The 57671-nt window shown below is 40.3% G+C and carries 55 protein-coding genes, 1 tRNA gene and 1 riboswitch (2 of these 57 running past the window's edge); of the genes, 29 read left to right on the forward strand and 27 right to left on the reverse strand.

The genetic code is table 11. The features are described from left to right. Positions 1-209, forward strand: the 3' portion of a protein-coding gene (locus BN988_RS11625; RefSeq protein ID WP_036576975.1) for an ABC transporter ATP-binding protein. The gene continues 1525 nt to the left of window position 1, outside the view; the window shows 209 of its 1734 coding nt (coding positions 1526-1734); the start codon falls outside the window, past its left edge; its stop codon occupies positions 207-209. 169 nt (positions 210-378) lie between these two features. Continuing rightward, positions 379-1320 (forward strand): bile acid:sodium symporter family protein, encoded by a 942-nt coding sequence (locus BN988_RS11630; protein ID WP_036576976.1) that lies wholly within the window; start codon positions 379-381, stop codon positions 1318-1320. Between the two features lie 149 nt (positions 1321-1469). Here BN988_RS11630 and BN988_RS11635 read toward each other — a convergent pair whose 3' ends face one another. Then, the gene (locus tag BN988_RS11635) at positions 1470-2468 is read right to left on the reverse strand and encodes an acrylyl-CoA reductase family protein (RefSeq protein ID WP_036576977.1); all 999 of its coding nucleotides are present in this window, start codon (positions 2466-2468) and stop codon (positions 1470-1472) included. Between the two features lie 200 nt (positions 2469-2668). Here BN988_RS11635 and brnQ point away from each other — a divergent pair, with 200 nt between their 5' ends. After that, entirely contained in the window at positions 2669-4030 is a 1362-nt protein-coding gene (brnQ, locus tag BN988_RS11640; RefSeq protein WP_036576978.1) for a branched-chain amino acid transport system II carrier protein, read from the forward strand. Between the two features lie 71 nt (positions 4031-4101). On the opposite strand, the gene BN988_RS11645 is transcribed toward brnQ, so the two are convergent. Next, entirely contained in the window at positions 4102-4767 is a 666-nt protein-coding gene (locus tag BN988_RS11645) for a GntR family transcriptional regulator (RefSeq protein ID WP_036576979.1), read from the reverse strand. Positions 4768-4875: 108 nt separating this feature from the next. Between BN988_RS11645 and BN988_RS11650 the strand changes: the two genes are divergently transcribed. After that, positions 4876-5610 carry an EcsC family protein gene (locus tag BN988_RS11650; protein ID WP_036576980.1) on the forward strand — a complete coding sequence of 245 codons (735 nt, stop codon included), beginning with the start codon at positions 4876-4878 and terminating at the stop codon, positions 5608-5610. Between the two features lie 80 nt (positions 5611-5690). On the opposite strand, the gene BN988_RS11655 is transcribed toward BN988_RS11650, so the two are convergent. The 3 genes from BN988_RS11655 to BN988_RS11665 all read right to left on the reverse strand — a co-directional run bounded on the left by BN988_RS11655 (position 5691) and on the right by BN988_RS11665 (position 9163). Continuing rightward, a complete protein-coding gene (locus BN988_RS11655; protein WP_390620599.1) occupies positions 5691-7289 on the reverse strand; it encodes a catalase in 1599 nt (532 codons plus the stop codon). A gap of 120 nt (positions 7290-7409) precedes the next feature. After that, a complete protein-coding gene (locus BN988_RS11660; protein WP_036576982.1) occupies positions 7410-8234 on the reverse strand; it encodes an ABC transporter permease in 825 nt (274 codons plus the stop codon). After that, entirely contained in the window at positions 8234-9163 is a 930-nt protein-coding gene (locus BN988_RS11665) for an ABC transporter ATP-binding protein (RefSeq protein ID WP_231495249.1), read from the reverse strand. The genes BN988_RS11660 and BN988_RS11665 overlap by 1 nt, the downstream gene beginning before the upstream one ends. Before the next feature lie 301 nt (positions 9164-9464). Here BN988_RS11665 and BN988_RS11670 point away from each other — a divergent pair, with 301 nt between their 5' ends. Beyond that, positions 9465-10565: a mechanosensitive ion channel family protein gene (locus BN988_RS11670; protein WP_036576983.1), complete on the forward strand. Its 1101-nt coding sequence runs from the start codon at positions 9465-9467 to the stop codon at positions 10563-10565. Positions 10566-10571: 6 nt separating this feature from the next. Here the strand turns inward: BN988_RS11670 and BN988_RS11675 are convergent, their stop codons facing one another. Further along, positions 10572-11339: a DUF3891 family protein gene (locus BN988_RS11675; RefSeq protein WP_036576984.1), complete on the reverse strand. Its 768-nt coding sequence runs from the start codon at positions 11337-11339 to the stop codon at positions 10572-10574. 428 nt (positions 11340-11767) lie between these two features. On the opposite strand from BN988_RS11675, the gene BN988_RS11680 reads away from it, so the two are divergent. Next, positions 11768-12616: a VOC family protein gene (locus BN988_RS11680; RefSeq protein ID WP_036576985.1), complete on the forward strand. Its 849-nt coding sequence runs from the start codon at positions 11768-11770 to the stop codon at positions 12614-12616. A gap of 130 nt (positions 12617-12746) precedes the next feature. Continuing rightward, on the forward strand, positions 12747-13700 hold the full coding sequence (locus tag BN988_RS11685) for a calcium/sodium antiporter (protein ID WP_036576986.1): 954 nt from the start codon (positions 12747-12749) through the stop codon (positions 13698-13700). Positions 13701-13766: 66 nt separating this feature from the next. On the opposite strand, the gene BN988_RS11690 is transcribed toward BN988_RS11685, so the two are convergent. The 3 genes from BN988_RS11690 to BN988_RS11700 form a co-directional block, all read right to left on the reverse strand. Continuing rightward, a complete protein-coding gene (locus BN988_RS11690) occupies positions 13767-14384 on the reverse strand; it encodes an alpha/beta hydrolase (protein WP_036576987.1) in 618 nt (205 codons plus the stop codon). Between the two features lie 20 nt (positions 14385-14404). After that, complete coding sequence (locus tag BN988_RS11695) at positions 14405-14836, reverse strand: MarR family winged helix-turn-helix transcriptional regulator (RefSeq protein WP_036576988.1); 432 nt, start codon at positions 14834-14836, stop codon at positions 14405-14407. A 240-nt stretch (positions 14837-15076) separates the two neighbouring features. Further along, a complete protein-coding gene (locus tag BN988_RS11700; RefSeq protein ID WP_036576989.1) occupies positions 15077-16654 on the reverse strand; it encodes a Vga family ABC-F type ribosomal protection protein in 1578 nt (525 codons plus the stop codon). Between the two features lie 563 nt (positions 16655-17217). On the opposite strand from BN988_RS11700, the gene BN988_RS11705 reads away from it, so the two are divergent. The 5 genes from BN988_RS11705 (at position 17218) to BN988_RS11725 (ending at position 21266) form a co-directional block, all read left to right on the forward strand. Further along, entirely contained in the window at positions 17218-17805 is a 588-nt protein-coding gene (locus tag BN988_RS11705) for an AAA family ATPase (protein ID WP_036576990.1), read from the forward strand. Between the two features lie 68 nt (positions 17806-17873). Further along, a complete protein-coding gene (locus tag BN988_RS11710) occupies positions 17874-18206 on the forward strand; it encodes a PadR family transcriptional regulator (protein ID WP_036576991.1) in 333 nt (110 codons plus the stop codon). After that, positions 18203-18826 (forward strand): HAAS signaling domain-containing protein, encoded by a 624-nt coding sequence (locus BN988_RS11715; RefSeq protein ID WP_036576992.1) that lies wholly within the window; start codon positions 18203-18205, stop codon positions 18824-18826. Before BN988_RS11710 ends, BN988_RS11715 begins: the two co-directional genes overlap by 4 nt. A gap of 99 nt (positions 18827-18925) precedes the next feature. Then, complete coding sequence (locus tag BN988_RS11720; protein ID WP_036576993.1) at positions 18926-20383, forward strand: DUF4153 domain-containing protein; 1458 nt, start codon at positions 18926-18928, stop codon at positions 20381-20383. Between the two features lie 181 nt (positions 20384-20564). Continuing rightward, positions 20565-21266: an isoprenyl transferase gene (locus tag BN988_RS11725; RefSeq protein WP_081779435.1), complete on the forward strand. Its 702-nt coding sequence runs from the start codon at positions 20565-20567 to the stop codon at positions 21264-21266. 113 nt (positions 21267-21379) lie between these two features. On the opposite strand, the gene BN988_RS11730 is transcribed toward BN988_RS11725, so the two are convergent. Beyond that, complete coding sequence (locus BN988_RS11730) at positions 21380-22516, reverse strand: conserved virulence factor C family protein (protein WP_036576995.1); 1137 nt, start codon at positions 22514-22516, stop codon at positions 21380-21382. Between the two features lie 677 nt (positions 22517-23193). Then, on the reverse strand, positions 23194-23649 hold the full coding sequence (locus tag BN988_RS11740; protein WP_036576996.1) for a YaiI/YqxD family protein: 456 nt from the start codon (positions 23647-23649) through the stop codon (positions 23194-23196). Between the two features lie 132 nt (positions 23650-23781). Between BN988_RS11740 and BN988_RS11745 the strand changes: the two genes are divergently transcribed. From BN988_RS11745 to BN988_RS11770, 6 genes are all read left to right on the forward strand, one after another. Beyond that, positions 23782-24285, forward strand: a complete 504-nt coding sequence (locus BN988_RS11745) for a GNAT family N-acetyltransferase (RefSeq protein WP_036576997.1) — start codon at positions 23782-23784, stop codon at positions 24283-24285. Beyond that, positions 24278-24790 (forward strand): GNAT family N-acetyltransferase, encoded by a 513-nt coding sequence (locus BN988_RS11750; protein WP_051557984.1) that lies wholly within the window; start codon positions 24278-24280, stop codon positions 24788-24790. Before BN988_RS11745 ends, BN988_RS11750 begins: the two co-directional genes overlap by 8 nt. A 141-nt stretch (positions 24791-24931) precedes the next feature. Continuing rightward, positions 24932-25318, forward strand: coding sequence for a GntR family transcriptional regulator (locus BN988_RS11755; protein WP_036576998.1), 387 nt, complete (start codon positions 24932-24934; stop codon positions 25316-25318). Beyond that, complete coding sequence (locus BN988_RS11760; protein WP_036576999.1) at positions 25315-26205, forward strand: ATP-binding cassette domain-containing protein; 891 nt, start codon at positions 25315-25317, stop codon at positions 26203-26205. Before BN988_RS11755 ends, BN988_RS11760 begins: the two co-directional genes overlap by 4 nt. Further along, positions 26192-26929, forward strand: a complete 738-nt coding sequence (locus BN988_RS11765) for a hypothetical protein (RefSeq protein ID WP_036577000.1) — start codon at positions 26192-26194, stop codon at positions 26927-26929. Before BN988_RS11760 ends, BN988_RS11765 begins: the two co-directional genes overlap by 14 nt. After that, positions 26926-27645, forward strand: coding sequence for a hypothetical protein (locus BN988_RS11770; protein ID WP_036577001.1), 720 nt, complete (start codon positions 26926-26928; stop codon positions 27643-27645). The genes BN988_RS11765 and BN988_RS11770 overlap by 4 nt, the downstream gene beginning before the upstream one ends. Positions 27646-27756: 111 nt before the next feature. Here the strand turns inward: BN988_RS11770 and BN988_RS11775 are convergent, their stop codons facing one another. Beyond that, positions 27757-29019, reverse strand: coding sequence for an ATP-binding protein (locus BN988_RS11775; protein WP_036577002.1), 1263 nt, complete (start codon positions 29017-29019; stop codon positions 27757-27759). Between the two features lie 189 nt (positions 29020-29208). Between BN988_RS11775 and BN988_RS11780 the strand changes: the two genes are divergently transcribed. Next, on the forward strand, positions 29209-30402 hold the full coding sequence (locus BN988_RS11780; RefSeq protein ID WP_036577003.1) for a class I SAM-dependent rRNA methyltransferase: 1194 nt from the start codon (positions 29209-29211) through the stop codon (positions 30400-30402). Between the two features lie 115 nt (positions 30403-30517). Further along, complete coding sequence (gene argF, locus BN988_RS11785; protein WP_036577494.1) at positions 30518-31483, forward strand: ornithine carbamoyltransferase; 966 nt, start codon at positions 30518-30520, stop codon at positions 31481-31483. Between the two features lie 81 nt (positions 31484-31564). Here the strand turns inward: argF and thrB are convergent, their stop codons facing one another. From thrB to BN988_RS11800, 3 genes are read right to left on the reverse strand one after another with little or no spacing between them, the layout of a single operon-like run. Beyond that, the gene (gene thrB / locus BN988_RS11790; RefSeq protein ID WP_036577004.1) at positions 31565-32464 is read right to left on the reverse strand and encodes a homoserine kinase; all 900 of its coding nucleotides are present in this window, start codon (positions 32462-32464) and stop codon (positions 31565-31567) included. Then, positions 32461-33522 carry a threonine synthase gene (gene thrC / locus BN988_RS11795; RefSeq protein ID WP_036577005.1) on the reverse strand — a complete coding sequence of 354 codons (1062 nt, stop codon included), beginning with the start codon at positions 33520-33522 and terminating at the stop codon, positions 32461-32463. The genes thrB and thrC overlap by 4 nt, the downstream gene beginning before the upstream one ends. Then, on the reverse strand, positions 33491-34819 hold the full coding sequence (locus BN988_RS11800) for a homoserine dehydrogenase (RefSeq protein WP_036577006.1): 1329 nt from the start codon (positions 34817-34819) through the stop codon (positions 33491-33493). Before BN988_RS11800 ends, thrC begins: the two co-directional genes overlap by 32 nt. Before the next feature lie 195 nt (positions 34820-35014). On the opposite strand from BN988_RS11800, the gene BN988_RS18920 reads away from it, so the two are divergent. Then, entirely contained in the window at positions 35015-35167 is a 153-nt protein-coding gene (locus BN988_RS18920) for a hypothetical protein (RefSeq protein WP_155988297.1), read from the forward strand. Between the two features lie 221 nt (positions 35168-35388). Here the strand turns inward: BN988_RS18920 and BN988_RS11805 are convergent, their stop codons facing one another. Continuing rightward, the gene (locus BN988_RS11805) at positions 35389-36270 is read right to left on the reverse strand and encodes a GNAT family N-acetyltransferase (protein WP_036577007.1); all 882 of its coding nucleotides are present in this window, start codon (positions 36268-36270) and stop codon (positions 35389-35391) included. 223 nt (positions 36271-36493) lie between these two features. Here BN988_RS11805 and BN988_RS11810 point away from each other — a divergent pair, with 223 nt between their 5' ends. Beyond that, positions 36494-37987, forward strand: coding sequence for a GGDEF domain-containing protein (locus BN988_RS11810; protein ID WP_036577008.1), 1494 nt, complete (start codon positions 36494-36496; stop codon positions 37985-37987). Positions 37988-38315: 328 nt separating this feature from the next. On the opposite strand, the gene BN988_RS11820 is transcribed toward BN988_RS11810, so the two are convergent. After that, entirely contained in the window at positions 38316-38684 is a 369-nt protein-coding gene (locus BN988_RS11820; RefSeq protein ID WP_036577010.1) for a carboxymuconolactone decarboxylase family protein, read from the reverse strand. Positions 38685-38979: 295 nt separating this feature from the next. Between BN988_RS11820 and BN988_RS11825 the strand changes: the two genes are divergently transcribed. After that, positions 38980-39795 carry a squalene/phytoene synthase family protein gene (locus BN988_RS11825; protein WP_147629729.1) on the forward strand — a complete coding sequence of 272 codons (816 nt, stop codon included), beginning with the start codon at positions 38980-38982 and terminating at the stop codon, positions 39793-39795. A gap of 297 nt (positions 39796-40092) precedes the next feature. Next, positions 40093-41640, forward strand: a complete 1548-nt coding sequence (locus BN988_RS11830; RefSeq protein ID WP_036577012.1) for a BCCT family transporter — start codon at positions 40093-40095, stop codon at positions 41638-41640. A gap of 57 nt (positions 41641-41697) precedes the next feature. Here BN988_RS11830 and BN988_RS11835 read toward each other — a convergent pair whose 3' ends face one another. After that, positions 41698-41886 carry a hypothetical protein gene (locus BN988_RS11835; RefSeq protein WP_036577013.1) on the reverse strand — a complete coding sequence of 63 codons (189 nt, stop codon included), beginning with the start codon at positions 41884-41886 and terminating at the stop codon, positions 41698-41700. An 81-nt stretch (positions 41887-41967) separates the two neighbouring features. Then, entirely contained in the window at positions 41968-42435 is a 468-nt protein-coding gene (locus BN988_RS11840; protein WP_231495231.1) for a hypothetical protein, read from the reverse strand. A 200-nt stretch (positions 42436-42635) separates the two neighbouring features. Here BN988_RS11840 and BN988_RS11845 point away from each other — a divergent pair, with 200 nt between their 5' ends. Then, positions 42636-43373 (forward strand): MerR family transcriptional regulator, encoded by a 738-nt coding sequence (locus BN988_RS11845; RefSeq protein WP_036577015.1) that lies wholly within the window; start codon positions 42636-42638, stop codon positions 43371-43373. 82 nt (positions 43374-43455) lie between these two features. On the opposite strand, the gene thiE is transcribed toward BN988_RS11845, so the two are convergent. The 6 genes from thiE to BN988_RS11875 all read right to left on the reverse strand — a co-directional run bounded on the left by thiE (position 43456) and on the right by BN988_RS11875 (position 48487). Continuing rightward, complete coding sequence (thiE, locus tag BN988_RS11850; RefSeq protein ID WP_036577016.1) at positions 43456-44070, reverse strand: thiamine phosphate synthase; 615 nt, start codon at positions 44068-44070, stop codon at positions 43456-43458. Further along, the gene (thiM, locus tag BN988_RS11855) at positions 44070-44846 is read right to left on the reverse strand and encodes a hydroxyethylthiazole kinase (RefSeq protein WP_036577017.1); all 777 of its coding nucleotides are present in this window, start codon (positions 44844-44846) and stop codon (positions 44070-44072) included. The genes thiE and thiM overlap by 1 nt, the downstream gene beginning before the upstream one ends. 153 nt (positions 44847-44999) lie before the next feature. Further along, positions 45000-45800 (reverse strand): bifunctional hydroxymethylpyrimidine kinase/phosphomethylpyrimidine kinase, encoded by an 801-nt coding sequence (thiD, locus tag BN988_RS11860; RefSeq protein WP_036577018.1) that lies wholly within the window; start codon positions 45798-45800, stop codon positions 45000-45002. Further along, a complete protein-coding gene (tenA, locus tag BN988_RS11865; RefSeq protein ID WP_036577019.1) occupies positions 45800-46486 on the reverse strand; it encodes a thiaminase II in 687 nt (228 codons plus the stop codon). The genes thiD and tenA overlap by 1 nt, the downstream gene beginning before the upstream one ends. 87 nt (positions 46487-46573) lie before the next feature. Next, positions 46574-47053, reverse strand: a complete 480-nt coding sequence (gene thiW, locus BN988_RS11870; protein WP_036577495.1) for an energy coupling factor transporter S component ThiW — start codon at positions 47051-47053, stop codon at positions 46574-46576. 111 nt (positions 47054-47164) lie between these two features. Further along, a riboswitch (TPP riboswitch) is annotated at positions 47165-47278 on the reverse strand. A gap of 75 nt (positions 47279-47353) precedes the next feature. Next, a complete protein-coding gene (locus BN988_RS11875; RefSeq protein ID WP_036577020.1) occupies positions 47354-48487 on the reverse strand; it encodes a zinc-dependent alcohol dehydrogenase in 1134 nt (377 codons plus the stop codon). Positions 48488-48584: 97 nt separating this feature from the next. Between BN988_RS11875 and BN988_RS11880 the strand changes: the two genes are divergently transcribed. The 3 genes from BN988_RS11880 to BN988_RS11890 all read left to right on the forward strand — a co-directional run bounded on the left by BN988_RS11880 (position 48585) and on the right by BN988_RS11890 (position 51453). Then, positions 48585-49628, forward strand: a complete 1044-nt coding sequence (locus BN988_RS11880; RefSeq protein WP_036577021.1) for a LytTR family transcriptional regulator DNA-binding domain-containing protein — start codon at positions 48585-48587, stop codon at positions 49626-49628. A gap of 269 nt (positions 49629-49897) precedes the next feature. Next, complete coding sequence (locus BN988_RS11885; RefSeq protein WP_036577022.1) at positions 49898-50746, forward strand: ABC transporter ATP-binding protein; 849 nt, start codon at positions 49898-49900, stop codon at positions 50744-50746. Then, a complete protein-coding gene (locus BN988_RS11890) occupies positions 50743-51453 on the forward strand; it encodes an ABC transporter permease (protein ID WP_036577023.1) in 711 nt (236 codons plus the stop codon). Before BN988_RS11885 ends, BN988_RS11890 begins: the two co-directional genes overlap by 4 nt. A gap of 153 nt (positions 51454-51606) precedes the next feature. Here BN988_RS11890 and BN988_RS11895 read toward each other — a convergent pair whose 3' ends face one another. Further along, on the reverse strand, positions 51607-53628 hold the full coding sequence (locus tag BN988_RS11895; protein ID WP_036577024.1) for a prolyl oligopeptidase family serine peptidase: 2022 nt from the start codon (positions 53626-53628) through the stop codon (positions 51607-51609). Between the two features lie 149 nt (positions 53629-53777). Next, a tRNA-Ala gene (locus BN988_RS11900) sits at positions 53778-53850 on the reverse strand. Positions 53851-54083: 233 nt separating this feature from the next. On the opposite strand from BN988_RS11900, the gene BN988_RS11905 reads away from it, so the two are divergent. Next, positions 54084-57671, forward strand: the 5' portion of a protein-coding gene (locus BN988_RS11905) for a 5'-nucleotidase C-terminal domain-containing protein (protein ID WP_051557912.1). It continues 114 nt past the right edge of the window; the window shows 3588 of its 3702 coding nt (coding positions 1-3588); the start codon lies at positions 54084-54086; the stop codon falls past the right edge of the window.

Below are 57671 nucleotides of genomic sequence, written 5' to 3' on the forward strand. Positions count from 1 at the left end.
GTCAATCTGAAAGCATTGTGCAGCAGGCATTAAGTCGTTTAATGGAAGGGCGAACGACATTTGTGATAGCACATCGCTTATCTACCATTGTAGACGCAGATAAGATTATCTTTATCGAGGATGGCACTATGACTGGAAGTGGGACACATCAAGAATTAATCTCCACCCATAAGTTGTATAGGGAATTCGCAGAGCAACAATTATCATAAATTAAGAAAACGCCCATTTGTTATTAAATGGGCGTTTTAAATTATCTTATAAACTCCACTGCTTTAGTTATAAACTTTAGTAGATGGAGTAAATGATAAGTTTAACCTATTTAAAATTTTCTAAAAATATAATATAATCTCTAATTATGCATCTAAGAGGGGGATTAGCTTGAAGTTTTTAGAAAGAATTAGCAGTTTTGTCGGAAATACATTTGCTATTTGGGTGGTATTATTTGCAGTTTTATCCTTTTTCGTACCTTCAGGTTTTACTTGGCTGGCCGCCTATATCACACCTTTACTAGGTATCATAATGTTTGGTATGGGGCTTACACTGTCAGCTAAAGATTTCAAAGAAGCATTTAAACGCCCGAAAGACGTTGCGATCGGTGTAGCTGGACAATTTTTAATCATGCCATTACTTGCCTTCGCACTGGTGACAATTCTGCCTGTTTCCAAAGAGATAGCAGTAGGTGTTATTTTAGTTGGATGCTGTCCTGGTGGTACTTCTTCTAATGTTATGACATTTTTATCTAAAGGCGATACAGCATTGTCTGTTTCGATTACTGCTGTATCTACTATTCTGGCACCTATTTTAACACCTGCTCTCATTTACCTTTTGGCTAGTCAATGGTTAGAAGTATCTGCAGGGGCTTTATTTGTTTCCATTGTACAAATTGTTTTGGTCCCTATTTTACTAGGCTTACTCGTTAAAGCGTTGTTGAAAGATAAGGTGGAAGCAGGGGTAAAAGCCATTCCCCTCGTATCAGTTATAGGTATTGTAGCAATTGTTACGGCAGTTGTAAGTGTAAACGTAGAACAAATTGCAAAAACTGGACTACTAATTTTTCTAATTGTTGTGCTGCATAATACATTGGGTTATATAGTTGGCTTAGGGCTTGGAAAAGTCATGAAGATGGGTCCTAAGCAACAAAAAGCGGTGTCAATCGAAGTGGGCATGCAAAACTCAGGGCTTGGTGCAACTCTTGCTGCTGCACATTTTAATCCGTTATCTGCAGTGCCAAGTGCAATCTTTAGTGTATGGCACAATATTTCAGGGCCAATCATAGCAACGATTTATCGTAAATTACAGGAGAAAGAAGAGAATCGATAGAAAGGTAAAGCCAGAGCTCCCATACGGGGAGACCTGGCTTATTTCATTTTTTGAAGGGGGAGTCTTGCAGACAGTTGCACCGCGAGAAAAGTAGCGTATAAAAAGCCGAGCGAATCTAAGTCGCTCGGCTCTACTAATAATAAGTTACTTTATTCTGCACCATTAAGCTTTACAATAGTACGTCCTCGTACGCGGCCTTCAAGGATATCTTGGAGTGTGCCTTCTACTTCTTCTAAAGAGACCTCATTCACAACCTCTTCGTTTAGGTTTGAAGGCTTAAGGTCATCCGCCAATCTTTCCCACACTTTTCTGCGAAGTTCCATTGGGCATTGGACGGAATCGATCCCAAGCCAGTTTACACCTCTACCAATGAAAGGTAGTACGGTTGTTTTTACCTCAATGCCACCAACTAACCCTGAAGTAGCGACAGATCCGCTATTTTTCAGTGTGCTGAGAATATATTGCAAGGTTGACCCACCGACAGGATCTACTGCTGCAGCCCAACGTTTTTCTCTTGTTGGTGTATTATCCTGATCCGTAACTTCTTCTCTAGAAATAATCTCTTTCGCACCAAGCTTCTTCAGATATTCTTTCTCACTAGAAGAGCCTGTACTAGCAGTTACGTCATAACCTTTTTTTGCAAGCATATCAACAGCTAGGCTTCCTACACCACCTGTGGCTCCTGCTACTAACACGGGACCTTGAGATGGGGTCAGTCCATTGTCTTCCAAACGTTGCACAGAGAGGGCGGCAGTGAGGCCTGCTGTTCCAAGGATCATAGCCTCTCTAAGGGTTAGACCGTCTGGTAAGGGCACAACCCATTCCTTCGGTACTCGTGCTACCTCACTGAAGCCACCATGATGTCCCGTACCAAGCTCGTAGCTTGTGACAATTACTTTATCCCCAGCCTTGTATGAATCATCACTTGACTCAATAACTGTCCCCGCAAGGTCAATTCCTGGGATGTGAGGAAAAGATTTAACCATCTGATGATGCACGCCAACCATGGCGTCTTTATAGTTAACACTAGAGTACGAAACCTTAATTAATACGTCTCCCTTAGGTAGATCTTGAATCCCTAGTTTTTTGACAGATAATGTTGCTTCATCGTTTCCTTTTGTTAGTACTAATGCTTGAAATTCATTCATCGTAAATCCTTCCTTTCAACTATAATTTACGAAACTATCAAAGTTTATATATTCCCTTAGAATAAAAATGTAAACACAGCAGTAAAAAAAGTCCAGTAATATATTGCATTTTGCAACTAATCCTAGTAGTATGAACTATACTGATATATTGCATATTAAAATTTCAAATACAACGTAGAATAAACACAGGGGGATTATATATGAAGGACAAGCTATCATTTTCATCGTATGCGGTTGTAGGTTTTATGCTTTTCGCACTTTTTTTTGGTGCAGGTAATTTAATTTTCCCTGCGCAACTAGGTCAGAATGCTGGTACTAATTTTTGGCCAGCGGTTCTTGGGTTTTTGCTAACAGGGGTGGGATTACCATTACTCGGTATATTGGCAATGAGCTATTCTGGAAGTAAAAACTTGCAGGAATTAGCTAGCCGGATTCATCCTGCTTTTGGCATTACCTTTACTGTTATGCTTTATTTAACCATTGGTCCCTTCTTTGCAGCCCCAAGAACGGCAACGGTGGCATATGACGTAGGATTCTCTTCTTTTATAAGTGAAGGGTCACAACAAACAGGTTTACTAATATTTACGCTACTATTTTTCTTGGCAACCCTGTTTTTCTCATTAAAGCCAGGGAAGCTTATAGACTATATCGGTAAGCTACTGGCTCCGAGTATTGTCGTACTACTTTTAATATTACTTGTCATGGTAATTGCAAAGCCGATGGGAGAAATTCAAGCGCCATTAGGAGACTTCCAAGGGAACGCTTTTGTTCAGGGCTTTCTTGAGGGATATAACACGATGGACGCTCTAGCTTCTTTAGTTTTTGGCATTATTGTTATTAAAACCATTCGGTCATTAGGTGTCACATCAACTAAAGGGGTCCTTGCTGCTACGGCTAGATCAGGTTTGGTGGCTATTACACTTCTGGGTATGATCTATGTTGGGATTGCCTATTTAGGAGCTGTGAGTACACAAGAACTTGGTGTCTTCACTACTGGAGGCCCTGTGTTGAGTGGTGGTGCTGCGTATTACTTCGGGCAAACTGGGACGATTTTGTTAGCTGTCATCCTTACGCTTGCTTGTTTAACAACCAGTATCGGGTTAACCACAGCATGTGCGGAATATTTTCAAACTCTTTTCCCGAAAGTAGGATACAAGGCTTTTGCGATTTTCTTTACAGGGATTACGTTTATTATAGCTAATTTCGGGCTCGCTAATATTATTACCTATTCTGTTCCTGTTCTAATGCTTCTTTATCCGCTAGCAATCGTTTTAATGCTTTTAGCATTCTTATCAGGTTTTTTCCAACACAAGAGAGTCGTTTATGCTATTACCATTGCTGTAACGTTTCTAATTAGTGTTACAGATGGCCTGAAGTCATTATGTAATTCGTTGGGTATAGAGTATTTTGACTGGCTAACACCAATTCTCTCCTTCTATGAAAAGGTATTGCCATTATACAATCAAGGACTTGGTTGGTTGCTACCCGCTTTGTTAATTGTACTCTTTGGAAGTGTAGCTTTACGCGGTTTCCATGTTAGGGCGAATGCGTCAGTAAAGTAAAAGTATCAGTTTTATCATATCTATTTTAAAAAAAAACGCTGGACGATAGTTGAAAATCGTCCGGCGTTTTTCTATTCCTTGTCATGCAGTGCTTGAAATTCATCAATCGCCCGAAGCCAATTTTCTTTCATGATAGGAGCGATAGCGTCGCTATTACCTTCTCTCATTAATTGGATAATGGTGTGATGTTCCTCAACAGATTTCTCAGTTAAGATAATGGAGTTATGAAAGAATTGCCTTCTAACATGCGCTTGTAGGGAGGAAATAATAGAATGTATATAAGAATTATTTGCTGTATTAACAATAATTTGGTGAAAGTCCTCATCTATTTTAAGCGAAGCATAGTAGTTCTCAGATCGAATAGCATTAGCAAATCGCTCGTTTGTACGCTCCAGCAGTTCTAAGACGTCTTCGGTTATATGGGAGATAGCTAGTTCTGCGGATAATGCCTGTAATGCGGCAAGTGGTGGCAACAAGTCAAGAATAGCATCCTTTTCGACCTCTGTTACTTGTGTCGCCTTCCCTGGGTACATTTTTACAAATCCTCGCATCTCTAACATTTGTAGGGATTCTCTAATTGGAGTTCTACTCACACCAAGCGCTTTGGCAAGTTCGGTATCATTCAACTTCTCACCGGGCTGTAAGGTTCCATCAATAATCCATTGTTGAATTTGCGTGAAGGCATTCTCTTTAGCAGTCTGACGGACAGGTTTGGCATGATTAGCTGGAATCGGCATATTGGTTCACCCACCTTTTTTGTTATCGTATACTATTAGTATACATGAAAAAGCTTACGAATAAAATATCCAATATATCGCTGGTTTGATGGAAAGGGAGGTGTCGTGTTGAATCACTATGAAAGAAAGGCGTATGAGGATTTGATGGAATGGAAATGGGAGCTATTCTCTAAAACAAGCTTGTTTAAAAAGTTCTCTAAAAAAGCCCAAACAAAAATTAATGGTATCATCCCTGAAAAGGTACACCAAGTTATGACTGACGGAATCCAGCAAATGGTGAAAATGACCTTATTTGGTTCCGATTTAACCACAAAAAAACCAGAGCTTGCCTATGCAAGTCTCCAGGAAAAAGATGAGCTTGTTAGAGAAAAGCTAACTATATATAGAAGGACTGCAACAGTAGAAGGTGCGGGGACAGGAGCGGGCGGTATCTTTTTAGGAATAGCAGATTTTCCTTTGTTACTGTCAATAAAAATAAAATACCTATTTGAAGTTGCTGCTATCTATGGCTTTGATACAAAGGATTATTCTGAACGATTGTTTATTCTGCATGTGTTCCAGCTTGCTTTCTCAGATGATAGAAAAAAGAGGGAGACTTTCCACACGCTTGATAATTGGAATGAAAAAAAGCATGAGATAACAGAAATGGACTGGAGGACATTTCAGCAGGAGTATCGGGATTATATTGATTTAGTAAAGTTACTGCAACTTATACCTGGGTTTGGGGCGATTGTCGGTGCATATGCCAATTACAACTTATTGGATCAGCTTGGAACGACAGCTATACATGCTTACCATCTTAGGTTGTTTAAGGAAAGCCCGCTTGATTATGTGGAAGAGTAGGGGAGGGAAACATAAAAACAAGAGCCAATCATGTGATTGGCTCTTTGTCTATTCAAAGGAAAACTTATTACTCAAACTGTTTAATAAGGATCTGCTTCATGTCCCTTTTTAATCGCTTGTTCAGGTGCTTTTTCACTGTCCTTATTACCTAATGGGTTCATGCTAGATCCGTCTTTCTTAGCATTAGCAAGACCTTCGCGAAGACGACGGCCATATTCTTCATCGGCCTCTTCAGCAAGGGCTACCATTTTATCTTGAATACGCTGGTCACATTCAGCCAAATCACCAACCATATTGCCAATTAATTCATCTTTCTCCCAATCTTCAAATTGACGGTAGGTCTCTCCGGCTTGCTTTGTGTTATCATTTCGTTCAATAGACTCCCTGACTAATTTCCCTTGGACTTTAGGGGTATGTTCTTTTCCGGTTTGTTCTGCTTCCTTTAGTCCCCCAAGTGTAGAAGGCTCGTAGTTAACATGTGGATTCTGTCCTGGTGCCTTATCATTTTCATAACGTAGCTGACCACCTTCTTGATTTGTGGCGACGCGTTTTTTAGCTGCGTTAATTGGTAGCTGGAGGTAGTTAGCTCCAACGCGATACCGTTGTGTATCCGAATAAGAGAAGGTACGACCTTGCAGCATTTTATCATCGGAAAAGTCAAGCCCATCAACTAAGACACCAGTTCCAAATGAAGCTTGTTCCACCTCGGTAAAGTAGTTTTCAGGGTTTTTATTTAAGACCATCTTTCCAACTGGAAGCCATGGAAATTGGTCTTCAGGCCAAAGCTTTGTATCGTCTAGAGGATCAAAATCCAGCTCAGGATGCTCTTCATCGCTCATAATCTGTACAAAAAGCTCCCACTCTGGATAATCGCCCTTTTCAATAGCATCATACAAATCCTGGGTTGCATGATTAAAATTCGTTGCCTGAATTTCAGCAGCCTCTTTCATAGTGAGGTTTTTAATACCCTGTTTCGGTTCCCAATGGTACTTAACCAGCACGGCTTCACCTTCTTGGTTAACCCACCTGTACGTATTAACGCCAGAACCTTGCATCATACGGTAATTTGCTGGAATCCCCCAAGGAGAGTAAACAAACGTAACCATGTGAAAGGATTCAGGAGAGTTGGAACAAAAATCAAAAAACCGCTGGCTGTCTTGAATGTTGGTTACAGGATCTGGACGAAAAGCGTGAATCATGTCCGGGAATTTCATAGCATCGCGGATAAAAAAGATTTTAAGATTGTTTCCTACAAGATCCCAATTGCCATCTTCGGTGTAAAATTTAACTGCAAACCCTCGTGGATCGCGGACGGTTTCAGGCGAGTGATTACCATGTACAACAGTAGAAAAACGTACAAATACTGGTGTTTGCTTGCCTTTATCTTGAAATACCTTTGCACGAGTGTATTTTGAAACTGGATCGTCTCCGGCTGTTCCATAGGTTTCAAAATAGCCGTGTGCTCCTGCTCCACGAGCATGTACAATCCGTTCCGGTACTTTTTCTCTGTCAAAGTGACTTATTTTCTCGATGAAGTCATAGTTTTCTAACGTAGCTGGACCGCGGTTCCCTACTGTGCGTATGTTTTGGTTATTCGTGACGGGATGACCCTGTCTGGTGGTTAATGTGTCTTCGTTTTCTATGTTCGTTTGTCCAGTCCGTGATTCTTTTTCGCTCACAATATCAACCATCCTTTTTAAAATATTTCATTCCTTATTAGCTTTCCCAAAACAAATAAAAAGCATCCCTAAGGAAAAATAGGAATGCTTACTTTTTGTTCTTCATATTAAGTTAAATTGCTAATATTCGTTACTAACTAGTTCAGCTTTTGCTATTAATAGAACCGCTAGTATTAATAGGGTAATAGAAATAGCGGTAGCAATAAGGATCATCATTATATCTGGCTGCCCTAAGAAAAGGCTGCGAATTGCCGTAACTTGGTACGTTATCGGGTTAAGCCAAGATATGAATTGAATATACACAGGTGCGCTTTCTATCGCGTAAAACGTCGGAGCTGTAAACAAAATTGGCAATGTCATTAAGCCAAGGACAATGTCCCTTTGATGATAATCATTTATTCTTGTCGTTATGATAATACCTAGAGAACACCAAAATATAATCCCTCCTATTCCAAGGGAAATGGCAAGTATTAAATTCGTAATGGAATAGGTTATTCCATAGAACAAAGAAAGCACGGCAAGCAGCACTCCTTGAACTAAAAACACAAAAAATGGATAAACCATCAATCCGGTTACATAACTAAGTGGCGATATGCCATTCATAAATTTGTACCCAAGTAGTCCCCACCGCTTATCAATGGTACTTCTGTATACGGTGTGGCCCATTAAGCTGATAACTAACATCATAAGAATCCCGGGAAGTGTAAAAGCTAAGAAATCTACTTCTGTACCATTGACAAGTATTCCACCAGTCATTCCTCTTAATCCAGCCATGAAAAAAACGAGGTATAAAATAGGATTTAGAAAAGCATTCACGAGTAATGGTTTATTGTGCCATACTGCCTTAAGTTCATTCTCTGCCAGAATAAAGGTTTTGGCCCAATGAAAGAGGGTCCCTTTGCGAAACGTTTTAGTATTTACAAAATTTCCATCGCTTCTCAACATCATCCTTCCTCCTTTGCTCTTGCAACTTCTAGATATGCTTCTCGAAGTCCAGGGGAGGTCCGATTTATGTCCATTACGAATACAAGTGAATCCAATTTATTTATTATCTGGCCAATTGGTGTATTCCTTTTAATTTCTAAAACTAAAGGCTTTAAATCGTTAATCGTAACGACACCTTCAATTTCTACTAACTTCCTTTTATCTAGCTCTCCCTCATACTTAATCGTGAGTATTTCTTTATCACGATAACGAGAAATGAATTTCGTTTTAGACTCATAAGCTACAATACTTCCTTGTTTTAAAAGCAACACGCTATCGCAATAACTGTCCAATAGATTTAGATCGTGTGAAGATACGATTACTAGGCCCCCTTTATTTGCTTTTTCTTTTAAATGGGACAGTAATTTATCTGATGATTCAGCATCAAGTCCGGTAGTAGGTTCATCCAATATCATAATGTCTGGATGGTGGACGAGGGCTCTAGCAATTTGAACTCTTTGTTGCTGACCACCTGATAATGCATCCACATCTCGATCTTTATATTCTAATAAACCAACTAAATCAAGCGCTGCAAGTGTATCTATTTTTGAGTCTTTCCTATTTTTGCCTGCCAATCTTGCGCTAACGATTACATTGTCAAATACGTTTAAATACCAATCTATTGCATGTGTCTGCTTACTCCAACCAATGTTGTGGAAAGGGGTATTACGATTTATGAGATTTTTGTTGAAAAAGACGTCACCTTTTGTAGGCATTATTAGTCCACATAGAGCGTTCAAAAAGGTAGACTTACCAGCACCGTTTGCACCGACAAGCGCTATTAATTCGCTTTTTTTAAATGTCACATCAATATCTTTAACTCCCCAAACTTTATTATCATATTGAACACCAAGTTGGGATACTACAATTACATTTTCGTCTAAATTCACAACCAATTAATTCACTCCTTATTTTATAATGTTATAAAATAAGGGTTGTTACGAATTCTCTAATTCCCATTTAGAATGCTCCTCACAGTGTAAGTCGTTTCCAATTTCATCCTCAGTATAACGTATTCTTTAGCTTACGGGCAATAAATAGTTTGATTAATAAGAATAATTTAAATTGAATGCGGACGTTTACATCTATAAAGGCTGGGAGCTTTTCTTAAATAAATTTGTCTTTTTATGACTATTCTGCCAGGACAGGCTATATACATAGTAATAGAAAAACTATCGGGGGTAGCTATAAATGTTTTGGGAGCTTGTTCAACAATATGAAAACCAATTAAATATTGCATTGTCTATTGTGATCCTTGCAGTGTTTTTATTACTGAGAATTCGATTCACAGCAACGATTTTTCGGATGTTGCTGAAAGTAAGCAGGAATACATGGAATGGCTTTTTTGAACAACTGCGTACCTCTTTTGAGAAGCCTTTACAATTATTAATAGCCGTGGTTGGCATTTACTTCGCAGTAGATGTGTTTCCTTATTTTAATGAAAGCAATGCACTATTTAACCATTTAGTTCGTTCATCGGTAATTTTTGCGGTGGGGTGGGGGTTGTATAATCTTTCTTCATCATCCTCTTTGTTATTTTCCAAGATTAATCATAAGTACAATGTAAAAATTGATCATATCTTAATCCCGTTTTTTTCAAAAGCACTGCGGCTCATTATCGTAGCCATCGGTATTAGCGTTATTGCTCAGGAATTTGAGTATGATATTAACGGCTTTGTTGCCGGTCTCGGTATCGGGGGACTTGCCTTTGCTTTAGCAGCGAAGGACGCGTTAGCAAACTTATTCGGTGGGATCATCATTATTACAGAAAAGCCATTTACCATTGGAGACTGGATTAAAACACCAAGCGTTGAAGGAACAATTGAAGATATAAGCTTTCGGAGTACGAAAGTACGAACCTTTGCCCAAGCGCTTGTCACTGTACCCAATGCCACACTTTCAAATGAGGCAATAACAAATTGGAGCAAAATGGGGAAGCGCCAAATCACATTTAAATTGTCCTTAATGTATGGAGCCAAAAGAGATCAATTGGAAGGAATAGTAAAGGAAATCCAAGTTCTCTTAAGGCACCATGATGCTATAAACAAGGAAACGATTCTAGTAAACGTGGACGCATACGGCGAAAATGGATGGGAAATCTTCCTTTATTTCTTCACAAATACTACAGATTGGGAAGAACACTTGAAAGTAAAGCAAGAAATTAACCTTGCTATTCTAGCGATTATTGAAAGAGAAAAACTCGAAATTGCCATTCCTACAAGGAAGCTTTATGTAGAGCCAGAAATGGTGAAGGAGAAGCAGAGAGAGACGTTATTAGGTCAGGAAAGCTAGCAGATTCTAGCTTTCCTGTTTTTCTTTAATTTGAATAGTGGTTTGTTTAAATGGTGCTTCTACATAGCTGTTAAGCAGGCCATTTTTACGTATCTGGTATTTGGGAATTTGTTTAAAATCGTATGTGACGGAGAAGGGATTGTTAAATGGAAATTCCTTTAATACCATGGTTTCGTCATTTACCCATGTTACGGCCATCTTCTCCTGGGAAAAATGAGGGAGCGCACTGGAAAGCGGTATTCCCTTGGTGAAAAAGGGATGGCTGTTTTCACCAGGCTCATTTAAGCATAGAAACAATGATAAATTATCGCAAAACTGTAATAATGCATAGTGGTAGGAAAAAAGTTTCTCATCAAAAGAAGTGAGTAATGAATGAATTATTTCCTGCCTTTTCTTTTCCTGCTGTACAAAATTCCTACCTGACTCTGTATCGTCCTGTTCGAGAAAACGGACATAATGCTCACTACATAGTAACGCGGCATATAAATCAGTTGTTTGCACGTGATCTATCCCATGCGAATAGAGTAATGTTTTCATTGGCGCAGGAAAATCTATAAAGCTATACGGCATTTCTTTGGCGTCATTCCAAAATGGTTGTTTATCTGCTGGGATCCAACCAGCATCATGTTGCTCAATGGCAAAGATAACAGCCTCTTGCAATGGTGAATCATTGAATGGCCCCATCTTCCACTGTTTGATAAGCTCCCCCGCGACAAGCGCATGATTATGTTGTTCAATAAAGATAAAGTCATGCTCGCGTTCTCGAATGATCACATTTATGCATCCTCTCTTAACAAAGAAGTTTTATAACATCATTATATCATTTTGGTTGTTTCACGACACAACTCAAGCGATAATAGCTCCGCTGGTTCTTGTGCTAAGGTGATGTGCAGTTATGTAGGATAGTGGTACTCAACTATTAAGGCTGATACTTGCGGAAATAAAAGCGATATTCTTGACTATACGGCTGATATTCGCAAATTTAAAGGCGATATTCTCGACTATACGCCTGATGCTCTTCAATTCAAAAGCGATGTTCGCCCAAACGGCTGATGTACCTCTGATCAAGACCGATACCTAGTCTAGAGGGCTAATAACATAACCTAAGTCATTTCAAGTATGCTATACTAAATTAGGTTACAATAAGTAAGTAAGTTTTATAAAGTTCTTTTTTATAAAAGGAGATATATAGGAGTGATTTTATGGAAAAAAAGTTTTTTACTGAACCGGCAACATATGTTGGGGAACTCTCCATTAATGTGACAAACCTTCAACAAGCTATAGAATTTTATCAAACCGTTATAGGCTTTCGAGTCTTGGAGAAAACAGAACGATCAGCAAGGCTTTCTGCGAATGAGAAGACAACCCTATTAACACTTGAAATGCCAGAAGATGTAACGGGAAAAGAGCGGAGAAAGACCGGGCTTTACCACTTTGCTATCCTTTTACCGAACAGAGCGGCATTGTCTTCCTTTCTGGAGCATGCTCTCAAACAAGGAGTACAGCTTGGTGCTGCTGATCATGAGGTGAGTGAAGCACTCTATCTCTCAGATCCCGATGGTAACGGGATTGAAGTTTATTGTGATAGGGACTCAAGTGGGTGGAATTGGACTGGTGATCAGGTTAAAATGGGAACAGATCCACTAGATGGTGACGGGCTTTTAGCGGAAGAACATAAAGTTTGGAGTGGATTACCGGAGGAAACAATTCTAGGTCATATCCATCTACATGTTGCTAATTTAGAAGCATCAGAGGTTTTTTATTCTAAAGGGTTAAACTTTTCTGTGGTAACACGATATCCTGGAGCATTATTCATTTCAACAGGCGGTTACCATCATCATATTGGGCTAAATACTTGGAATGGCGAGGGAGCTAAAGCGCCACGACCAAACGGGGCTGGATTAAATTGGTTTACGCTTGTATTTCCTAATGAAAATGCTAGAACAGACACAGTTAACCGGCTTGTAGAAGCACAAGTAAAAGTGAAGACATACCCTGAATATAGTGAAGTGAAAGATCCTGCAGGAAACACGATTCGCCTCGTGTTATAGTTATTAACATATATAGCAAGGGGGTCTCCTATTTTCAAGTTGAAATAAAATTGAAAACTTCCGAAGACGGGAATTGGGGTATGGTTTTCTAGGGGGAAAATTCTCATTCAGAAAAAGGACGTGGAAGAGCGTGGCTTATTTACTTTTACTGGTAGGATTTGTATTACTAATTAAAGGAGCGGATTTGTTTGTTGATGGCTCCTCCAATATTGCAAGGCTTCTCAGGGTGCCACCCATCCTTATTGGTTTAACCATTGTTGCTTTTGGAACGAGCTCCCCAGAAGCAACCGTAAGTATAATCGCGGCAATGGAGGGGAGCTCCGATGTATCGTTGGGTAATGTAATCGGAAGTAATATATTCAATCTCACACTTGTCGTAGGGATAGCGGCCATTATTTTCCCTTTAAAGGTGGAAAACGAAACGATACGTAAGGAGATCCCCTTTACATTACTAGCAGGCGGTGCACTTTTAGTAGTCATCAATGATATTTTTTTACAGGACCACAGCAATAATCTGATAACCCGTAGTGATGGGCTGATTTTCCTCTTATTTTTATCTGTTTTTATGTACTATGTAATTGAAGTAGCGCTTAAAAGCCGCCAAGACAGTCAAACAGAGGCTATTCCAGATGAGATTAAGTGGGGTAAAAACATTGGGCTTACTATTTTGGGGCTTGCTGGAATCGTTTTTGGTGGGGAGCTTGTTGTTAGTAATGGTACAGAAATTGCTTATGCAGTAGGGATGAGTGAAACGTTGGTTGGCCTCACGATCATTGCGATAGGGACCTCGCTTCCGGAGCTTGTAACTTCTATCACAGCAGCTTTGAAAAAGCAAAGCGATATTGCACTTGGAAATATTGTCGGTAGTAATATCTTCAATATTTTGTTTGTGCTTGGTGCTTCCTCTGTTATCACACCACTTTCTGTTAGCAGTAAAGTTGGGATAGACGTTGTGATCATGCTTCTTTTAACAATATTGTTGCTCGTGTTTTCGCGGACAAATTTCCGTGTTGGAAAGCGAGAAGGGTCTGTACTAGCAATTTTTTATGTGATTTACCTTGTTTATATTATACTGCGAAATTAAAAAGCCACATAGGAGGACCCTACAGGTAAGGAGCCTCTTATGCGGCTAGCACTTTTTAAGAATTTCTTAACGGCGCCCAGCGCTTTTGTTTTGATACCAAGCTGCTGCGGCTTCTACTTCACTGAATGTTAGCTGGTGCCCGTGGTTTTCCCAGTGTACTTCTACATCTGCGGAAGCCTCTTGTAATAGTTGTTGTAAATCTATTGATTCTTGAGACGGGCATATTGGATCATTGGTCCCGGCTGTGATCAAGACCTTCTTGCCACTTAAGTCAGGTAGACTAATTCCTCTGCGTGGCACCATAGGATGGTGCAGAATCGCAGCGTGTAATGCGTCCTTATAATGAAACATTAAACTTGCGGCAATGTTAGCACCGTTGGAATAACCAACTGCAGTAATTGCGCTTCGGTCAAACTCATATTTATCGGAAGCTTCATCCAGAAATTGATTTAATTCTTCTGTACGAAAAATGAGATCCTCTTCGTCAAATACGCCTTCAGCTAAGCGTCTAAAGAATCTAGGCATTCCATTTTCTGAAACATTCCCTCTTACACTTAATACATTCGCTTCGGGATCAATTTTATCAGCTAATGCAAGCAAATCCTGCTCAGTACCTCCAGTCCCATGTAATAGTAGTAGAGTAGGTCTTTGCGGATTACTGCCCTTCTTAAAGATATGTTTCATTCCCATGCTCCTTTCCGTGTTTAGGCTTTGAGGCCCACTTTTTTCAATGTCTCTATTACAACACGCATATCCTCTTTACTAACTCCTTCGAATAAATCCTCAATCACTTGTTGATGTTTTGGAAAAATTTCCTGCATTAACTCCGTACCTTTGTTCGTAATCTGGATATACACAACTCGCCGGTCTTCCTTACAATGCTCTCTTTCTAGTAAGCCTTTTGTTTCCAGTTTATCAATAACGTAGGTGATGGAACCGGTGTTAATTAGGACTGCTTCAGAAATTTGCCTAACGGTTTGGCGCCCCTTGTGAAAGAGTGTCTCCAGGATGGCAAATTCAGATGTTTTCATACCATAACTCTGGATATCTTGTTTTACTCGCTCTTGTATTGTTTTAGAGGATTTCATTAATACAACAAATGCTTTTAATGAAAGGTTCTCGGCCACTATGCTCATCCTCCTTATATATATTTAATTAATGTATTATTAATTAAATATATATAACAATCTGGTTAAAGTCAATGGAAAGCAAAACACAGCTATCTTTATCCCGGCCTAATTGGCAATAAAACAATGATTTAAAGAATGTGAGAAGGCAAACACACCCTAAGTGGGGGATCAACTGCCAGTAAAGGCCCGATTCGTTCAGCTAACATTTGATGGGGAAGAGAGAACCCCACCAAATGAAATTTCCCTTTATTGGAGCTTTTTTTGCAGCGCTCTTTTTTGCTGTAAAAGGTTTTGGAAGGTACTGTCCAATTCCTCGGAAGGTTCTATACTAAGCCTGCTTAATGTCTCCGTTATTCTTGTTTCAATGACGAAAAGTTCTTCTTCAACTTGGCTTGGCGATTCTGAAGCACTGTCATTTTTATAGGTTTGATAATCTCCCTCTACAATGTGAAGGGTACTGTCTTCAATGGAAAAGACGCGACTGGCAAGATGCTCTATAAAGCGTCTATCATGGGATACCACAATGATAGTACCTTCATAATCTGACAGCAAATTTTCTAATGCTTCTACAGCTTCAATATCTAAATAGTTAGTTGGTTCGTCCAAGACTAACGTATTAATATCATTTAGGAGTAGTTTCGCGAGTGCTACTTTAACGCGCTCACCACCACTTAAGATATCCACTTTCTTATACACATCCTCACGAAAAAAACGCAGCCTTGCAAGAACAGTACGGATGATTGTTTCCTCTTGACTGGATGATTCACTAACATTTTCTAAAATGCTTTTTTCCTTGTCTAGAATATCAAGGTTTTGGCTAAAGTAACCAATTTTTATTGCAGGGGAGTGTGTGACACCTGGAGCTTCCATAACAAGCTTTTTTATAAGCGTGGTCTTTCCACTGCCGTTTGGTCCAATAATGGCTACTTTATCACCACCAGATATTGTAAAGCTCACATCCTTCCACAGTGTACGTTTCCCTGCTTTTGCGGAAAGTTCTTCGACACGTAGAATGATGCGGTTGCGTATGTGATCTTCATTCGGTAATTGCATTTTAATTGGCGCGACTTCCTTGACCTTATCAACCTTTTCTAATTTATCTAACCTCGTTTCAATAGCTTTTGCTGTTTTTCGTAGTTTCTTTTGTTTGTTTGCAAAATACGGCTTTGCTCCCGTTATTTTCGCCTCTGAATTGCTGGTATGTTTCGGCTTCTTTGTTGCTCGCTGGGCTTTTTGTTCTTTAATCTCAAGCGCTTCTTCCAATTGTTTCTTCTTTTTTTCATACTGGGCGTGAGCCTGTCGCTTTTGTTCTACTTCTTGTTCCTTCTGTCTTGCATAATCAGAATAATTTCCTTTGTATTCTGTTATGATTCCTTCATCTAGCTCCCATATTTTATTGCAAAGTGCATCAAGGAAGGCCCTGTCATGCGAAATAACCACCATGGCCCCTTGTCGTTTTTTCAGTTGTGTTTCCAGCTTCTCGATATGGGTTGTATCAAGATTTGTTGTAGGCTCATCAGCAAAAATTAGTCCAGCATCTTGGGAGAAAGCATCGTTAATATATTCCTGGGTCACCTCTCCACCACTCTTTATCGTATCTGTTCGTTTTAATTGTGGGATGTGAGCGATAGATGTGTGGGCTGTTACGAGCCCATTGTCAGGTGCTTTTTTACCTGCGAGTACCTCAAGTAATGTTGTCTTTCCACTTCCGTTATTCCCTACAAGTCCAATACGATCCTGTGCATGTATGGCAAGGTATTCTAGCTGGACTAAGCGACGATCCCGGGCATCAATGTTTATATCGCGTGCTTCTACTAAACGCATAATATCCTCTCCGTTCCAGTTTATTAAGACTTTCCGACTGGTGAAACCAAAGACCTAGTCGCTCTTATACCCTTGCGGTGAAAGTCAATATCAGCTCCCAGGGTTATTGTAGGTCGACTAAGCTTCCGCTTTTGCTTTGGAGACAAAAAAGCCTCCTATTCGTTTTTAGAATAGAAGGCAGCATGCAAGTGTAGCACAAAAAAGGATACATCCCCCTTGTGCAGCTATCCAAATACATGAAACAATCCTATTCTAAAAACATTCATAAGTGGCATGTTAGAAAAAACGCGCATTCGCTCGTCTTTTAGAGAATGTGCACGTTTTTCTTATACTTGGGTCTTCAAAATTTTAACTAAGTCGTTATTGCTTCCTAGCTAAAATTTTATACTTCCCAACGTGCAAAAAAGACAGAGCTAATCTGTTTTTCTTCTCATACCTATGCAGATGTTTTCAAGTGAAATAGGATTATAACTTCATGTACCCGGGTCACCCTTTCGTTTTAAGTTAGTGCTATTATATAAGAAACAAGGTGCGCTGTCTAGATTGAAAGGGGGAAATGTTCCATGCTTATATGGATAAATGGAACGTTTGGGTCAGGGAAGACAAGTACTGCTTACGAATTAAAGCGGAGATTGAAACAAGCCTGTGTCTATGATCCAGAGCGCTTCGGATTCGCTTTAATGAAAAACGTTCCTAAAGAACTTGCCAAAAGTGATTTTCAGGATTATCCGTTATGGCGGGAGGCAAACAGAGCGTTACTAAAAGAGCTTGCTCATAACTATAACGGTATTATAATTATTCCAATGACGCTAACAAACAAGGCGTACTTTGAAGAAATCATCGGAAATTTAAGAGATGATGGCATTGAGGTAAAACACTTTACCCTTATGGCATCTAAAGATACAGTAGCTAAAAGACTTCGCAAAAGATTTGAAGGAAGAAAGTCATGGGCGTATCAGCAAATGAAAGAAAGAATGAGGGAGTTGGAGGGTAATATGTTTGCTACACATCTCGATACAGATAACTTGTCCATTGATGATGTAGTAGAGACCGTTGCTAAACGGTCTGGCATTTCACTTTTGCCTGATAAGCGCTCACGATTAAGAAAAAATCTGGACCGCTTAAAAATTATACTCCAGGAAATCAGGTAAATGCTTTACAAACAGAAAATAATTATATATAGTGAACATACCTAATAATTCTAGGTAGGTGAAAAAATATGTTTAATCGGGAGTTAGTGAAAGGCAGTACCTCTTTGCTTGTATTACAGTTGTTGGATGAACGGGATATGTACGGTTATGAACTTGTAAAGGAAATGGATCAGCGTAGTGAGCATAACCTGCAAATTAAGGAAGGTACCTTGTATCCGGCACTACATAAGCTGGAGAAGCAGGAGTATATTGAATGCTATTGGCAAAACCAGGAGAAGGGGCCTGCACGTAAATATTATCGGATTACCGATCAGGGGAAGGCAATGCTTGAGGAAAAGACGAGTGAATGGCATCGTTATGTTCAAGTAATGAATAACCTGATTCGGAGAAACGAAACATGAATGAGGCAGCAAAAACCTTCCAAGAGAAATTAGCAGATGAGCTTGATGACCATCCAGATAAAGAGTCGATTCTGGCTGAATACCAGGCCCATATTTATGAATTAGAACAAGATACGGGAAAAAGCTCTTATCCCATATTGGTGGAGAGGCTTGGGGACCCAGAGGAAATAGCCTCGCTGTGGAAACAGGAGGCAGCGATTACGCCTAAGAAAACACAGTGGCTTTTTGTAATCTTAAATGTGGCTATTTTTTTAGGTGGCGCTACCTTAACAATTATTTATCATGTATTTGATTGGAATTGGACCGATATACTTTGGGAGGGCCTCACGAAAGCGGCGTCCCTCATCATGGTGATCTACACTTTTTTCTGGGGGTTGCTTGGCTATGAGATAGGCAAGGAATTTGGTGAAGCAGGGAGAAAATTGTTGAGAAAAACGTTTCTTATCTGTTTAATCCCCAATCTGGTCTTAATGTATTTGGTTATATTTAAATTTATTCCACATAAATGGTTTGAACCATTGATAAGTTTGCCGTTTATTTTGGCTTGTATCGGATTTACGATCGTATTATATCCCGTCAGTCGACTTGGGTATAAATGGGGACGGAAGAAATCTGTGTAATGTATTTCCTTCCTTCTGTCCCAAAACGGATATTTTTTTATCTATATACATAGAATTACTATGCATATAGAATTACAAAGTATGCTTGGAGGAAATTCCATGAAAGTAGAAGTGACAAGAAAAGATTTTCTGTTTTTAGTCGTGTGCATCGGGCTCGGCGTGTTAGCGGAAATTAGCTTTTTCCATGGACGTATTGGCGTCTCGTATTTGTTGTTTGTCGCCGGATTTTACAGCGTCCTTTTTTATCGCACTGGCTTTGCATTTTATCATAGGAGAATCGGCTTACTCTTAATGCTCATGATCTGGATATTGGCAGGGAGTTACCTCTATTACGATTCAATTTTGTTCTATAGCCTGAATTTAATTGTTATCCCTGTATTAATGTATTTACATGTCATTTTAATTACAACACCAGAAAACTATAACTGGGCATCGAGTTATTTTATCGCGATATTAAAATCAAAACTAGAGCAACTGTATCAGTATATTTCTGCCTTTTTTCAAAGTATCCTCAACCGAGTGTTTAAGAATGTCGAGGATGGAACATCTAAAGTAATGATTCGCATTTTGATTGGAATTGGCTTTAGCTTACCGCTTCTGTTTGTTGTTGGCGCTCTTTTAATGTCAGCTGATTCGGTATTCGAGGAAATGCTCGTTTCCTTTCCAGCGTTTCTGTTGCAATTAAACTTTCTTGAAGGTTTCTTTCGAACGTTATTTGTCATTATAGCTGCACTCTTGTTTTTCGGTCTGTTTCAGGCGATTCGCATGAAGCGGTTCCCAAAACAGTCTTATGATCCCTATAAAAAAGTGACCGAATGGGAAGGCGTTACATCTGTTACCATTCTTTCAATATTAAATCTCTTGTACGGCCTTTTTGCAGCTGTTCAGTTTACCTATTTCTTTGGAGGGAGCCTGGAGGAAGGATTCACTTATGCGGAGTATGCAAGAAGAGGGTTTTTTGAATTGAGCATGGTCACATTGATCAACTGGACGTTGTTAATCAGCTTTTTGACCTTTGTTAAAGCATCCACAAAAGTTAACCGTGTATTAAAAATCCTTTATACTTTGTTAATTGTATTCAGCGCCATTTTGCTCGCATCTGCTTACCAGCGATTAAGCATGTATGAAGCAGCCTATGGTTATACCATTGATCGAGTGTTGGCACACGGATTTATGATACTGCTTATGGTTATTTTTGCGTACACCTTAATAAAAGTATGGCTAGAAAAAGTCTCTCTGTTACATTTTTATTTGATAGGAGCCATTCTGTTTTATACAGGGTTAAATGCAGTCAATGTAGAGCAGGTTGTAACCAAACAAAACATCGCCAGATATGAAATGACAGAGAAAGTAGATATTGATTACTTAAATTCACTATCTTATACAGGCTGGGATGGATTATTGGAAATCTATAAATCAGACCCGAATTACTTGGGATTGAAACCAATGCTTTCGCAAATAGGAGAAAGGCTACGCCAGAAAGAAGAAGCGCCGTGGCAATCGTACAATTTTAAACGGCAAGAAGTCATGCAAAAGTTTAAGGAAATGGGCTTTTAATAAAGTGAAGCTTCAATCAGTGGGGTTTTCGTTCTTTTCCCACTGATTGTTAGCTGAACGAATCGGGGTGTTAGCGTCCGTTTACTCCCACTTATACATCACGGTTTCACTTGATGTTTTGAAGTGGGAGTCTTACGGACGGTTGCTCCGGGGAAAAATGAAAGGGAAGGAGATGTTTTCGATGGGGAAAAGTGTCCCAAAGCATGTAGCGATTATGATGGATGGAAACGGAAGATGGGGAAAACAACGAGGCCTGACGCGAAGTGAGGGCCATTATGCCGGTGCGAAAACGATGGAAAAAATTATTGATGCTAGCATTGACTTGGGTGTTGAAGTTTTAACACTCTATGCCTTTTCTTCTGAAAACTGGTCAAGGCCAATGGAGGAAGTAAACTACTTAATGCATTTGCCTGTTAAGTTTTTTAAACAGAAGCTTCCTGAGTTTCAAAGACGCAATATTGTTGTCCGTATATCCGGTAATTTAGAAGCGCTCCCTACTCGTACAAAAACGGCCTTGAAGAATGCCGTAAACGAAACAGCGGACAATACAGGATTGATCGTAAATTTCGCTTTTAACTATGGCGGGAGGGACGATATTTTGCAGGCAGTACGACATATTGTTAAGGAATTGCAAGACGAGAAGATGGATCTCACGCAGTTAAATGAACAAGTACTCCAACAATGTTTATACACAAAAGAACTTCCGGATCCAGAGTTGGTTATACGAACAGGCGGGGAAAAGCGGATGAGTAATTTTCTATTATGGCAGTCTTCCAGTGCGGAGTTATACTTTACAGACGTCTTTTTCCCTGACTTTGATGGTCCATTATTAGAAAAAGCAGTTCGCTTTTATCAAGAGAAAAACTCCGAACTTATTGTTTAAGCGTTTAGTAAATAAAAATACCGTTAGTGACGGATAACGCCACTAACGGAGGTCTCCCTTTAAGGGGAGCAAAGATTACTATAATCTACCAGAGTGCATGGCACTAGGGTGGATTATTTTTGTTTAGCAGCCTCTGTCATTTGATGCCAAATCGATCCTTTGGCACGCTCCCCACCTTGGATACGAGCCAATGCCATTTTAACTTGCATTCTTACCTCAAACTCTGGGTCCTGTAATGCGTCGTTTAAGGCGGGGATTGCTGTTTCATCTCCGAGTTCGTAAAGGAACATGGCTGCCCGCCAACGGACAAGACGACTTTTGTCGGTCAAGGAATTGACCATTTCTGGCATCGCTTCTTCAAAGCCGAGATCAGATAGGCAATCTCCAGCCGTTCTTCTAACATTAACTGCCTTGTCTTTCAATGCTTTGTATAAATATGGCAATACCTTTTTCTCTTCAATCATACCAAGATAGGCGGTGGCTAGTCTTCTAATTGAGGCCTTTTCATCATCTAAAGCTTTATCTAGTACAGGTAAGTCAGCTAAAGTAGGGTCCATTCTATCTAGCGCCGCATAGCGATCCTTCCAGTTAGGAGCTTCCATCATTTCTAATGTTACCTCATGATAAAACGTTTGATTTCCTGTTGCATCGTTATTTAGAGCAAAGTGTACGAGTTGGTCGAGGCGTGTCTCGTCATAGCTGGCGTTTATTTCCTCCACCACCTCTGAACCGATCTCTTTGAGGTCGCCATAGCGAGGCGATTGTTCAACCCACTTTCGTTCCATCAACATATTATCAGTAGCCTCAGAGGCCTTCATGGCAGCGTTCATAAAACGTTCTGGAAGCCCAAACCGTTCCTCTGTATCGCCTTCTTCGAGTTTTACCTGCATAGGAATATAGCGGAACATTTGAATATAGACATGTATCTCTCCAAAAGCCTCTTCCTGTTGCTTGCTGTTTGCTTCTTTCTGTTCTTCAGTTGGCTGCTCAGAAGAACCTAATGTTTGCCGAACTGCTGGAAGAATCTCCTCCCATGGCGTCCGGGGGGTTCTTTCCAGTGCAATAAAATCAACAACACGGTAAAGCCCTTTAACCCCCTCTAGTTGAAATAAACTACGGACATAATCTGGAGCATCATCCATTATATCTTCGCGTTTATAATTCTCTGTTTGGCCATCAGGCATTTTTTCATCCACATTTATTTTCATAGAATAGGGGCTTGGTGTCGGTTCGATCGAGATAATTTTCATGCGCTAACTTCCTCCTCTTCACGTCCTTATACTGTCTATATTTTAACAAAGAGCAGGATCATTATCCAATCGGTCAGTCCATCATTGGGTTGCCTTTATTCCGAGCTTTGCAATATTTGGGTTTAAGTCACTATTACCTATTGGAGTAGGAATGGGCAGCGCAAGGTTACAGATTTTGAAATCCTTTTATGGGGTTGGAATCTTATCTGTTGCGGTTGTGGTATTGATTTTGAATGTGCTCCAATTCAGTCTTGTCACACTAAGTGATTGGAAGCTCCATTTCAGGGGAGTTTTACATCCTGGAGAAATCTTTTATGAAGACTATCATTTCTTGTGCTATCTATAGCTCGATATGATGACAGCTCTCTTTCTATTTGGAATGGCCTTTCTCTTATTTAGCCTATTATACCGATTAGGATTGGTAAGGTTAACTCTATGCCTTATGGCTATCGTTATTCCTGTTAGTTTCTATATTATGGTGGCGTGCTAGATCCTCTTATAGAATCGCTGACATCGATTGAATGGCGCGGGAGTGTTGTTGCCATTATATTTGGCGCATTTTGGATCTGTCGGGCTAGCTATCACATATCCAATGATGCGAATCGCACCACTAATACCAAGATACCAAGATCAGCAAACCCTTAAATACATGTTTTTATATAAAAGGGCTGGAATTCCTATGACGGGTCTTCCAGTTCCCTCATTTTTTGCGTGAAAAGGGTAGCAAATTTTTCTCTATCCTCATGCGTAAATGGCTTTGGCCCTTTTGTCCGTTTTCCGCTTTTTCTTTCCATCGCACTAAGATACCGTGTCTGGAGAAGCTGATCAATATTATCATTGGTATAAGCAAATCCTTTATGATGAAGAACATGGCACTTTTTGGCAAGTGCAAGGGAAGCAAGTCCGTAATCTTGTGTGACAAGTACATCTCCGTGATCTGCTAGTTTCATGATCCGGTAATCCGCTGATTCAGCTCCGGTATCAACATAAATATTTTCGACTCCTTCGGGGTGTTGTTCATTCGAATAATGTGCAAAGCTAGAGACGAGGATAACGGGAGTCCCTTTTTCTAATGAAATGTTAATAATGGTATCTTTTACTGGACAAGCATCTGCGTCTACAATCACTTTCATATAATCACCTCCTATGTAACCAAAATTATAGCACATCAAAGAACAGCTGAACTATTCTGAAAAAAACACTTGCAATTTTAGGGTATGTTTATATATGATGTTTTATAATCATGCGCCTAAAGGGGGGATTTGATGAGGTTAGTACGCCCGTCAAATGAATGGAAAGAAGAGCATCGGCAATATGTGAAAGAATGGGGTCCATCTCGCATGATCCCCAGTAGTTTTAACCTCACGGGGCACGATACATACGAGGATTATTTAAATGCCCTGCATGTGAGGGAAAGCGGGCAAGGGAAGTGGGTACCAAGCTCTAATTACTTCCTAATTGACGAAAATGATAGGATAGTTGCAATGGTGGATATCCGGCATGAACTGACAGAGTATTTATGCAATGTGGGTGGACATATTGGCTATAGTGTAAGACCTAGTGAAAGACGTAAGGGTTATGCGACACGTATTCTCGCGGAGGCTTTGTTGAAATGTAAAGATCTAAAAATCCCGCGCGTCCTTGTTACTTGTGATGAGGATAATATTGGGTCTGCTAAAACCATTCTAAACAATGCTGGCATAGAAGATAAAAGCTTTCTTGATACAGATGGCACGATAAAACGGAGGTTTTGGATTGTTAATGAGTAGGGATGTAAATGACATCGTTATGGATCAAATGGTCGCATCAGATTGGCCAGAGATAAGATCCATATATTTAGAAGGAATTGAAACAGGAAATGCAACATTCGACACAGAGGTCCCAAGCTGGGAAGAATGGGATCAGAAGTATCTACAAGACTGCAGATTAGTAGCCAAAATCGGAAAAGATGTTATTGGTTGGGCAGCGCTTCTCCCCACTTCGAGTAAAAAGGCATTCGCTGGAGCTGCGGAACTCAGTATTTATTTGAGTAAAGCAAGTACTGGAAAAGGAATTGGTACAAAGCTAATGACCTATATGATTGCTGAAAGTGAAGCAAAAGGGTTTTGGACATTGCAATCGGGGATATTTCCAGAAAATAAGGGAAGCATTCGCCTCCATGAAAATGCTGGGTTTGTAGAAGTTGGGGTCCGTGAGCGTATTGGTAAATTAAATGGTGTTTGGCGCGACGTAGTTCTTTTGGAAAGAAGGAGCCGCGTTGTTGGATTAGATTAAAGCGTATTTAAATAAATGTCTGCTATGCAGGCATTTTTTAATTGTTTAAAAAAGGGTGATTTGCTCTTGTTTTTTTATTGAGAAAATTATATACTACATTACACGACTAATGCACTAAGTTAGTTAAAGGAGGTTGCTGGTTTGCATTTACTTTCAGATGGCACGAAGCCCATCTATGTCCAAATTGCGGAATGGATTGAAACAGAAATACTCAATGGGAATTTTCAAACAGATGACAAGGTTTATTCCCAATACAAGCTTGCAGAAATATTTACAATCAATCCGGCAACTGCAGCAAAAGGGCTAACGATCCTTTCTGATGAAAAGATTCTATACAGCAAGCGTGGCTTGGGGAAGTTTGTTACCCCAGAGGCAAGACAGTTAATTTTAGATAAACGAAAAAACCATACATTAAAAGGATTATTGGATGAGGTGGCAATAGAGGCAGCACGATTAAGTGTAGGGGAATTGGAATTACAAGAAATGCTTCGGGAGAGCATTGAAAAGATAGAGGGGGAAGAGCAATGAATGTAGTGGAATGTGAAAAGGTCACAAAGAAGCAGGGCAGTGTAGTTGCATTAAATGAACTGAACATCCAAATAAAGAAAAATACCATTACTGGGCTGATTGGCCGAAACGGAGCTGGGAAAACAACCTTATTAAAGATTCTCGCAGGTCTTTGGAGGCCAACATCCGGCCATGTAGAGGTGTTAAATGTAAACCCGTTTAATAGTCTGACTGTTTCTGCCAACGTTGCCTATATTGATGATTCAATGGACTTTCCAAATACGCTTACCTTGTCAGAGATATTACAGGCGGGTAAACGTTTTTACGGCAATTGGGACAGTCAGCTGGCAGAACGCTTATTCGAGTATTTTTCCTTCCATCCGGATCAATTACATACCCATCTTTCAAAGGGAAAAGCGAGCACCTTCAATATGATCTTTGGATTGGCTGCACGTTGTGAAATTACCTTGTTTGATGAACCAACTAATGGGATGGATGCTTCAGTAAGAAAGGACTTCAATAGGGCCTTACTAAAGGATTACCTTGCACACCCAAGAACGATGATTATTTCCAGCCACCATTTGGAGGAACTGGAGGAGTTATTAGAAGACATACTTGTAATAAAAAACGGCAAGGCATTACTTCATGAGCCAATTGATGTGATTCGCAATTATGCAATAGGCTTAACTGGCAGATCCGAATTGGTTAGACAATGGGTAACAGATAAGCAAGTATTGTATACAGAAGAGGTTGGGGCAAATACCTGTTATGCAGTAGTGAAAAGGGAAGGAATACCCCTGGAAAAAGCGAAGCAACTCGGTATGAAAGTGACACCAGTATCAGCAAGTGATGTTTGTGTCTATCTAACAAACCGCACGACAGGGGGGATCGACGATGTCTTTAAATAATATGTCACTTGGTACATTGGTTGGAAAGCAATACCTCTTTAAATGGAAGGCATTTGCAGGTGTGTTTAATTCAATGATAGCCTTACAGCTGCTAGCGGTTGTGTTTACGTGGGGTGGGACTGGTCAATCGGGTACAAGTATGGGTAATGTTTCAATAAGCATGAACTTTTACTCTACAGATGGGGCCATCGGGTTAACCTTAGTATGGGCCTTCTTCAGTTCTATTTTAATTACAACCAAATCTTATCGAAACGATGATTATCTATTTATTACGAACAGACTTAGTAGCAACTTAGCTAATATGGCCTTCTTGCTGACAGCCAGTGTGGTTGCAGGGCTAACTGCGATTTGTTCACAGTATTTGATTCAAATGATTCAATATGTACGGGGGAATACCCTCTTGACAGAAGCATTGCCTCTAACGTTAGGGGAATGGGCCAGTGGCGCAGTTGGAACTATACTATACGTTTTATTTATAGCTGCAATTGGTTACTTGATCGGATGCGTTGTGCAGCTGCATCGTACTTTGGTAGTCATTGTTCCTGTTGCACTTATAGGATTTCTTTTTATTTATGATTTTGATGAACCTGGTTTCATATCATTGTTTGAATTTTACTTTCAGGAAAATAGTTTTTGGTTATTTTCCGTTAAGATTCTAGGAACCGTTTTACTGCTATTTGCAGCAAGTATTCTTGTTTCCAATCGTCAGGAGGTTAGGAAATGATGGTTTTCGGGGATATACTTTTTCAATTTTTATTGCTGGCTATTCTTATTGGTGGAACAATCTTTTTAGTAAGATTAATAAGTAAGCATTTTCCTGCGATGCAACGAAAAGAAAGATGGCTGTTACCTCTATATGGTTCTGTTTTGATTATTTGTGGAATTATTCTTGCTATTTTGCAGCCGTTTGAAGAGCGACAGGAAAGTGGAAAAGAAGAAAGATCTAGCATTCCATCACTTTATAGTTATATGAATTATGGAAATACCGACGAAATTGATCCGGAGTTTCTTCGCAAGGAATGGGGATTTACCTATTCAGAAGGGGAGCTGCAGATTACTTCAAGTCCAAGTGATGAATTAATGGCTTCCATCTTTGTGGAAAAGGTGGAGGGAATGGGAGACGAAGTCGAGGCCTTTTACTATGAAACTCCACTATATATGGACGGAGAGGATATGAGCGAGTATATTACCCCTCCAGACGTAAAGCTATCAGATGGTATTTTAAATATCCTAAATCCAGGTGGATATGGGTATCAGGAAGTTGAAGTGAATACCTTTAAAGATCCATTTACATTTAACCAATTTACAGGAAGATCGTTTATGGGGGGTGAAAATGAGTCTACCATACAGCACGGCGAAAATATCATCTTAATCCGGGTAGGGGAAGAAAAGACACTTGATCTTGATCCAGACTCTTATATTGAATACGTAAATTATTAAGGCAATCTTTATGGATTAGTAACCCTTACAGAAAGAAAGTTAAAAAATCCGAGCGATGACACGTTGAGTCTGCTCGGATTTTTGCCATATTTTTAGCTTTAAAATAGATACTTAGAACCCTAGTTTCCCTGCATACTCTTCCATTTCCCATTCCTGCTTCATCGTTTTGCGGTGGTTTTCTTGTAATTCCTTCACAATTTCCTCTGCATCTACTTGTCTTTCATAATGCCATTTTAATGCGATAGACATATAGAGTTCGTTCAGCTGGGCGATAGATAACCCCTTCGTCTGTTTTGTTAACTGTGAAATAGCAGTCTCGTCAAGGAACCGCTCTAGCCCCTTACTACGTAAATAGGTTTCGCGCAGCGGTTCGCCGGGCTGTTTAATTTCATAAGCTCGGTCAAATCTACCAGCTCGGTTAATAAGTGCTGGATCAATTTTCTCTGGATAGTTGGTGGTACCAATAAGGAAAATGCCTTCCTTTGAAGTCGCGCCATCCAACGTATTTAAAAATACGGAGCGTGACTCTTCTGGCATGGAATCAATGTCTTCAATGATTAACGCTAGTGGTGCCATTTTGGTTACTGTAGCGAAAACCTCGCTAATGGAGTAGCTTGATGTATATTCGGTTATTTGCCAATAGACGACAGGAGCAGGCACACTTCCGGCAATCGATTTGACGAGCGTCGTTTTTCCATTACCAGGACTTCCGTATAGGAGAATTCCTCGTTTATAAGGAATTTCAAACTCCTTATAAAACTCTCCGCCCTTAACAAAGAACTCATCAATAGAACGAAAAATATCAGTTTTTACGTGGTCATCTAACAGGACGTTCTCTCGGGATACCTGATTGTTTAATTTTTCCTTAGAGCGATTGAGCCCTGCATCTGTATCTGTTAATACTGTTATACCTTCTGTCATGTTTTCACGCTGCTTTAATGTAATGTATTCCAGGAAGTGGACAAGATCTTGGTCACATCGGGCAAATAAAAAAGAACGTTCGAAGCTCATATGGTTCTGATGGTTTGGTATTTTTATGCTTGCAACATGAAAAGTTGGAAAGTAAAAGAAATGATTACTTAACGAAGGCTTAATTTTGTACTTATCAGTCTCGTTATAGGAAATGGTGGAGACAGCTGCTCTATCATAGATGGAGCTCAATGTTTGTATTGCTGGATCTTTTTCCTGCAACATCATTTCGATGGATTCGTCTAATTCGTCCAGTCCTTCTTCTGCTTCATAAACAGTTAGTTCTTCGCCGAATTGTTCATTTAAGACTTGCTGTACTTTGTTGATTGGGTAGGCAAATTCATAGTAGTGGGGAAGTTCATCTGGCTTAATGTCTTTAAAATTAATAAGTGATTTTGTTCTCATGAATGTCTCCTTTTACCATAATATAGGTTTATAAATCCCATCATACCACACTCCCTAACCGTTATTTGCAGAAAAGTGAATTTTTTATACGAGGGATAGGGAATAATGATTAATGAGAGATAATCGGTCTTTACTTTCGATTTTACAGAACACATGCGATAATAAGAAAAAAGAGTTAAGGATGTCGAGATGCAAAAAACGATTGAACTAAAAGTCAAAGAACCATTTATACAGGATTTTCAAAAGGGCGTTCCATTAGTTAGTAGGGAAGCGATCACGAACGAATCTGCCTTGAAAGAAGAGGGAGCCATTATTGATTTATTCGACTCCAGTCATAACTTTCTAGGTAGAGGCTATTATGGGCGGCAAAACAAGGGGATTGGCTGGGTGTTAACAAATAAGCAGGATGAAGCAATTGACTTCTCCTTCTTCCAGCGAAAAATCCTTAAGGCGATAAATAAGCGCCAAGGCTTTTATCAGGATGAAGAGACCACAGCATTTCGTTTGTTTAATGGCGAAGGAGACGGAATCGGCGGACTTACTATCGATTACTTTGATGGCTATTACCAGATCAATTGGTATAGCGATGGAATTTATACGTTTAAAGAACAAGTTATCCAAGTACTGGACAACCTCGGTGATTATAAAGCTATTTATGAAAAGAAGCGTTTTGACACAAAGGGAAAGTATATGGAAGATGATGACTTTGTTAAAGGCGAACGTGGAGAATTTCCAATTATCATTAAGGAAAATGGCATGCGCTATGCTGTCTATTTAAATGACGGGGCCATGGTAGGGATATTCCTGGATCAAAGAGAAGTCAGAAAAGCCATTCGTGATAAGTACGCAAAGGGCAAGCATGTGTTAAATACGTTTTCTTATACAGGAGCCTTTTCCATAGCCGCCGCGCTAGGTGGAGCAGATAAGACGACGAGCGTCGATCTTGCTAAACGTTCCAAAGCAAAAACGATTGAACAATTTAGCGTTAACGATATTGACTTTGAACAGCATGATATCCGGGTTATGGACGTATTTGATTATTTCCAGTATGCGCAACGTCATCAATTGAAGTTTGATATGGTGGTACTTGACCCACCAAGCTTTGCAAGGTCAAAAAAACGTACGTTTAGTACCTCAAAGGATTATCCAAAGCTTCTAATGGATACCATATCTATTACAGAGAAAAATGGCGTGATTGTCGCATCGACAAACAATGCCAGTTTTGGAATGAAAAAGTTTAAGGGCTTTGTGGAAAAGGCCTTTAAGCAAATGAATACAGGCTACAAAATTTTAGAAGAATACCATCTTCCGGCTGACTTTCAGGTAGATCGTAAATTCCAACAAGGAAACTACTTAAAGGTGCTGTTTATACAGGTGAAATAGTATTAATCGCTTTGCTAGCGAAATTAGCAAGGCGATTTTTTAAACAAAGTTATTGTATATTTATTCTAAATAATGCATAATAATTCATATACATTCTGAAGGGTGGAGATGGATGATGACGATGCAATTAAAAGAAGCGCCAAATAGTATGAAGTCTTTAAAAGGCCGTGATTTCTTAACATTAGGCGATTACAAACAGGAAGAAATCAACTACTTACTTGAATTAGCAGAACAGCTTAAGGTAAAAAGGAAAGCTGGACAGGAGGAAGCTACTCTAAAAGGAAAAACGCTTGGCATGATCTTTGAAAAAGCTTCGACTCGAACTAGGGTTTCTTTTGAGGCCGGGATCTATCAGCTCGGAGGAAATGGAATATTTTTAAGCACAAAGGATTTACAAATTGGCAGGGGTGAGCCAATTGCTGATACTGCCAAGGTATTATCAGGATATCTGGATGGAATTATGATTCGAACTTTTTCTCAAGAGACGGTCCAAGAGCTTGCTGCAAATGCCAGTATTCCTGTTATAAATGGACTTACTGACCTTTATCATCCCTGTCAGGTGCTTGCGGACTTGTTAACAATCAAAGAACAAAAAGGTGTCCTTGAAGGAGTTAACATTACATACATTGGCGACGGGAATAATATGGCGAATTCACTCATGATTGGGGCAGGTTTAATGGGGATGAATCTTACAGTTTGTGCTCCAGATGGCTATCTTCCAATGAAGGAAGAAATAGACAAGGCAAAACAGCTTACAGCAATCTCGGGTGGAAAGATTGTGGTGGAGTCTGATCCGAATGAAGCTGTTCAAGATACGGATATTGTATATACAGATGTGTGGGCGAGCATGGGGCAGGAAAAGGAGCAACAACAAAGAATAGAGGCATTCCATCATTACCAGGTTACAACCGAGCTTCTCTCCTTAGCAAAGCCCGACGTTTCGTTTATGCATTGCCTTCCAGCACACAGAGGAGAAGAGGTAGATGCAGCGGTCATCGATGGAAAACAATCTGTCGTATTTCAGCAAGCTGAAAATAGACTTCACGCGCAAAAAGCATTGATGAGTTCGATTATGAAATAACTAAAAAACGCTGAGCTCGCTACAGTAATCTGTAGCTGGTCTCAGCGTTTTTTGTCCAGTCTTAATGGCAATAAGATCCCACTAAATGAGTTTTGAGTTTATTTGAATGCCCTCCTGATCGATCTGGGCAACTTTCACTTGAAAGTCGGGGAATAGTTCTTGCAGGTGTCGAGCTAAGGAGCGCCCAGCCCCTTTTTGCGCAAATGAGATCATAGAGGGACCTGCCCCGCTTATAACAGTGCCATAGCTCCCAGCCGACTTTGCTTCTCGCTTAATTATCTCGTAATGGGGGAGTAACCCGGCTCGGTATGGCTCGTGAAACAAATCCTTCTCCATCATTTCTCCCGCTAGTTTTACATTTCCTGAAGCTAATGCAGCAATTAGTACATTGCTAAGACTGCTTGCTGTTGCTGCTTGTTTTCGAGTGTAGTGTTCTGGCAATACATTTCTGGCTTCCTCTGTTTTTAACTCAAAGGAGGGGATACTTAAAACAGCTTCTAGTTCGGAAAGGGGAAGCTTGACGTAATGTACCTCCTCTTCTTCTAAGGTGGAGATGACTAATCCTCCCAATAAGGAAGCAGCTATATTATCTGGGTGGCCTTCCAATGCAGTGCCAAACTTCAGTATGGCTTCACTAGACAGATTGAGATGGCATAGTTGGTTTGCTATTTCTACCCCGGCGAGGGCCGCTGCAGCACTGCTGCCAAGACCACGAGCTAATGGAATGTCACTGGTGACCCTCACCTTACAAGGAGGTAGTACTAAGTCAAATTGGTCAGCTGTCTGCTTGGCAATTTGGTAAATAAAATGTTCTTCATAGGTTGTAATAGTTGGAAGCAGGTCGGAAACGTGGATAAATTCCCATTCATCCTGTGTTTCAACTTCCAGTGTTAAATATAAGTTCAGCGCAATTCCTGTTGAATCAAATGCCGGTCCTAGGTTTGCGGAGCTGGCAGGAACGCTAATACGCAAAGCAGTCATACTGTCACCGTACTTCCAATATAGCGTAGCAGAGAGTCTGAATCATTCGGAAGGGCAACAGGCTTAACCTCCATCTGTTCAATAGCAGTCTGTGGATCCTTTAGACCATTTCCTGTTAGAACGGTAACGACCTTGCTGCCCTTAGGAATAACTCCTTGCTCACATTGCTGGATGACACCTGCAACGGAGGCGCAGGAGCCTGGTTCAGCAAATATTCCTTCCTGCTGGGCCAATAGTTTAAAAGCGTTTGTAATTTCCTTATCCGTAACAGAACCAATTAATCCAGCCGATTCGTCTCTTGCGGCAACAGCGAGTTTCCAACTTGCTGGATTACCAATTCGAATTGCTGTTGCAATCGTCTCAGGATCTTTAATAATTTGATCCTTTACGATAGCTGCTGCTCCCTCAGCTTCAAACCCAAACATTTGCGGGAGGCCGCTATCTGTCTTTTCATTATACTCCTTAAACCCTTTCCAGTAGGCACTAATATTCCCGGCATTTCCAACAGGGATAGCAAGGATGTCAGGGGAGGTCCCTAATTGTTCGCACACTTCAAAAGCAGCTGTCTTTTGTCCTTCTAGTCTGTACGGATTGACGGAGTTAACCAGGGTGACATCTGCCTTTTCACTAATTTCCCTCACCATTGCAAGGGCTTCGTCAAAATTCCCGTCAATCTCTACAATTTCTGCTCCGTACATAATAGCCTGCGCGAGTTTCCCCATTGCTACTTTCCCTTTTGGGATAACAATAATAGCCCGGATGCCAGCTTTAGCCGCATATGCCGCGGCGGAAGCCGAAGTATTACCTGTAGATGCGCATACAATGGCATTACTTCCTTCCTCTACCGCTTTTGCCACAGCCATCACCATTCCTCTATCTTTAAAAGAACCAGTCGGATTTGCGCCTTCTATTTTTCCATATAATTCGATCCCAAGCTGTTTGGATAAATTTTTAAAATGGACAAAGGGAGTGTTTCCTTCCCCTAGACTGATATCTGGTGTGTTTTCGGTTACAGGTAAATATTCTTTATAGTGTTTTAGTAACCCCTGCCATTTCACGCTCAACATCTCCCTCAACTTTGTAGTAGCTTTTTACTTCCATAACCACATCTAAATTCTTTAAATCATGTAAGGAATGATTAAATGTTTCTAAAGACGTTTGGTGTGTGACTAAAATAATTTCTGCAACTTCATGTTTCTTCACGGGTGTCTGTAAAATCCGCTTGAAACTAATATTAAACGTATTAAAGAGAGAGGAGATAGTAGAAAAGGCTCCTACTTCGTCTTTTACGTGCAAACGGATATAATATTGGCCGAGTCGTTTATCTGCTGTTTTCAACTCTTTTTTAAAGCGTGGTTTAACGGCACTGTGACCGCTCACTCCTAGCTTCATGTTTTTAATAACTGTTACAAGGTCAGAGACAACAGCAGTGGCAGTTGGTAAGCTACCAGCGCCTGGACCATAAAACATCGTCTCGCCGACTGCCTCTCCATATACATAGACTGCGTTATATTCATTCTTCACATCTGCTAGTGGATGGTCTTTGGATAGCAAGGTCGGTTGGACATTCACTTCGACTTGGCCTTTCTCACAGCTTGCAAAGCCAATAAGCTTCATTGTATAGCCTAGGCGCTCTCCGTATTTTAAATCTTCTAGATCAAGATTTTTAATCCCTGATACCTCCACCTCTGACAATTCGATGTCCGTGGAAAAGGCTAGTCTACCAAGGATCGCCATTTTTCTTGCTGCATCAAGCCCTTCTACGTCAGCTGTGGGATCTGATTCAGCGAATCCCAGTTCTTGTGCTTCCTTTAAGGCATTCTCATAAGAGACTCCTTCGTTGTTCATTTTGGTTAAAATATAATTTGTCGTACCATTTACAATCCCCATTACTTGTTGAATGCGATCGGAAGAAAGGCCATCGGTGATTCCCCGTAAAATCGGGATACCGCCAGCAACACTTGCCTCATAATAAAAGTCGCAATGGTTTTTATCGGCAGCTTGTTGAAGCTCTGGACCATGTAAAGCTACAAGATCCTTATTTGCCGTAACAACATGTTTCTTAGCTGAAAATGCGTCCAAAATGTGCTGGAAGGATTCCTCGATACCTCCCATTACCTCCACCACAACATCCACTTCGGGGTCTCGTAATATATCATTTGGATCTGTGGTGAGAAGTGTCTGTTCAATCGAAACATCACGCACTTTTTCAATATCCCGTACTAAGATACTTTTTACCTGTACGCTACAACCTAACCGATGTGCTAGTTCTTCTTGATGGTTCTTTATGAGCTTTACAACACCTGAGCCAACTACCCCTAAACCTAGTAGACTGACAGAAACTTGCTCTCCCACACAATCACCTCTTCGATTTTTTTGGTTACTAGATATTTAAACACGTATAAAGAAGTAAAGCAATAAGGAATTTTCCGAATATAATGTAAAACGCTTACATATACTTTTCATTTTGTAGTGCTTTGGGCCTGGAATTAACCAAACGAAGAGATGCTTAATACACTACATTATAGATTGGAATGCGGAGGTGTCGAAATGAGTGAAGCGAGTGTAGGATTAACCTTTATTACTTGCTTATTAGTGGGTTCTGGCGTTGGATTGTTGTTGGGAAATCTTGAAGCTGGAGGAGCGGTTGGTTTATTATCAGGAATTCTAAGTATTGTCCTGTTTCGTAAAGGAAAGAAATAAAGGATGTAGTCCAATCTTTGGGGCCAATGCCGACGCACCCTTTTACAGGGGCGTGGCTACTTTCGTTTTCCAAGCATAAGATTCACTATGATTTTAAAATCAAGTACATTTAATTTTTTATAAGAATGTTTTACCCCGAACCATCCTATCGTTCGGGGCGCAGTAGCTGTGTTGTCACAGGTGAACTGAGATGGACAATATTGGAATGAAGTGGTCAGTTTTTAGTTGCCTTCCCATTGTTGCCACGATTTGCGACTAATGCCAAATAATATCCACGGGGAAGGTAGCTCAAATGGATGGTAGTCTGGCAGTTTATCTACTTCTGATGGGGTTAAATCCATCCATACATAGGTATCCTCACCAGTCCTATGAGTTAATTGTTTATAATCGGCAGTAATTGTTTCCCATAAACCTTCCTGTTGATCAATATCATCCCAAGGATAGATAGTATGAAGGTAGTGGTTTTTCTTTTGGTCTTCTTTGGTGATGAGGAAACGATTTTGTTTCTCGTTTTCATAGAAGGACCAACTAAGCAAGTTCTCATCCGTAAACAGTTCCCATGATGCTGGGAAGGGATAATAGCATTGATAGGGAAATATGGAGTAGGTTTTAAGGTATCCCTTATAGATGAGGTCTTTTTTCCTTGCCAGGTTATGTACCTCTTTCCATGGTTTCGCCCCTGTCTCCAGGATAGAAGGACTCTGTGTGGTTGTAACATAAAGTGTTGTATATGAATGAAGGCCAGCCTTTCGGAGAACCTTTTTGGCTGCAAGGTTGTTTTCTTGTGTATTGGCTCCCACCCATTGTATCCTCTCCATTTTAAATACTTCCTCTATCATGTGTTGCATTAAGGCCGTAGAGAAATCTCTTCCTCTATAACGAAGGTCACTTCGCAATCGCCCTAGCATAGCGTAATGGGAGCCGTAAAGCGAGTATCCGGCAATACTAACTAACTGTCCCTTATGAAATAAACCAAATAGCCGATTGCTACCATCTAATAATCTATTAAATATCCGAAGAACATAGTCGTCTTCTATCCCTGTTTCCATTGCTTGTACAATGTGGAAATCTTGTATGGTAAGTCTTCGTATGACGTTCTGCATGGTGATCACCCCTAGCTATATCTTCATCTTCATGGTATACCAACATCTTCCGCTCCCAAAACAAAAAGGATTTTAAATGTTGATTTAGAGTGAATTTAAATAGCTTCATAGTTGTTATTTCTCAAAAAAGAGATTAGCATAATCTTAAATTGGGTACTATTTCCTATGGATAGTTGAATTTTTAGTATAATTAGCATAGTATCATGATGAGAGAGGTGGGGCCGTGAAAGCGAGATTCCGATTAAAACTATTTGTTACCATGATCGCTTTTGCTCTGATTATTTCCTTCAGCATTGCCATTATTGATTACATAAAGCTGAAGGGGGAAGCTATCACCAATAACCAGGTGCAAATTCAACAGACAGAGGATATTGTAATGGACTCTCTGAGTAACCTAGATAAAGCTTATAGAATATTTGATGAGGATACGACAGAGGAAATGAAGGAACGAACAGAAGAATTGGTAGAACGGTATCAATCTAATCCTTCTTTTAAGAATTGGGATTTTGCTGCGATTAAAGAAGAAATAGGGATGGATCTCTATATTATCAATGAACATAATGTCATCATACATACAAGTTTTCCAGAAGATCAAGGTCTGGATTTTTCAGCGTGCTGTAGTGATTTTTCAAGCCTGTTGGACGAGCGAAGGCAAGCTGGTGAATTTGCTGTGGACGAATTGGATGTACAACAGAAGACTGGTGATTTAAAGAAGTTTAGCTATATGCCGACTCCAGACAAGAAGTACATCATTGAATTGGGGTATTCGTTAGCTGATAAGCGTATCTTTAATGAGTTTAACTTTCTAGAAGTGATACGGAAATTGGAGAATGAGTATGAGGCGATTAACGAGATAAATGTATTAAATATAGATGGTTATAAGCTTGGGGCGCCAACAGATGAAAACCTGCTCGCAGGGGATAGACAAGAGGCATTTAATCAGGTTATTCGTTCGGAAAGCATAGCTGAAGTGGAAGGGGAATGGGGTGGAAATCCCGCTTTATATCGATTTATCTACTATTCAACTGATAATACGCAAGGTATTTCTACCAATCGGGTAGTAGAAATTAGTTATAACCATGAAGGACTAGGAGCGATTTTAGAAAGAAACCGAACGATTTTTATTTGGCAGCTGGCGATTGTATTTGTAGTGACCATCATTCTCGCTCTGCTCATTTCAAAATGGGTGGCAAGGCCAATGTATATGGCTTTTCACGATCAGTTGACAGGATTGAAAAACCGTACTGCATTTGAGGAGATTATGGAAAAGAGAATAAAGGATCGACAAGAAACGGCAATTCTAATGGTTGATTTGGACCATTTTAAAAATGTAAATGACATATTGGGCCATGACAAAGGCGATGAATTGCTGATTAAACTAGCGTCCTGCATTCGCAATAACTGTCGGCAGGAAGACACAGCAATTCGTATGGGTGGAGATGAATTTATTATCATATTGCCTAATACAAATGTGGATGATGCAAGCAATGTTGCTGAAAGACTACTTCAATCAATTTCAAACCTATTTCAGTCTGTTACAGATGAAAGTGGTATTTCTCTGACTGCGAGTATCGGGATTAGCGTCACGCCGCAGGATGGCATTGATATTGAAACATTATATAAGAAGGCGGATATTGCCTTATATGCTTCAAAAGAAAAAGGGAAAAACCAATACTGTGTATACGATGCCACGAAATCATATGCCCAAAATATGTAAAGCTGTCAAAAGATTTACTCCTTTTGACAGCTTTTTATCATACGGGCACGCTACGCTTTTCTTTTGTCTAGCTCCGCGTGCCCAGAAACTAGGCGACTTCGCAAATCGCCCTACGATAAAGAAGACTTGCCGATTGGGGTTAACCAGAGGCCTAGTCGCCCTTATACCCGGAGGGTGCAAGTCATCATCGGTACTAATTAAAGTAGGTCGACTAAAATCAGCCTTGCCGGCCAACGTCGACATACCCCTGTTGCAGGGGCATGATTCCTTTGTCTCAGTTGATTCACTCCATTCGCTACATTTCTAAACGGGCACGCTACGCTTTTCTTTACTTATGGGTAAAGTAGTCGAAGGTGTCCATTGCTAGGGTTACCCCTTGAGAAAATGCAGCTCCGCCACCTATTGCCGCACTAACGGCAATGGCTTCCATAAATTCTTCTTCTGAGGCGCCATTTTCCACGCACCCTTTTGTATGGTACATAATGCAATATTCATCTTGGGCATAAATACTAATGCCAAGCGCTATTAGCTGCTTTTCTTTCTTTGCAATAGCTCCTTTATCAAAGCATGCTTCTGTAAATTCGAAGTATCCCTTTGTCACTTTAGGAAGTTTTGCTTCAAAGCGACTGGTCCCTTCTTTGAATTCTAAAATTGATTGATCAAAATAATTTACGATTTCCTCTTCACGTGAATCCATGTAATTCCCTCCATCTAAATGGCAATATTGCTAACTAAAAGCTTACTGGAAAAAGAATTGTTATACATAATAAGCCAGTTACAAAAGGCTCCTGCTTTTTTATAGCTTTCTAGAAATAGGGAAAAATATGTGTGTGAAAATTTGGAAGTCATCCTGAGGATCAAACAACTATAGGATAAAGAACCCATTACAATTTACTTTAATTTACGTTTACTATTGTGGAAAGTGGCATAAGCATGTGAGGGTTGGTATACTTAAGGTACCTCAAGGAAGTAAAGGGAGGAAGTAACCATTGATTAAGAAAACAAGTTTAGAGAAAGACGCCATGCGTGTCCTTAAACAAACAAGTAGAACATTTTACATACCGATTACACTTTTAAAGCAACCACTTAAAATGACGGTGGGGTCTGCTTATTTGTGTATGCGGGCCATTGATGAGATAGAAGATCATGAAGCACTAGATAATAGTAAAAAACAAGCAATGCTAAATGCTATCAGTATCCTTTTGCTAAATAAATTTGACCAACAGGCCTATAACGAGCTGCTGGCCCCACATAAGGAGATTCTGCCAGAGGTGACATTAAGACTGGGCGAATGGATTGAAGTATGCCCAGCAGGAATTGTTGATAAAGTTCTAGAATCTACGGGTGTTATGGCAAAAGGAATGGCAGACTGGGCAGCACGCGATTGGGTAGTGAATACGGAAGAGGACTTGGATGATTATACATACTATGTTGCAGGTCTTGTTGGTGTCATGTTATCAGATATATGGGAATGGTATGATGGAACGATTACAGATAGAGAATTGGCAATCGGCTATGGAAGAGGTCTCCAAGCTGTGAATATGCTACGTAATCAAGAAGAAGATGCGGAACGCGGTGTGACATTTATCCCTGATGGATGGAACCGAGATGATTTGTTTGCATATGCTAGTGAAAACCTCGATAAGGCAGATACCTACATAAAATCAATCCACACACGACATATTTTACACTTCTGTAAAATTCCGTTGGCTTTAGCAAAAAGAACGCTTAGTGCGATGCAAAATGGAAAAGAAAAAATGTCACGTAGTGAGGTGGAAGAAACAGTTGATGAAATTATAAAAGAATAGCAATAGAAATAGTTGACGATGTTTCAGGAAATAATAATGATGTATTGCCCGGCATATATTTTATAAATGGTGCAAAAAATAGGTAAAAACACATGTATAAATTATAGTAATTTTTTGACCAATTAGCTAATTTAGACTATAATATTGACCTGTGTTATAAAAAAGGGCAAGCTGGTGGAACTTCGTCGAGGGTTATTTACTATAATAACAATAATCAACTTCCATCCAACGGTCTTAAATGACAAAGCTAACAACCAATTTTAGACACTTGCTCCTAAAAAAATTAGGAGGAAAAGCGTGAAACGTAAATCAAAAAAGTTAGATTGGCCAGTGTTCATAATTAGTGGTGGTTTTCTAACTGCATTTATCGTACTTTCATTAATTAACAGTGACATGGTTGGTAGTGCAATCAACAACTTATTTAGTTACTCTGCAACGTTCTTCGGAGCTTATTGGCAGTTGTTACTGTTAGGGAACTTCTTTATCGGGATTGGATTAGCCATATCAAAGTATGGAAAAGTAAAATTGGGCAAGCAAGATAAGCCAAAGTATAGTTATTTTCGATGGGTTGCAATGATTTTAGTAACCTTATTGGCAAGCGGAGGAGTCTTCTGGGCTGCTTCTGAACCAATGTATCACTATATGACCACACCGCCTTTATTTGGTGGAGGAGAGTTTAATAATATTAATGCCGCGTTAGCACAATCTTTTTTGCATTGGGGATTTACTGCCTGGGCTATTCTAGGTACACTCGCAACGATTGTAATGATGTATGTTCATTATAATAGAGGATTTCCACTGCGCCCCAGAGGGTTGCTCTTCCCTATCTTCGGAGAGAAAATTTATCATAAAAGTATTCTTGGATCCTCTGCAGACATCTTTTCCATTATCGCAACGGTTGCAGGGACACTTGGACCTTTAGGATTTCTTGGGTTGCAAATATCTTATGGATTACACCATTTATTTGATGTGCCGAATACATTGACCTTAAGTATTACCGTTGTCTTAGGATTGGCAGTAATTGCAGCTATTTCTGCGGCCACCGGCGTAGATAGAGGGATCTTAACACTTAGTCGTTATAATGTAGGTCTTACAATATTTTTAGCAATTGTTGTTTTAATTATTGGACCGACAATGTTTATTTTAGATGGTTTTGTTGGTGGAACAGGGTATCATATTCAGAATTTCTTTACCATGAGTATGTTCCGAGGCGATAGCGCTTGGTTGGGCGCCTGGACGATCTTTTTCTGGGGATGGTTTATCGGTTATGCACCAATGTTAATTGTCTTTATTAGTCGTATTTCCCGTGGTAGAACGATTAGGGAACTTATTATTGCTGTATCCATTGTTGCCCCTCTAGTAAATAATTTCTGGTTTTCAGTAGTTGGTGGAACAGGGCTATTCTTTGAAACCGAAAACCCGGGATCTGTTTCTGGAGCTCTCAGTGAAGGTGGTATGCCTGCTGCTGTTATGGCAATATCAGATCAGCTTCCGCTGGGTACATGGATAGGGCTAGGATTTCTTATTGTATCTGTTGTCTTTGTTGCCACAACAGTGGATACTATGTCTTATACTGTGGCTGCAACACTTACGGGAAATGACAGTCCTAGAAGATGGTTACGCGTATTTTGGGCGATTATTTTTGGACTAACAACAGCTGTTATTCTTTCCATAGGTGAGGACAGTATTTCTTCTATCCAAAATTCAATTGTAATAACTGCCGTACCTGTTTCGTTACTGTTGCTTCCGCCATTGTGGAATGCACCAAAAATTGCTAGAAAAATGGCTATCGAACAAGGGTTGATCTGGCAAAGAGAAATGAGCAAGAAAATGAATAAGCATTAAGATCTGATAGAGAGCAAAGACACCTCCAGTAGACTGGATGGTGTCTTTGTTTTTGTGCTATCTTTTGTTGAATAGGGATTTAAAGCCCAAGTAAAGTATGGCTACACCAAACACTATTATGGCAATGCCACCAACAAGGTCAAAGATGTTTGCGATTTCAGCAGTAACAATGGCAGAAGATGGCAAGTTAGCGAGTCCGAAACCAGCGAGAACACAAGCTAAATAGAGTAAAGCTAATTGATACACGTTGGATTCCTCCCTTCATCTTATCCTATGAAAAAGTGAGGGAGGAGGGTGTGCATGAGCCCTGAGTAAATAAAGTTCTACCTAATAACATTGAAAGGATTGGACATTGTCTAGGTCGGTGCCGAAAAAGACCCATCTATTTCCAGTCCATCTAAACCCAGAAATAGAATTTCTACCTACAAATGTAGGGAAAAACCAGAATGATTGCCAACGCATCCAGATATAAGTGAAACGGAACAGGCAGCTACGGATTGCACCAGGATCAATTGCAAACAATTGCGCTTGTGGCTGAACTGGTTGAAAGGACGGTGGAGGGGTAGTTGGTGCGCCTACAGACTGTCCAGGTCCTGGCCCGGGCTGACCTGGAAATCCGCCTCCGCTACCAGGGAAACCTTGTCCCGGGGGCCCTGGAAATCCTCCTGGACCTTGACTGCCAGGTCCGCCCGGAAAGCCTCCTCCGGGGCCGAATAATCCCCCGATAATCTGTCCTGGTAAATTTAATTGTCTTTCTTCATCGTCATCGTATGGTGGTTGATTATAATAAGTCAATATGTTACCTCCTCAAATGTACTCGATATAATATATGGTTAATCGTCTATTTTGGGATAGCTTTATGAAAAATGGGCGAATCTCCTGATCCTTTATTTTGGTTTATTGTCGTTATCCGTATATTTTTAAATGGGCTTTTTTCTTCTTGACTCTAACGTTACGTTATACTTTATTGTAGTTATTGAAGGAGGGATTTATCGTTGAAAGTAAAGGAAGTGGCTAATTTAGTAGGAATCAGTGTGCGCACACTGCATCATTATGATGCGATTGGGTTACTAAAGCCTGAAGAAATAACAGATGCTGGCTACCGAATATATTCCGAAAAAGATCTTGAAAAGCTGCAGCAGATTTTATTTTTTAGAGAACTGGACTTTCCTTTGAAGAAGGTCAAGGAGATTATCAATGATCCAACCTTTGATCCAAAAGAGGCGCTAGCTTTACACCGGAAAATGCTACTGGAAAAAAGAAATAGGATTGACAAAATGATGAGAACGATCGATAAAACGATTCAGTATTCGAAAGGAGAGCGAACAATGAGTGCAAAAGAGAAGTTTGAAGGGTTTGATTTTAGCAAGAATCCCTATGAAGAAGAAGCCCGTAAACGGTGGGGAGATAAAGCAGTAGATGAATCAAATGAAAAGCTAAACAACATGTCTGATGGTGAAAAAGAAGACTTCGAGAAGAAATTCAATGCGATATACAAAGAATTGGCAGCAATTCGTCACCTAGAGCCAGGTTCGGACGTGGCACAAGAGAAAATTGGAGAGTGGTTCAACTTCTTGAATGTAATGGGAACTTATTCTCTTGAAGCGTTTAAAGGACTTGGTCAGATGTATGTAGATGATCAGCGGTTCACAAAAAATATTGATCAATTTGGGGATGGCCTTGCAGTATTTATGCGTGATGCAATGGCTTTATATGCAGATAAAAGGAAGTAAAACCAGAAAGAAGGGGGCACAGCTATGCTCCCTTCTTTTGAGTTGTCTAGGAAATCTAGATGGATGCTTGCACTTTGAGTAATTATAACTGATTTACGGCTTTTTGTATGTCTGATGCCTTGGTAATGGCTGATATGACAGCTACACCATCTGCTCCTGCTTCCATAACATCTCTAGCGGATATAGTGGTGATGCCCCCAATCCCAACGAGCGGTAAATGTGGCAGTTGTTTTCGAACTTGAGATATCCACTTCGTGCCAACAGGTGTTTTGGCATCCTTCTTGGTCCCGGTTGGAAAAATAGGACCTGCTCCGAGGTAATCAATTACAGATAAAGGGCTCTGTTCAAGCTCAGCTAGCGTTGATATGGATAATCCGATCATTTTATCAGGAAATCGAGCGCGCACCTCTTCTGCATTGACATCGTCTTGGCCTACATGGATTCCATCTGCATCTAAGACCTCTGCAAGCTCTAGATCATCGTTAACAATAAAAGGGATGGAGTGCTGGTAACAAATCTTTCTTAGTTGCCTTCCTAGCATTACCTTTTTTAACCCAATTAGAGAGCCAGGGCCTTTTTCGCGAAATTGAAAGGCCGTAACCCCTGCTTGAGCTGCCTCTGTTAAGATATCCACTGGGTTTCTCTCGCAATCTTGGCTGCCCATTATGAAATATTTACGAAGTAGTTGTGCCTCCATTAAATCTTCCTTTCTAGCAATTGCGCGGAGTCCAAGGATAATGCATCAATAAACATAGGTAAGAAGCTACCAGGACCCGCCACATTATGCTGTTGTGCTGCAAACTCAGCGGCATGCCCATAGAAGGAAACGGCAGTTAGCAGACTATCTTTCGCAGCATATCCGGTAGATAAACAAGCTGTAATTACCGAACCAAGCAAGCAGCCTGCTCCAGTTATTTTTCCTAGCAAAGGATGACCAGAATCATTTGTGTATAGATTACCATCTGTATAGATGAAATCTGTTTTTCCAGTGATAACGGCTGAAGTCTGAAAGGTTTCTGCTACACTTTGGACAACTTCCTTTGCATCACCATCTCCCACAGAATCCACTCCTCTTGCTTCCCAGGGGGTACTAACAAGATGAGCCAGTTCTCCTGCATTGCCTTTAATAGCGGTGAATTGGATTTCCTCTGTAAGTTGCTTCACCGCATCCTTACGAAAATCAGTTGCAGCCACACCAACTGGGTCGAGTACAACAGGTATTCCTTTTCTATTTGCAGAAATTCCCGCTTTTATCATGGCTGGCAGTTCCTCAGGCGTCAGTGTTCCAATATTGATTAATACCCCATCAGCTGCTGAGGCCATTTCGGCGACTTCTTTCTCCGCTTTAGCCATCACGGGAGCTCCGCCGAATGCCAGCAGTCCATTTGCTGTGAAATTCATCACGACTTGGTTTGTTAAATGATGGATAAGTGGATTGTTTCTCCGTACGTCTTTGATTAAATCAGCGTTCATTGCTTATCTTTTCCTCCTTTTTCCCGGTGCAACCGTCCGTAAGACTCCCACTTCAAACCGTGATATTAAAGAGGGAGTAAACGGATGCTAACACCCCCGATTCGTTCTACTAACAATCAGTGAGGAAGATGGAATCCCTCACTGATTGAAGTTTCACTCTATCCTTGTTGCCCAATGGTTAGTCGGACCATTTCCAGATCCGATGGGAAAGGAATAGCGTATTGCTTCCGTAACAAAATTCTTCGCATGCAAAACAGCTTCATAAAGCGATAAACCTTTACTTAAGTTAGCGGTTATTGCCGCAGAATAGGTGCAACCTGTGCCATGTGTATTCTTTGTGTTAATACGTTCCTCCGAAAACGTATATATGCGATGGCCATCAAAAAGGAAATCTACTGCTTTTCCCTGAAGATGTCCGCCTTTAATGAGTGCTGCACCAGCTCCCAGTTCATCAACTATATAAGCAGCGGCTTCCTTCATATCTTCTGTTGACTCTATTTGTCTTCCCGTAATAAATTCCGTTTCTGGAAGGTTTGGGGTAACAATGGTTGTCATTGGAAGCAGCTCCTTTTTTAGAAAATGGCGCGCTTCTTCAACAATGAGAGGATCGCCACTTGTTGCTACCATTACAGGGTCCATGACATAAGCAACTTCCTTCTTGGTTTTAGTTATATACCTCGCAATAACTTCCATCATGGACTCATTTGCAATCATTCCCGTTTTGAGGGCATGTACCGGCATATCGGAAAACACCGATTCGAGCTGTTGCTCAATAAATTCAACTGGAAGGTGATGCACATCCTGCACACCTGTTGTGTTTTGGGCTACGACTGATGTCACAACAGACATCCCGTAGGTTTGTAATTCCTGAAAGGTTTTTAAATCAGCTTGAATGCCAGCACCCCCGCTTGGATCTGTGCCAGCTATGGTTAGCGCACAAGGTATGTGTTTCATTAGCGGTTCCCCTTTTCAGCTGAGGGCCATTCTTCGCACGTGTAAGCCATCTCCCAAAATTTCAACTCCAACTGGCAACTTTTGCGGAAGGCTTCTTTCATTTTTTCCTGTTCTTCAAGTGAACTTTGTTTAGCGAATCGATCTAGACGAGTGCGTAATTCATTCGTTGTGTGCTCGATTTCTTCTCCAGTATAAAAGGTTATCCAATCGTAAAAGGGATGACTTTCATCAGGTTGATATTGTTCTACTAATTTCTTGCCAATTTCTAGATATGTCCATGGGCAGGGAAGTAAAGCCCCGATAATCTCACCAGACGAACCCATTTGAGCATGGTACATCATATGTTTAATATAATGGTCTGCAGTAGGCGGAAGTGAATGCCCTTGTAATGCTTCGTATTCTACCCCGATATGCTCACAGAAATTTCGATGTGGATGAATTTCGTCGTGAAGCACAAATTTAATTTGATCGAAGAAATAAGCAATATCTTCCCGATCTTGTGACTTGGAAAGGGCAATTCCATAAATTTGCATAAACGCGTTCAAGTATTCATAATCCGCTTTAATATAATGGGCGAGCGCTTCCTTTGAGATGTCACCTTTTCCGACACCTTGTACAAATGGATGCGCGAAAATCATCTGAAATAAATCATCGTTTTCTTTTCTTAACTGTTCTGAAAAGTTCATAGTTAATGCCTCCTTTTAATGTAGATAACCATTTACTGGACGTTAAACCTTTTCTCTAATTACATAGATTCGAAGGTGAATAAAAGACTAAGTGCCTTGTATTCTAGTAATTGAACGTTCGTTTAAACGGGAAACGATAAATAGACCAATGAATGCGCCTGTAACACTGCTGACGAGAAAGGATGGCATGAAGAAAAGTGCTCCGACAGGACTTCCTAGCAGAATAGTTGAGATAGGTACAGCGCACAGAGAACCCAAAACTCCTGTTCCAATCGTCTCTCCAACGGTTGCCCAACGCTTTTTACCAAGCTTTTGATACAGAATACCTGCAAGAAGAGCACCTATCATTCCGCCTGGAAATGCTAGCAATGTTCCAAGGCCAAGTAAGTTCCGCACTAATCCGATCATAAAAGCAATCCCAACTGCTGGCCCAGGGCCTAGTATAACTGCTGCAATGACGTTAACTGCATGCTGAACTGGGTAGGCTTTGGCAATGCCAGCAGGAAACCAAAGTAGTTGGGAGCCAAGTGTTCCAATGGCAACAAACACTGCCATTGTGGTAATCATATGTGTATTTTTCACGATAACCTCCTTTCTTTAGACTAACCTGATGGCAATAATAAAAAGCCAGGTCACAAGGGGACCTGGCTTCGGTAATTTGAAATAGGATAGACGTAACTTGTACGTCCACTACTTCCCTCCGCTGGTATTAACCAGATCAGGTTCATAAGAGTCGGTAGCTCATGTGCTAACCTCTCAGCCCGCCATAATCGGGCCCCCCTAGTAGTCTTCTTCGTATGAAATTATTGATCAGCAACAATGCCGATACTTATAGACTAACAAACTATTTAACATTTGTCATGGGTATTATGGTTTGAAAATCACTTTAATACTTCCATCTTCCTTCTTGTCAAACATGTCATATGCTTTATCCGCCTCATCTAAGGTCATTCTGTGTGTAATAAGGTCAGTAGGGTCAACTTTTTTCTGCTCCACCATATCATAAAGCTTTGGCATCATATGGATGATCGGAGCCTGTCCCATCGTCAGGGCGACGTTTCGGGTAAAGAAATCACCTAATGGGAAACTATTGGCATCTGATCCATATACACCCGTCAATTGGACCGTACCAAATTTTCGTACAGCTTTCGATGCTGTTATGATCGGACTGATTGTTCCAAATTGGTTATCCATTTCCGAACCAAATTCTGTTTTTGGTGGCACGGTTCCGTCCATTCCGACGCAATCAATCACTACATCTGCTCCACCTTTTGTTTCTTCATGAAGCAGTTCACCAATTTTTTCATGCTCCTTAAAGTTAAATGTTTCTACATTATTAGTTTGAGCAGCATGGTCAAGTCGGTAATCCATCTGGTCAACAGATATAACGCGTTTTGCTCCTTTTAGCCATGCAAACTTTTGAGCCATCAACCCAACTGGACCTGAACCTAGAATGATGACAGTATCGCCTCCTTTTACCCCGCCATTTTCCACACTCCAATATGCAGTTGGAATGACGTCGGATAATAATAATACCTGTTCATCACTCAATTCGCTCGACTCTGGCACTTTAAAAGAGGTAAAGTCAGCGTATGGTACACGGAGGTATTCTGCCTGTCCTCCTGGATAGCCACCATTTTGTTCGGTGAAACCAAATAGCCCACCAACTTCACCATGCGGGTTGGATTCATCACACTGGCTTTCCATTTGGTTTTTACAAAAGAAACATTCACCACACCCTATATTAAAAGGAATGACCACTCGATCCCCTTTTTTCAAGCTTTTCACTTCTGAACCAACTTCTTCTACAATCCCCATTGGCTCATGCCCAACCACATAGTCGGTTTCTGGCACAATTCCTCCATGATATAGATGAAGGTCTGAACCACATATCCCGCTTGCTGTGATGCGTACAATGACATCGCTATTTTCCTGAATCGTTGGATCTTCCACTTGCTTTCCTACCATTGCTTCTTTGCCTTGAAACGTTACAGCTTTCATTCCGTCACATCCTTTAGTATAAGTTATAGAGAATATTTCCGTAATTTAGTACTATTAAACAAAAGCTTAATAAATTTTGGATCAGGAAGTGATGGACATGACAGAAGGGTTAATATTCAGCGATTTAGAAAAACAGACAAAGGACAATATCCTTTTTCCTAATTTTGACCTTACCTTAGCTCAGGGAGAGATTGTTGCCATATACTCGACGTTAAACGTACGAAAAATGCTTCTTGATCTTCTAAGAGGAAAGGCTGTACCTTCTAAAGGGAGAATTTCTGTTCACGGAAAAACATTTGAAGAAGACAAGAAAGCATATATGTCTGCTATAGATATTTGTTTTTATGAAGAAGGGTTATATGAAAGATTAAAAGTAGAGGATTATTTTTCTCTCTTTATCAAGCTTTACACCTCTAGTTATCGTATGGAAGAACTTCTATTGGATACCCAACTTCAGGATAAAAGAAGGGCCAGGATCCGAAGTTTAACAGATTCAGAAAAAAGAAGAGTGCATTTTGGCACAATGATCATACGAAATCCAGATGTGTTTATTTTTGAAGAGCCAGATTTGAATGTCGACATGGAAACGAGAAGGGTTTTTGTAAACCTGGTAAAGAAGCTGCAGGAAAAACGAAAAGCCAGTTTAATTCTGACAGGTAATCTGGAAAGTGCATTGACCGTAGCTGATCAGGTGTTTCGATTGGACGATAATGGTCTCCATGTTGTGCAAGTTGCGGAAGAAGAAAGCAAAAAAGAAGAAGTAAATTCAGAAGAAAAAGATGGTGAGGATATTAAGCCGTTTCACTTCAATAAGATTCCGACCAAAGTAAATGAAAAAATTGTATTGTTCGATCCACAAGAGATTGACTATGTAGAAAGCAATGATGGACAATCAAATATTTATATTAAGGGCGAATCATTTCCTAGCCTGTTCACATTAAATGAGCTAGAAAGCCGTCTACAACATGTTGGTTTTTTCCGTTGCCACCGTTCTTACATTGTTAATCTACAAAAGGTACGTGAAGTGATCACATGGACGAGAAATAGCTACAGTCTCATTTTAGACGATAAAGCAAAATCATCCATCCCGCTTTCTAAAACAAAAATGGCTCAGTTAAAGGAGATGTTGGGACTGAAATAAGCTCCATTCACCCCCTTATTTGCTCTTTTCACGGTGAAAGTGCTGATTTCATGCGGTTTTCCTTCTATAGTTGATTTATAGAGGTTGTTCAAAAAATCCGGTAAAAATGACACATCGAATTTCTTTGTTGGCTTGCTTCTCCGTTCCTCACGTATTAATTACATACGTTCCGGTACTCAAAGCTACGCCGCCTCGAACTTCTCGGTCCTTTTTATCCTTCTTTTTGAACACACACTTATAGAAAACATCACCATCTGGGAGGAAAACAAATGGAAAACATTATCGAAGTGACATCTCTTGCAAAGATATTTGGCAATCAAACAGCTTTAGAGGATGTCCATTTTTCAGTCAAAAAAGGAGAAACGTTTGGTTTTCTTGGACCAAGCGGTTCAGGAAAAACTACCACAATAAAAATTTTAACAGGGCAACTTTCACACACTTCAGGGAAGGCTTCTGTTTTTGGGAAGCCAGCAGCCACCTTAAATAAGCCTCAAGATCGAAAAAGGTTTGGTGTCATTACAGATAACAGTGGACTGTACCAACGACTCTCCATTGAAGATAATTTAAAGCTTTACTGTCAGCTATATGATGTTCCGTCCATTCACATCTCAGAAGTGCTTGAGATGGTCAGTCTGTCAGAAGAAAGAAAAAAGAATGTTGCTAAACTATCAAAAGGAATGATTCAGCGTGTGACATTAGCTAGGGCTTTGCTTCATGAGCCTGAGCTGTTATTTCTTGATGAACCAACCTCTGCGCTGGATCCGGCTAACTCTAAGCATATTCATCAAGGACTTCGCGAATTAAACCGAAAAGGAACCACCATTTTTCTAACAACCCATGACATGAGTGAGGCAGAGAGCCTTTGTGATCGCGTTGCCTTTCTTAACAAAGGTAAGATACAGCTTCTAGATGAACCCAAAGCACTGCGCAGACAATTCGCGGAAAACACCGTTTTACTAGAATTGCAAGATGGGAGTAACATCACGCTTCCCGGCGGACAAGAGGGAGCAAAAGAAATTTATGAACGGTTGGCATCCGGAAAGGTCGTTTCCATTCATTCAAATGAGCCAACATTAGGAGATATTTTTGTGGAAGTTACAGGGAGGGAATTAGTATGACGTTTTCAATGAAGCGAATGTATGCCATTTTTCAAAAGGATGTAAGGGACTTATCCAAAAATATGTTTATTACAACTACGATGCTTATGCCGCTATTGCTGGCACTTTTCTACGGTAGAATGGACGAAGTAACGATTGATATGCACTATTTAATTATTAATTTAAGTTTTGCGGCAATAGGGGTTTTTGTTCAGAGTGCCATCATTGCAGAGGAAAAGGAAAAAAACACGTTGCGTGGATTAATGCTCTCACCAGCTACATTACCAGAGATTCTGGGCGGGAAAAGTCTGGTTACATTTGTTATAACTGTGTTAACAGTTTTAGTTTGTGCCTATTTAACAGGGTATGAACCAGCCAATTACTTGATAGTCGGGGGAGCAATTCTAATCTCTTGCTTCTTCTATATAGCATTAGGAACCTTAATGGGACTTCTGACAAAATCTGTTGTGGAAGCATCTGTCGTAACATTACCTGTTATGTTTATATTTTCTTTTGGCTCTTTATTTCTAACGCTAATCGAGGAGTATCCAATTCTTACTTTTATTGAATTTTTGCCGAACGTTCAACTGGTCGAACTAGCAAAAGAAGTAGAAGCAGGCGCTATGTTTGCCGACTTATGGAGCAACTTTGCTATCATTCTAGCCTGGATTGTAGTAGCAAGTATCTTAACAGTTGTCGTTTATAAGAAAAAGGAAATGGAAGCTTAATGGATGTAATGTTTTAACACGCGAAGCACTGCAGGGGTGTAACCTAGTCTTTATCTCTGGTGCTCGATATAACGAATTGGTATAAAAACACCGAAAAACATCAGATTTATTTCGAAATCGTGATGATTTTTCGGTGTTTTGGTATATCTGACTCTATTTTAGTTCTTTATCTAAAAATGCGTAGAAGTTGACCCATTCTTCAATAATTTTGGATGTTGGTTTTCCAAGTCCATGTCCGGCTTTGGATTCTAAGCGTAGGACAATAGTAGAATCCTCATGCGCTTTTTCCTTTAATGTTGCAGCAAATTTTTTCGCATGGGCTGGAACAACCCTGTCATCACTTTCCGCCGTTGCGATTAATAATGGAGGATATTTTATTCCCGCTTCCACATTGTGGAGTGGGGAATAAGCATAGAGAAATGGGAAGTGTTCAGCGTTGTCAGCACTACCATACTCTGGAATCCAGTAGCGACCAATGGTGAATTTATGGTAACGTAGCATATCAATTACGGGAACACGGCAAATGACTGCACCAAACAAATCTGGACGTTGTACCATACACGCAGCAACAAGCAGGCCGCCATTTGATCCCCCCATAATCGATAGCTTTTCTTTACGGGTATAATTATTGGTAATTAGCCATTCTCCTGCCGCGATGAAGTCATCGAAGACGTTTTGTTTGTTCTCCAGCATTCCAGCTTTATGCCATGCTTCCCCGTACTCTGTCCCGCCGCGAAGGTTGGCAACAGCATAAACGCCACCTTTTTCTAGCCAGCGGAGAACAGCTGGGTTAAAGGACGGAGTCATACTAACATTGAAGCCGCCATACCCATAAAGCAAAACGGGATTTTGACCATTGAGCTCAAGATCTTTACGATAGGTGATAAACATAGGCACTTTCGTTCCGTCTTTAGATGGGTAAAAGACTTGAACTGTTTTAAATGGGTCTGTATCTACAGTCATTTCGGACTCTGCTACCACGTCTAATTCATTACTTCCTACATGGTATGAATAAACTGTCGTTGGGTTTAAGAAGGAAGTAAGACCAAAGTATAAAATGTCTTCCTCTTTGTTCCGCGAAATATCGGTAAGTGAGCCTAGTATCGGCAACTCAATTTCATGTTTATACACACCATCTTTACTGAAGAGATGAAGTTGATGATGAGCATCCTGCTGGACTGCGACTACTAGGGTCTCGTTTAACGCTACTACATATTCTAGAACGCCTTGCTGCTCGGAAATGACTTCTTTCCAGTTCTCTTTTTGAGGGGCATTTATATCAATGGCCACGACCCTTCCCATTGGTGCCAGGTGGTTCGTTTGAAAATAGAATAGGCTTCCTTCGTTTGTGATATAGCTATACTCTGCATCTTGTTGATCTAGAAATTTAATAAAAGCATCCTCAGAATTAATTGGTTTAATATAGATTCTATTCTCTGTGGCAGTACCTTCGTTTACGTATAAACCAATATATTTCTTATCATCGCTAATAAATGCAGAAAACATTAATTCCTTATCTTCTGGCTGTTCATGTACAAGGATGTCATCTTGTTGTTTGGTCCCTAGCTTATGGAAATATACAGTGTTGAAATTACTCTCATCCTCTGGGGAGACTGTGCCCGGCTCTGGGAATCGGCTGTAATAAAATCCACTATCATCAGGAGACCAGGCAATGCTCGAGAATTTCACATGCTGAATGTGATCCTCTAGTTTTTCATTGTTTGCTACATCAATGGCATGTATTTCTTGCCAGTCACTTCCATGAGTTGAAGTAGCAAAGCTTATATATTGCCCTGAGTAACTAATGGCATAATTGGTCATCGCTACCGTTCCATCCTCGCTCAGTCTATTCGGATCAATAACGATGGATTCCTGTCCATTTTTTTCTTTATATAAAACAGCTTGATTTTGTAGCCCTTCATTACGTTGATAAAAAAGGGTTCCCTTTACTTTTTCTGGCACAAAATGCTTTGTATAGTGAAATAACGCCTCAAGTTTTTCTTTGTCAGTATGCTGACTAGGTGCTGTCGTGAAGTAATCTGCACACTCTTTTCCAAGTTGGTTGCTCCATTCAATCGAGTCAGTTGAATCAGGATTCTCTAGCCAACGGTATGGGTCACTAACCTTTGTTCCATGAAAATCTTCCACGATACTATCTTTTTTTACCTTTGTCATCTGTAGATCCCCCTCTTGTTCTTATCTAGCTACATTCGACAAAAAAGACGGGAATCCTTCTTAGTTAAGCCTTATCTGCCTTTTAAATCTCGGTGAGGGGAACAAAAAAGGCCAGCAGAATTTCTGCTGACCTTTTACCTTTTCTATTATGGAGCATAGCGGGCTCGAACCGCTGACCTCTTCGCTGCCAGCGAAGCGCTCTCCCAGCTGAGCTAATGCCCCGGACAAGTAAATATTATACTTTGTCCTAACTTATTTTTCAAGTATTAAAAATAAGTCATATCACAGGGGATATGTTTTGATTGGTTACATAGAACTGTTTTTCGTCATTTATAGTTCAATAGTTCTGAATTTACATAAACTTAACTAAAATGCGATAGATTATTACAAACTGTTATGCCATATTAGAAATGTGTCAACTTATGGCATAATACTAAATTTACTGGAGGGTCTTCATGCAAAATCTGTTTAGGAAAAAGTCTTTCTCTGTTTTTCTCATTTTCACGTTAATTTTTACAAATTTTGTACCGGTTATTAACGTTGCGGCAGCAGAGACAACCACAGATGAATTACTTATTTCAGAGTACGTAGAAGGTAGTTCTTATAACAAAGCCATCGAACTTTATAACGGTACGGGAACTGATGTTAATCTAGCAAACTATCAACTCGCATTGTATAGCAATGGGGGGGGAACTGCTGGTAATACTCTCAACTTAGATGCAACATTAGAGAGTGGTGAAGTTTACGTGATAGCGCATGCTGAGGCTGGAAATGAAATTCAGTCTGAAGCTGACCTCACAAATTCTTCTGTCGTCAATTTCAATGGAAATGATGCAGTCGCTCTGTTGAAAGATGAAGAAGTAATTGACGTTGTTGGAGACATTGGAAATGATGCGGATTTCGGTAAAGATCAGACACTAGTACGACATCAATCGATCGCATCACCATCCGCAACCTACAATGCTGAGGATTGGGAAGTGTATGAACAAGACACTTTCTCATCATTAGGAAGCCACATTGGAGGTGGAGAAAGTCCTGAAGAGCCACCAACAGATCCAGGAGACCCGCCAACAGACCCTGAAGTTCCACAAACAGTTTCCGTTGCAGATGCTAGAGGATTAAGTGATGGAACGCGGGTGGAAGTAGAAGGAGTTATTACAGTAAATTCTAATTCCGTTAGTAACGGCAACCAGTTTACTACATACATTCAAGATGAAACAGGCGGAATCAACATATTTAAATACGAACAAGGCGATTTAGAAGAATTGGAAAAAGGAACAAGAGTTAAAGTAATTGGGGAATTAGATACTTATAACGGTTTAAAGGAAGTTTTACCAGATACAATTGATATCATTGCAGAAGGACAAGCAATACCTAATGCACAGTCGCTTTCCATAAAAGAGCTTCAGGGTGATGATGCAGAGGCTTTTGAAGGGGAACTTGTTCAAGTGAATGGTTATATCTCATCCATACCAGGATCTCCAGCGGGTGGCGGGTACAATATTTCGTTTATAGACGAGGATTTGAATTCAACTACATTGCGCGTAATGGAGAATGCTCTAGATGTCTCGCAAATAGAAGAAGGCAAATGGTATGACGTTACAGCGATTGTGAGTCAATACAATAGCTACCAGCTTATCCCAACAGAACAAGATGATTTCGTATTAGCGGAGAACCAGCCTGAGCCTCCTTCAGCAGCTGGAGAGTATGAGGCAACAGTAGATTATGTTACGGATGGGGATACAATTCGTATTAATGAGACGGTTCTTGGTGGGGACAGAGTGCGATTTTTAAACATGGATACACCAGAAACATATGCCGCTCATAATGATGATCCAACACGTAATGAAATTAATGAAAACCAAAAGAAACATGGGGATGCAGCAACAGCATACATGAAGACATTAATTGAGCCTGGCGATACGGTTACAATTAAAGTTGGTGAAGAAGCAACAGATGATTACGGACGTTTGCTTGCAGAAGTTATCACAGAAGATGGTACGAATGTTAATCTTAAAATGGTGGAAGAAGGCTACGCTTCTACTTACTTTATCCCACCATTTAATGAAGAAGCATACCCAATATACCAGAATGCGGTAAAAGAAGCGAAGGATGCAGGGTTAGGTATTTGGAATCCAGAGGATCCATTACTTGAGCTTCCGTTTGCCTTCCGTGCTAATGATGACGAAAAGGGTTTTCTAAGATATGTAGGGAACTCAAATACAGATAAGTACGTCGTGCCAGAAAAGTGGGCTGATGTCCCTGTTGAATACCGTGTATTCTTCTCAAGTGAATCAGAAGCGGAGTCCTATGGCTATACGCCTGCTGGAGAAGAAGAACCGAATGAAGATAATCTGCACGTGCAATTGTTAAGCATGAATGACCTTCACGGAAAAATAGACCAGCAGTACGAGCTAGACCCAGATGGGGATGGCACATTTAATATGTATGGAAGAATGGACTATACTGCAGCAGCTATGAAAGAACGTGCGCAAGAAAATCCAAATACGCTGTTAGTACATGCAGGAGACATGATTGGTGGAAGCTCACCTGTTTCTGGTTTGCTACAGGATGAACCTACCGTGGAAATTATGGAAGAAATGGGATTTGATGTAGGGACTGTAGGAAATCATGAATTTGATGAAGGTACAGACGAGCTGCTACGTATGGTAAATGGTGGAGAGCATCCGGAAGGTCTTGGAACAGAAGGATACGATGGCATGAACTTCCCGAACCTTTGTACAAACTGTGTGTATAAGGACGGTGGAGAGACAGTACTGGATCCTTACTATATTGAAGAAGTAGACGGTGAGCAAATTGGTTTTATCGGTGTAAATACACAAGCATCGGCAGATATGGTAATGCCGGCTGGAATTCAGGATATTGAATTTACCGATGAAGCTACTGCAGTAGATAACGCGGTAGCAGATCTCCAGGCAGAAGGGGTAGAAGCAATTGTTGTATTAGCACATATTCCTGCAGATCAGGATGGTGATGGTGCCTCGGGTGAAGCAGCAGATCTGGCAAGAGAAGTAGATGACGCAGTTGATGTTATCTTTGCTGCACATAATCATCAAGTAGTAGATGGGGTAGTGGATGATAAACTAATTGTTCAAGCTTCCGAGTATGGAAAGGCATTTGCAGATGTTGATTTGGAGATTGATCGCTCGACAGGTGACATTGTTGAGAAAGAAGCAGAAGTTGTCTTTGTAAATCAGGATAACTATACTCCCGATCCAGATGTAACGGCTATCTTAGACAAATATAGTGAGCAAATTGCACCGATCATGGGAGAAGTGATTGGTTATAATGCAACAGACCTTACAGGTGATTATACAAATGATGGGGACCATGGGTTAGGGAATTTAATTGCGGATGGTATGAATGCTGCAATGGAGAGTGACTTTGCCATGATGAATGGTGGAGGAATTCGTGATGATTTACTAGCAGGTGAAGTGACTTGGGGAGACTTATACAACATTCAGCCATTTGGTAACACACTTATGACGTTAGAAATAAAGGGCGCTGATTTGGCTCCAATCATTCAAGCACAACTTTCGCCAGAATACGGCCCAGATTATAGTATTAGTGGTTTCCATTATACGTGGGATCAAGAAACAAATACAGTGGTTGATGTAACCTACCCGGACGGTTCAGAAATTGACCCGGAGGAAACATTTACGCTCACAGTAAATAATTATATGGGTACATCATTGAGTGATAAGCACCGTCCGATTAGTGAGCTAGGAAAAAACCCGGTTATGGGGCCAACAGACCTAGATGCAACGGTTGATTTTGTTCGTAGTTTAGAAAGCACGAAAGAAAATCCATTCGAATATAAGGCAGAGGGAAGAATTTCTCTAGCCACAGATAATCCAGGTGAAGGAGATCCAAATGAGGATCCTCAAACACCAGGTGATGATGCGAATGATGACTCGAATGACAATCAAGAAAACGGTGATGGTACAAATACCCTAGGAAATGATTCAGGCAAGACGCCTCCTGGAAACGATAGTAGCAAGGGTGGAAGTCTTCTTCCGCAA

It is taken from the genome of Oceanobacillus picturae (assembly GCF_000612865.1).
In the GTDB taxonomy this organism is placed as follows: domain Bacteria; phylum Bacillota; class Bacilli; order Bacillales; family Amphibacillaceae; genus Oceanobacillus_B; species Oceanobacillus_B jordanicus.

What these genes read in the sequence shown, in the direction of transcription:
- BN988_RS11635 (WP_036576977.1), bottom strand. Translation starts at nt 2,468, where the DNA reads ATGAATGAATTTCAAGCATTAGTACTAACAAAAGGAAACGATGAAGCA.
- brnQ (WP_036576978.1), top strand. Translation starts at nt 2,669, where the DNA reads ATGAAGGACAAGCTATCATTTTCATCGTATGCGGTTGTAGGTTTTATG.
- BN988_RS11645 (WP_036576979.1), bottom strand. Translation starts at nt 4,767, where the DNA reads ATGCCGATTCCAGCTAATCATGCCAAACCTGTCCGTCAGACTGCTAAA.
- BN988_RS11660 (WP_036576982.1), bottom strand. Translation starts at nt 8,234, where the DNA reads ATGTTGAGAAGCGATGGAAATTTTGTAAATACTAAAACGTTTCGCAAA.
- BN988_RS11670 (WP_036576983.1), top strand. Translation starts at nt 9,465, where the DNA reads ATGTTTTGGGAGCTTGTTCAACAATATGAAAACCAATTAAATATTGCA.
- BN988_RS11680 (WP_036576985.1), top strand. Translation starts at nt 11,768, where the DNA reads ATGGAAAAAAAGTTTTTTACTGAACCGGCAACATATGTTGGGGAACTC.
- BN988_RS11690 (WP_036576987.1), bottom strand. Translation starts at nt 14,384, where the DNA reads ATGAAACATATCTTTAAGAAGGGCAGTAATCCGCAAAGACCTACTCTA.
- BN988_RS11695 (WP_036576988.1), bottom strand. Translation starts at nt 14,836, where the DNA reads ATGAGCATAGTGGCCGAGAACCTTTCATTAAAAGCATTTGTTGTATTA.
- BN988_RS11700 (WP_036576989.1), bottom strand. Translation starts at nt 16,654, where the DNA reads ATGCGTTTAGTAGAAGCACGCGATATAAACATTGATGCCCGGGATCGT.
- BN988_RS11705 (WP_036576990.1), top strand. Translation starts at nt 17,218, where the DNA reads ATGCTTATATGGATAAATGGAACGTTTGGGTCAGGGAAGACAAGTACT.
- BN988_RS11710 (WP_036576991.1), top strand. Translation starts at nt 17,874, where the DNA reads ATGTTTAATCGGGAGTTAGTGAAAGGCAGTACCTCTTTGCTTGTATTA.
- BN988_RS11715 (WP_036576992.1), top strand. Translation starts at nt 18,203, where the DNA reads ATGAATGAGGCAGCAAAAACCTTCCAAGAGAAATTAGCAGATGAGCTT.
- BN988_RS11720 (WP_036576993.1), top strand. Translation starts at nt 18,926, where the DNA reads ATGAAAGTAGAAGTGACAAGAAAAGATTTTCTGTTTTTAGTCGTGTGC.
- BN988_RS11725 (WP_081779435.1), top strand. Translation starts at nt 20,565, where the DNA reads ATGGGGAAAAGTGTCCCAAAGCATGTAGCGATTATGATGGATGGAAAC.
- BN988_RS11730 (WP_036576995.1), bottom strand. Translation starts at nt 22,516, where the DNA reads ATGAAAATTATCTCGATCGAACCGACACCAAGCCCCTATTCTATGAAA.
- BN988_RS11740 (WP_036576996.1), bottom strand. Translation starts at nt 23,649, where the DNA reads ATGAAAGTGATTGTAGACGCAGATGCTTGTCCAGTAAAAGATACCATT.
- BN988_RS11745 (WP_036576997.1), top strand. Translation starts at nt 23,782, where the DNA reads ATGAGGTTAGTACGCCCGTCAAATGAATGGAAAGAAGAGCATCGGCAA.
- BN988_RS11750 (WP_051557984.1), top strand. Translation starts at nt 24,278, where the DNA reads ATGAGTAGGGATGTAAATGACATCGTTATGGATCAAATGGTCGCATCA.
- BN988_RS11760 (WP_036576999.1), top strand. Translation starts at nt 25,315, where the DNA reads ATGAATGTAGTGGAATGTGAAAAGGTCACAAAGAAGCAGGGCAGTGTA.
- BN988_RS11765 (WP_036577000.1), top strand. Translation starts at nt 26,192, where the DNA reads ATGTCTTTAAATAATATGTCACTTGGTACATTGGTTGGAAAGCAATAC.
- BN988_RS11770 (WP_036577001.1), top strand. Translation starts at nt 26,926, where the DNA reads ATGATGGTTTTCGGGGATATACTTTTTCAATTTTTATTGCTGGCTATT.
- BN988_RS11775 (WP_036577002.1), bottom strand. Translation starts at nt 29,019, where the DNA reads ATGAGAACAAAATCACTTATTAATTTTAAAGACATTAAGCCAGATGAA.
- BN988_RS11780 (WP_036577003.1), top strand. Translation starts at nt 29,209, where the DNA reads ATGCAAAAAACGATTGAACTAAAAGTCAAAGAACCATTTATACAGGAT.
- argF (WP_036577494.1), top strand. Translation starts at nt 30,518, where the DNA reads ATGACGATGCAATTAAAAGAAGCGCCAAATAGTATGAAGTCTTTAAAA.
- thrB (WP_036577004.1), bottom strand. Translation starts at nt 32,464, where the DNA reads ATGACTGCTTTGCGTATTAGCGTTCCTGCCAGCTCCGCAAACCTAGGA.
- BN988_RS18920 (WP_155988297.1), top strand. Translation starts at nt 35,015, where the DNA reads ATGAGTGAAGCGAGTGTAGGATTAACCTTTATTACTTGCTTATTAGTG.
- BN988_RS11805 (WP_036577007.1), bottom strand. Translation starts at nt 36,270, where the DNA reads ATGCAGAACGTCATACGAAGACTTACCATACAAGATTTCCACATTGTA.
- BN988_RS11820 (WP_036577010.1), bottom strand. Translation starts at nt 38,684, where the DNA reads ATGGATTCACGTGAAGAGGAAATCGTAAATTATTTTGATCAATCAATT.
- thiE (WP_036577016.1), bottom strand. Translation starts at nt 44,070, where the DNA reads ATGGAGGCACAACTACTTCGTAAATATTTCATAATGGGCAGCCAAGAT.
- thiM (WP_036577017.1), bottom strand. Translation starts at nt 44,846, where the DNA reads ATGAACGCTGATTTAATCAAAGACGTACGGAGAAACAATCCACTTATC.
- thiD (WP_036577018.1), bottom strand. Translation starts at nt 45,800, where the DNA reads ATGAAACACATACCTTGTGCGCTAACCATAGCTGGCACAGATCCAAGC.
- tenA (WP_036577019.1), bottom strand. Translation starts at nt 46,486, where the DNA reads ATGAACTTTTCAGAACAGTTAAGAAAAGAAAACGATGATTTATTTCAG.
- thiW (WP_036577495.1), bottom strand. Translation starts at nt 47,053, where the DNA reads ATGATTACCACAATGGCAGTGTTTGTTGCCATTGGAACACTTGGCTCC.
- BN988_RS11875 (WP_036577020.1), bottom strand. Translation starts at nt 48,487, where the DNA reads ATGAAAGCTGTAACGTTTCAAGGCAAAGAAGCAATGGTAGGAAAGCAA.
- BN988_RS11880 (WP_036577021.1), top strand. Translation starts at nt 48,585, where the DNA reads ATGACAGAAGGGTTAATATTCAGCGATTTAGAAAAACAGACAAAGGAC.
- BN988_RS11885 (WP_036577022.1), top strand. Translation starts at nt 49,898, where the DNA reads ATGGAAAACATTATCGAAGTGACATCTCTTGCAAAGATATTTGGCAAT.
- BN988_RS11890 (WP_036577023.1), top strand. Translation starts at nt 50,743, where the DNA reads ATGACGTTTTCAATGAAGCGAATGTATGCCATTTTTCAAAAGGATGTA.
- BN988_RS11895 (WP_036577024.1), bottom strand. Translation starts at nt 53,628, where the DNA reads ATGACAAAGGTAAAAAAAGATAGTATCGTGGAAGATTTTCATGGAACA.